Origin of the sequence: Paraburkholderia suaedae, from assembly GCF_040812055.1 — a bacterium.
Classification (GTDB): domain Bacteria; phylum Pseudomonadota; class Gammaproteobacteria; order Burkholderiales; family Burkholderiaceae; genus Paraburkholderia.
Window position 1 is genome coordinate 1 of sequence record NZ_JBFOAH010000037.1, and the last position, 55,243, is coordinate 55,243.

40 protein-coding genes and 7 pseudogenes are annotated in these 55,243 nt (G+C 59.4%); 19 read left to right on the plus strand and 28 right to left on the minus strand.

Annotated features, from left to right (window positions below; translation table 11 throughout):
- Positions 1-124: 124 nt before the first annotated feature.
- The 6 genes and pseudogenes from ABQJ48_RS32615 to ABQJ48_RS32640 all read right to left on the minus strand — a co-directional run.
- Positions 125-322 (minus strand): annotated as a pseudogene (locus ABQJ48_RS32615) (acetamidase/formamidase family protein); the annotation flags it as partial.
- Positions 323-403: 81 nt separating this feature from the next.
- Positions 404-1,300 carry an alpha/beta fold hydrolase gene (locus ABQJ48_RS32620; RefSeq protein WP_367842057.1) on the minus strand — a complete coding sequence of 299 codons (897 nt, stop codon included), beginning with the start codon at positions 1,298-1,300 and terminating at the stop codon, positions 404-406.
- 417 nt (positions 1,301-1,717) lie between these two features.
- Complete coding sequence (locus ABQJ48_RS32625; protein ID WP_367842058.1) at positions 1,718-2,605, minus strand: polysaccharide deacetylase family protein; 888 nt, start codon at positions 2,603-2,605, stop codon at positions 1,718-1,720.
- A gap of 132 nt (positions 2,606-2,737) precedes the next feature.
- A complete protein-coding gene (locus ABQJ48_RS32630; protein WP_367842059.1) occupies positions 2,738-4,024 on the minus strand; it encodes an MFS transporter in 1,287 nt (428 codons plus the stop codon).
- A 96-nt stretch (positions 4,025-4,120) separates the two neighbouring features.
- Positions 4,121-5,353 carry a maleate cis-trans isomerase family protein gene (locus tag ABQJ48_RS32635; protein ID WP_367842060.1) on the minus strand — a complete coding sequence of 411 codons (1,233 nt, stop codon included), beginning with the start codon at positions 5,351-5,353 and terminating at the stop codon, positions 4,121-4,123.
- A 111-nt stretch (positions 5,354-5,464) separates the two neighbouring features.
- Positions 5,465-6,433, minus strand: a complete 969-nt coding sequence (locus tag ABQJ48_RS32640; RefSeq protein ID WP_367842061.1) for a LysR family transcriptional regulator — start codon at positions 6,431-6,433, stop codon at positions 5,465-5,467.
- 178 nt (positions 6,434-6,611) lie between these two features.
- On the opposite strand from ABQJ48_RS32640, the gene ABQJ48_RS32645 reads away from it, so the two are divergent.
- Both ABQJ48_RS32645 and ABQJ48_RS32650 read left to right on the plus strand, forming a co-directional pair.
- Complete coding sequence (locus ABQJ48_RS32645) at positions 6,612-7,931, plus strand: amidase family protein (RefSeq protein ID WP_367842093.1); 1,320 nt, start codon at positions 6,612-6,614, stop codon at positions 7,929-7,931.
- Positions 7,932-8,017: 86 nt separating this feature from the next.
- Entirely contained in the window at positions 8,018-8,758 is a 741-nt protein-coding gene (locus ABQJ48_RS32650; RefSeq protein WP_367842062.1) for an IS6 family transposase, read from the plus strand.
- 56 nt (positions 8,759-8,814) lie between these two features.
- On the opposite strand, the pseudogene ABQJ48_RS32655 reads toward ABQJ48_RS32650, so the two are convergent.
- From ABQJ48_RS32655 to ABQJ48_RS32670, 4 genes and pseudogenes are all read right to left on the minus strand, one after another.
- A pseudogene (locus ABQJ48_RS32655) lies at positions 8,815-8,961 on the minus strand (IS6 family transposase); the annotation flags it as partial.
- 87 nt (positions 8,962-9,048) lie between these two features.
- Positions 9,049-10,260, minus strand: a complete 1,212-nt coding sequence (locus ABQJ48_RS32660) for a porin (RefSeq protein ID WP_367842063.1) — start codon at positions 10,258-10,260, stop codon at positions 9,049-9,051.
- Between the two features lie 990 nt (positions 10,261-11,250).
- Positions 11,251-12,365 (minus strand): annotated as a pseudogene (locus tag ABQJ48_RS32665) (acyl-CoA dehydrogenase family protein).
- A gap of 163 nt (positions 12,366-12,528) precedes the next feature.
- Entirely contained in the window at positions 12,529-13,800 is a 1,272-nt protein-coding gene (locus tag ABQJ48_RS32670) for an MFS transporter (RefSeq protein WP_473094224.1), read from the minus strand.
- Positions 13,801-14,032: 232 nt separating this feature from the next.
- On the opposite strand from ABQJ48_RS32670, the pseudogene ABQJ48_RS32675 reads away from it, so the two are divergent.
- Positions 14,033-14,660, plus strand: a pseudogene (locus ABQJ48_RS32675) (LysR family transcriptional regulator).
- 187 nt (positions 14,661-14,847) lie between these two features.
- Here the strand turns inward: ABQJ48_RS32675 and ABQJ48_RS32680 are convergent.
- The 3 genes from ABQJ48_RS32680 to ABQJ48_RS32690 form a co-directional block, all read right to left on the minus strand.
- Positions 14,848-16,248, minus strand: coding sequence for an FAD-binding oxidoreductase (locus ABQJ48_RS32680; protein ID WP_367842065.1), 1,401 nt, complete (start codon positions 16,246-16,248; stop codon positions 14,848-14,850).
- Between the two features lie 12 nt (positions 16,249-16,260).
- A complete protein-coding gene (locus ABQJ48_RS32685) occupies positions 16,261-17,598 on the minus strand; it encodes an MFS transporter (protein ID WP_367842066.1) in 1,338 nt (445 codons plus the stop codon).
- A gap of 152 nt (positions 17,599-17,750) precedes the next feature.
- The gene (locus ABQJ48_RS32690; protein ID WP_367842067.1) at positions 17,751-18,488 is read right to left on the minus strand and encodes an HpcH/HpaI aldolase family protein; all 738 of its coding nucleotides are present in this window, start codon (positions 18,486-18,488) and stop codon (positions 17,751-17,753) included.
- Between the two features lie 380 nt (positions 18,489-18,868).
- Between ABQJ48_RS32690 and ABQJ48_RS32695 the strand changes: the two genes are divergently transcribed.
- The 4 genes from ABQJ48_RS32695 (at position 18,869) to ABQJ48_RS32710 (ending at position 22,269) form a co-directional block, all read left to right on the plus strand.
- The gene (locus ABQJ48_RS32695; RefSeq protein WP_367842068.1) at positions 18,869-19,570 is read left to right on the plus strand and encodes an ethyl tert-butyl ether degradation protein EthD; all 702 of its coding nucleotides are present in this window, start codon (positions 18,869-18,871) and stop codon (positions 19,568-19,570) included.
- 47 nt (positions 19,571-19,617) lie between these two features.
- Positions 19,618-20,718: an LLM class flavin-dependent oxidoreductase gene (locus tag ABQJ48_RS32700; protein WP_367842069.1), complete on the plus strand. Its 1,101-nt coding sequence runs from the start codon at positions 19,618-19,620 to the stop codon at positions 20,716-20,718.
- 8 nt (positions 20,719-20,726) lie between these two features.
- Positions 20,727-21,287 carry a flavin reductase family protein gene (locus tag ABQJ48_RS32705; RefSeq protein ID WP_367842070.1) on the plus strand — a complete coding sequence of 187 codons (561 nt, stop codon included), beginning with the start codon at positions 20,727-20,729 and terminating at the stop codon, positions 21,285-21,287.
- Between the two features lie 289 nt (positions 21,288-21,576).
- Positions 21,577-22,269, plus strand: coding sequence for a GntR family transcriptional regulator (locus tag ABQJ48_RS32710; RefSeq protein WP_367842071.1), 693 nt, complete (start codon positions 21,577-21,579; stop codon positions 22,267-22,269).
- Positions 22,270-22,527: 258 nt separating this feature from the next.
- Here ABQJ48_RS32710 and ABQJ48_RS32715 read toward each other — a convergent pair whose 3' ends face one another.
- The 7 genes from ABQJ48_RS32715 to ABQJ48_RS32745 all read right to left on the minus strand — a co-directional run bounded on the left by ABQJ48_RS32715 (position 22,528) and on the right by ABQJ48_RS32745 (position 31,710).
- Positions 22,528-23,298, minus strand: a complete 771-nt coding sequence (locus tag ABQJ48_RS32715) for a cyclase family protein (RefSeq protein ID WP_367842072.1) — start codon at positions 23,296-23,298, stop codon at positions 22,528-22,530.
- 19 nt (positions 23,299-23,317) lie between these two features.
- Complete coding sequence (locus tag ABQJ48_RS32720; protein WP_367842073.1) at positions 23,318-24,895, minus strand: indolepyruvate oxidoreductase subunit beta family protein; 1,578 nt, start codon at positions 24,893-24,895, stop codon at positions 23,318-23,320.
- Positions 24,885-27,119, minus strand: coding sequence for a thiamine pyrophosphate-dependent enzyme (locus tag ABQJ48_RS32725; RefSeq protein WP_367842074.1), 2,235 nt, complete (start codon positions 27,117-27,119; stop codon positions 24,885-24,887). The genes ABQJ48_RS32720 and ABQJ48_RS32725 overlap by 11 nt, the downstream gene beginning before the upstream one ends.
- Before the next feature lie 16 nt (positions 27,120-27,135).
- On the minus strand, positions 27,136-27,438 hold the full coding sequence (locus ABQJ48_RS32730) for a Zn-ribbon domain-containing OB-fold protein (protein ID WP_367842075.1): 303 nt from the start codon (positions 27,436-27,438) through the stop codon (positions 27,136-27,138).
- Positions 27,435-28,601, minus strand: coding sequence for a thiolase family protein (locus ABQJ48_RS32735; RefSeq protein WP_367842076.1), 1,167 nt, complete (start codon positions 28,599-28,601; stop codon positions 27,435-27,437). The genes ABQJ48_RS32730 and ABQJ48_RS32735 overlap by 4 nt, the downstream gene beginning before the upstream one ends.
- Positions 28,602-28,623: 22 nt before the next feature.
- The gene (locus ABQJ48_RS32740; RefSeq protein ID WP_367842077.1) at positions 28,624-29,961 is read right to left on the minus strand and encodes an MFS transporter; all 1,338 of its coding nucleotides are present in this window, start codon (positions 29,959-29,961) and stop codon (positions 28,624-28,626) included.
- 123 nt (positions 29,962-30,084) lie between these two features.
- Complete coding sequence (locus ABQJ48_RS32745) at positions 30,085-31,710, minus strand: ATP-dependent acyl-CoA ligase (RefSeq protein ID WP_367842078.1); 1,626 nt, start codon at positions 31,708-31,710, stop codon at positions 30,085-30,087.
- Between the two features lie 96 nt (positions 31,711-31,806).
- Between ABQJ48_RS32745 and ABQJ48_RS32750 the strand changes: the two genes are divergently transcribed.
- Positions 31,807-32,715: a LysR substrate-binding domain-containing protein gene (locus tag ABQJ48_RS32750; RefSeq protein WP_367842079.1), complete on the plus strand. Its 909-nt coding sequence runs from the start codon at positions 31,807-31,809 to the stop codon at positions 32,713-32,715.
- Positions 32,716-32,947: 232 nt separating this feature from the next.
- Here ABQJ48_RS32750 and ABQJ48_RS32755 read toward each other — a convergent pair whose 3' ends face one another.
- Together ABQJ48_RS32755 and ABQJ48_RS32760 are read right to left on the minus strand one after the other, a co-directional pair.
- Complete coding sequence (locus ABQJ48_RS32755; RefSeq protein WP_367842080.1) at positions 32,948-33,145, minus strand: hypothetical protein; 198 nt, start codon at positions 33,143-33,145, stop codon at positions 32,948-32,950.
- 253 nt (positions 33,146-33,398) lie between these two features.
- Positions 33,399-33,719 (minus strand): annotated as a pseudogene (locus ABQJ48_RS32760) (DDE-type integrase/transposase/recombinase); the annotation flags it as partial.
- A gap of 22 nt (positions 33,720-33,741) precedes the next feature.
- On the opposite strand from ABQJ48_RS32760, the gene ABQJ48_RS32765 reads away from it, so the two are divergent.
- Both ABQJ48_RS32765 and ABQJ48_RS32770 read left to right on the plus strand, forming a co-directional pair.
- Positions 33,742-34,287 (plus strand): MOFRL family protein, encoded by a 546-nt coding sequence (locus tag ABQJ48_RS32765; RefSeq protein ID WP_367842081.1) that lies wholly within the window; start codon positions 33,742-33,744, stop codon positions 34,285-34,287.
- A 1-nt stretch (position 34,288) separates the two neighbouring features.
- Positions 34,289-35,503 (plus strand): phosphopyruvate hydratase family protein, encoded by a 1,215-nt coding sequence (locus tag ABQJ48_RS32770; protein ID WP_367842082.1) that lies wholly within the window; start codon positions 34,289-34,291, stop codon positions 35,501-35,503.
- 73 nt (positions 35,504-35,576) lie between these two features.
- Here ABQJ48_RS32770 and ABQJ48_RS32775 read toward each other — a convergent pair whose 3' ends face one another.
- The 3 genes from ABQJ48_RS32775 to bamA form a co-directional block, all read right to left on the minus strand.
- On the minus strand, positions 35,577-36,719 hold the full coding sequence (locus ABQJ48_RS32775) for a porin (protein WP_367842083.1): 1,143 nt from the start codon (positions 36,717-36,719) through the stop codon (positions 35,577-35,579).
- A 541-nt stretch (positions 36,720-37,260) separates the two neighbouring features.
- Positions 37,261-39,663: an LPS-assembly protein LptD gene (locus ABQJ48_RS32780; protein WP_367842084.1), complete on the minus strand. Its 2,403-nt coding sequence runs from the start codon at positions 39,661-39,663 to the stop codon at positions 37,261-37,263.
- A gap of 14 nt (positions 39,664-39,677) precedes the next feature.
- A complete protein-coding gene (gene bamA, locus ABQJ48_RS32785; protein WP_473094223.1) occupies positions 39,678-41,945 on the minus strand; it encodes an outer membrane protein assembly factor BamA in 2,268 nt (755 codons plus the stop codon).
- A gap of 1,414 nt (positions 41,946-43,359) precedes the next feature.
- Here bamA and ABQJ48_RS32790 point away from each other — a divergent pair.
- Positions 43,360-43,668, plus strand: a complete 309-nt coding sequence (locus ABQJ48_RS32790) for a hypothetical protein (RefSeq protein WP_367842095.1) — start codon at positions 43,360-43,362, stop codon at positions 43,666-43,668.
- A 43-nt stretch (positions 43,669-43,711) separates the two neighbouring features.
- Entirely contained in the window at positions 43,712-44,434 is a 723-nt protein-coding gene (locus ABQJ48_RS32795) for a winged helix-turn-helix domain-containing protein (RefSeq protein WP_367842094.1), read from the plus strand.
- Between the two features lie 20 nt (positions 44,435-44,454).
- Here ABQJ48_RS32795 and ABQJ48_RS32800 read toward each other — a convergent pair whose 3' ends face one another.
- Positions 44,455-44,823, minus strand: coding sequence for a DUF2866 domain-containing protein (locus ABQJ48_RS32800; protein ID WP_367842085.1), 369 nt, complete (start codon positions 44,821-44,823; stop codon positions 44,455-44,457).
- 172 nt (positions 44,824-44,995) lie between these two features.
- Here ABQJ48_RS32800 and ABQJ48_RS32805 point away from each other — a divergent pair, with 172 nt between their 5' ends.
- The 7 genes and pseudogenes from ABQJ48_RS32805 (at position 44,996) to ABQJ48_RS32835 (ending at position 52,251) form a co-directional block, all read left to right on the plus strand.
- Complete coding sequence (locus ABQJ48_RS32805) at positions 44,996-46,693, plus strand: ATP-binding protein (RefSeq protein ID WP_367842086.1); 1,698 nt, start codon at positions 44,996-44,998, stop codon at positions 46,691-46,693.
- 4 nt (positions 46,694-46,697) lie between these two features.
- Positions 46,698-47,396, plus strand: a complete 699-nt coding sequence (locus tag ABQJ48_RS32810) for a response regulator (protein WP_367842087.1) — start codon at positions 46,698-46,700, stop codon at positions 47,394-47,396.
- Positions 47,397-47,492: 96 nt separating this feature from the next.
- Positions 47,493-48,295 (plus strand): annotated as a pseudogene (locus ABQJ48_RS32815) (IS3 family transposase); the annotation flags it as partial.
- Positions 48,296-48,385: 90 nt separating this feature from the next.
- Positions 48,386-48,685 (plus strand): hypothetical protein, encoded by a 300-nt coding sequence (locus ABQJ48_RS32820; RefSeq protein WP_367842088.1) that lies wholly within the window; start codon positions 48,386-48,388, stop codon positions 48,683-48,685.
- 418 nt (positions 48,686-49,103) lie between these two features.
- A pseudogene (locus ABQJ48_RS32825) lies at positions 49,104-49,916 on the plus strand (IS5 family transposase).
- A gap of 692 nt (positions 49,917-50,608) precedes the next feature.
- Positions 50,609-51,415: a hypothetical protein gene (locus ABQJ48_RS32830; RefSeq protein ID WP_367842089.1), complete on the plus strand. Its 807-nt coding sequence runs from the start codon at positions 50,609-50,611 to the stop codon at positions 51,413-51,415.
- Positions 51,416-51,795: 380 nt separating this feature from the next.
- Positions 51,796-52,251, plus strand: a complete 456-nt coding sequence (locus tag ABQJ48_RS32835) for a DUF2971 domain-containing protein (protein WP_367842090.1) — start codon at positions 51,796-51,798, stop codon at positions 52,249-52,251.
- Between the two features lie 134 nt (positions 52,252-52,385).
- On the opposite strand, the gene ABQJ48_RS32840 is transcribed toward ABQJ48_RS32835, so the two are convergent.
- Positions 52,386-54,044, minus strand: a complete 1,659-nt coding sequence (locus ABQJ48_RS32840; protein ID WP_367842091.1) for an ApeA N-terminal domain 1-containing protein — start codon at positions 54,042-54,044, stop codon at positions 52,386-52,388.
- Positions 54,045-54,482: 438 nt separating this feature from the next.
- Complete coding sequence (locus tag ABQJ48_RS32845) at positions 54,483-54,770, minus strand: DUF1330 domain-containing protein (protein WP_367842092.1); 288 nt, start codon at positions 54,768-54,770, stop codon at positions 54,483-54,485.
- Positions 54,771-55,243 lie beyond the last annotated feature (473 nt).

Below are 55,243 nucleotides of genomic sequence, written 5' to 3' on the forward strand. Positions count from 1 at the left end.
CCAGCGGATAATGCAAGCGCTTGAGCACCCGCCCGAGCGCTGCATTCATCCCGTTGATCATCGTCCCTGTCGCCTCTGCTTTCATGACCTCAGCATATCAGACCGTCTTGTTGCGACAGAACCTTCGAATCTTGCCGTCGAATGCGTCGCGCGTTTCGACGATTACACGGTCGCCCGGCGCAATGTGCAACACCGGATCGGAATACGGCCCCATGGTGTAGTGAAATTTGCCCTGACGCGCCTCTGTCAGTTCGTGAGTTTGACGAACCTCGCCACGCGCGACGCCGCGCGTGTACATGATTGATTTCTCGAGCCACTTCATGACGTTTCCTCTGAGAGTGTATGAATATGTAGCAGAGCTTATGCAGGTGCCTGCGATAGAAGGCACCGTACCCGGTGTCGTTTATCGCGGGGCTTGATCCTTTGGCTCGATGAGCAGCCCCGGCTTCGTCGAGCGCGGGTCGCGCAGGCCCCAGCGTCCGAGCTCCACTGCAGTGAAGAAATCCAGCAGTGCCCGGTTGAACACTTCCGTATCTTCAAGATTGTTGGTATGGCCCGCGCGCGGTACCACAAGCAAGCCCGCACTCGGGATGGCGCGCTTCATCAGGAGCGACGGCTCCAGGCATGCCTCATCCTCATCGCCGCACACGATAAGCGCGGGTACGGTCATGCGCTGCATTTCTTCAACGAGTTCCCACAATGCCGGCCGCTCCTTCATTACGCCGCGCAACGTGTTGGCCGAACCGAGCGCGCAGTGGTCTTCCATCTGGCGGGCGAATTCAGCCCAACCGCGTGGATCCTTATTCTGATACGGCACCCTGTTCGGGCTGATCGTGTAGCGCTTGGCCGCCTGCGCCATCTCCTGATCGAACAGCGCCGCCGATGTTTCGATCTCATCGTGGAACTGTTGCTTCATGCCAGGCTTTGCACCGTACCCGCATCCCGCAATCACGAGCGCGCGTACGCGCTCCGGATATGTGATGCCAACGTGCAGGGTGGCAAAACCACCCATCGACAACCCCACGACGTGGGCGCGATCAATCTTGAGATGATCGAGTACGGCGATTACGTCATCGCGTGCGCGTGCCTGTGAATAACGCGATACATCTTCCGGCACCATTGATGGAGGATATCCGCGCGCCGAAAACGTAACGCAACGAAAGTAACGCGAAAAGAACCGCATTTGGGGTTCCCAACTGCGCCAGTCGCCGGCAAATTCGTGCACGAAAATCAAAGCATGACCACTGCCGGCTTCTTCGTAATAGAGTTCAACGCCGTCGTCGGTGATTGCGTAGGGCATTTCGTATTTCCTTTGCGTGAAGCACTAACCAGACTGATTCCGCTCGAGGCGGCTGAGACAGTTCGCAATAACGGCCGGATCGCGCTGGGCTGAAGGTCGGGCAGGCAATAGACCGGACCAACCGGCCAAGGACAGACCAATAACGTCCCGCCGTCCGATCGGGGCCTAAACTGACGTGAGATCGGCAACCGTCTCACGTCGGATGGCAAATCAAAAACTCGGAAGTGCGCACTTCGTGACTACGGGGTGAATCGGCGGCCGTGATCGAAGCCACCGAGGTCGTAACGAAGTGCGCGGCGGACCGCAGTCATCGCCCGCGTCGTCTATCGGCAGACCTTCGTCGATACTTACTCGAAGGTGGTGTTCGCAAACCTCTACGACTGCAAGACGCCGATGCGTTGTCGAGAAAGCTAGATTTTAGGAGGTCTTCTTGCGCGGATAGCGGCGGAGGAAGTCGTCAGCGATTTCTTCGCAAGTACAGAACCGAACACCCTCGTACCTCTTGAAATAGGCGATCAGTCGCTCAAGCATCAGCAAGACCTGCGGCCGTCCAGAGACATCTGGATGGATACTTATCGGAAAGACTGCATAGTCGTTCTCGCGATACACCCATTCGAACTGGTCGCGCCACATCGATTCGATGTCGCGCGGATTCACGAAGCCATGGCTGTTCGGCGACTTCTTGATGAACAGCATCGGTGGCAGGTCATCGAGGTACCAGCTGGCCGGAATCTCGATGAGGTCGGTTTCCTGACCCCGCACGAGCGGCTTCATCCAGCTGTCCGGGTGCTTGCTGTAGTCGATCTTCGTCCACGAATCGCCGACCCGCACATAATACGGGTGGAAATCGTTGTGCATCAAGCTGTGGTCGTACTTGATGCCGCGCTCGAGCAGCAACTCGTTCGTGACTGGACTGAACTCCCACCACGGCGCTACGTAACCGATCGGCGCGCGTCCAGCTAGCTCGGTGACGAGTTCGATGCTCCGGTCGAGCACGGCCGCCTCCTGCTCGCGGGTCATCGCGATCGGGTTCTCGTGGCTGTAGCCGTGAATGCCGATTTCATGTCCGGCCCGGGCGACGGCCTGCATCTGCTCAGGGAAAGTCTCGATCGAGTGCCCGGGAATGAACCAGGTCGTCTTGATTTGTTCGCGCTCAAACAGCTTCAGCAGGCGCATCGACCCGACTTCGCCGGCAAAAAGGCCGCGCGAGATATCGTCCGGCGAGTCTTCCCCGCCATACGACCCCAGCCAGCCGGCGACCGCGTCAACATCGATACCGAACGCGATCAGGATGTCCTTGCTCATCTTCCAGACTCCTCCTTTAGTCAAGACTTCAAGAAAGCACATCTCGCTCGAAAGCTTCGCGTGTTATGAGCGAGCCTCCCGTGGCCGTCAGTGAATGGACTTGTGCCAAGGTTGCGAGCCTAAGAGATGCGATCACACCGGAATTTTTTTCTCGTAATTGATACCGAGCGAGCAGATGAGGAGGCCAATGCCTGCGCCAGCAAATACCATCATCGCGAGGAAGTACGAGCCGGTAGTCTGTACAATCACCCCAACCACAAGGGGCACTAATGCACCGCCCAGATTGGAGCCAAGGTTCATCAAGCCACCCAGCAACCCGACCTTGTCGGGCATGCCGATGATCGCCGGAACGCTCCAGTAGAGGCCTGACCACCGCAGAAAGAACATAGTGACGCACAGCAAAACGATGGTCAGCGTTCGGTCCGTGACGTAGCCCACGGAGAACGCGGCCAGTGTAACGATGGCGGCCGATATGCAGAGGAGCGTACGCATCACAGTGTTCGGTCTACCGCCGGCGGTCTTCCAGTGGTCGCCAAGATTGCCGGCGACAATTTCACCCGCAAATCCACAGAGATAAATGAGGAAGCTTGCAAACCCCAATTGACTGATATCCAGACCGTGCACTTTCGCGAGATAACTCGGCAGCCACGTTAGCAGGCCGAAGAACACGATGTTGGAAAACGTATAGCCAAGGATCATGCACCAGACCGAACGGTAGCGAAATAGCTCGCTAGTCTTGCCGCTTGCCCGTCCGGAGGTGCGATGCTCCACTGCGTTGGCCTGCTCGATGTAATCGGCTTCCTCGGCGTTGACTCCGCGATGGTCCCGTGGCGAGTTGCGAATGAAGTACCACGCGAACAGGCCGACCACTACTGTGCCAGCTCCCGCGGTGATGAATGCGATGCGCCACGAGCCGAACGCCGCAATGAGTCCTGCTATCAGAAGCGATCCGAACGCGGCGCCCAGCGGCGAGCCACCGTCCTGCAAGGTCGCGGCCCGCCCGCGCTCATTGGGCGCCATCCAAATCGCATTGAGCTTACCTCCCGCGGGCATGATCGGCGCTTCGGCAGCGCCCAGTCCCAGGCGAGTCAACAACAGTGCCGTCGCACTGCCGCACAGCCCAGCCAAGCCCTGGCAGATACCCCATATTATCGTGGCGGCCGCGATGACTATGCGCGGCTTGAACCGATCGGTAAGTAGCCCGCCCGGAACCTGCATCAACGCATACGCCCAGAAAAACGCACTGAACATCAATCCTTGCATGGCCGGGCGCAGATCGAATTCTTTTGCGATGAGAGGCATCGCCACCGACAGCGACGAACGATCGATGTAGTTGACGGTAACGAGGGTGAGCAAGAGACAGAATATTTTCCATCGCACGGCCGTTCTCTTCGCAGGGACTGCAACCGCAATGTTCATACATGCTCTCCGATCGACTGATATTGCTCTTTTGATAGCGCCGCCAGCATTGACGGCCCCTACCCGCGTCGTGCCTACCTGTGTTTTATCCTGAGGTTACCGCTTGAAGGTTGCCCAGCCATTGCGCGTCAAAATGGCTTTGACACGAGCGGCTGAATCGAGCAGCAAGTCGATTTCGTCGTCCCGCCAGTTGCGCGTGTCGGGCACGTAGTGCACGGAAAGCCACCCCATGAGCGAGCCATCCGCTGCATCGAGCCCGACGAGCATCTGGGCCCTCACTTTATACATGTCGAGGAGCGCCGCGGGAGGTTTGATCGGTGCGTTGACGCAATCGCTTTGAATCAGCGGTTGGCGATTCGCGTCGAGCCACTGAACCGTCGCCGTCGCACGCTGATTGAGTGTCGGATTGAGCTTGAGCGGCAGGATGCCCACGCCGACGGATTCCGCACAGACGGTATCCACACCGCAGTTGCGGTGCGGGACATCGATGCGAAGCGTGGTGCGGCTGCCTCCCGTGGCTTTGCGCAAGGTGTCCATCACGCCCTCGAGCTGCGCGAGGACAGGGTCGGCGCGCAGCAATTGACCCCAACCGTGCAACGGCACGTCGACCGCCGTCATCCGGAGCGCCTTCCAGAGCGTCACCGCAGTGCTGTCGAAAATCGGCTTGCCGAGCTCGGCCTCCATCTCGTCGAGGATGACGGCTGTAGGCAGATTTGTGCAAACAACGACGATGCATTCGGCGTCGGGCGAATCAGCGTCGCGCAACAATTGGCGCAGGCGTTCGAAAGGTACGTCGGCGATCTGCTTGTTTTCGGTCAGTCCGAGCTGGGCGCTGCTGACAGCCTTGAAGCCGGCCTTGTCGTAAGTGTCGATAATTTGACGCGTGGGGCCGCCCACATATGGCGCAGCGAGCGCGTAACGTTCGATGCCGCACTCCTTAAGTATCTCGAGCAGGGCGAGGGACGAGGTCGAGGCAGGCACGGCGGTAAGCCGAGTGATCTGATCGCACAGTTCAATGTCCGCTTCGAAGCCGCGCCCCGTCCAACTGCCCGATGTGCCATTCCAGAGGATCGCATCGAGCCCGCCATCACTGAGTAGGCTTGCCGCGCTGAGCATCTTTTCTGTCTGGAACTGGTCGACGTCGTGGCCGTCGAGCGTGACGTCTTTGACGGGCACTCGGGAAAAGTGCGTCGATACGCGATCGCTGATTTGAGCGGTCATCCCTGCCGTGACCGGCTCGAGCGCCGTATTCGACGATGGAGCAACGAACCCTATTTTTTTTAGATTTCCTAAGGCATTTGACCGCTTAAGGGGGAAAATATCTGACATCTTTGCGCCTCGCTCCGTGCACTGGGTTTTGGAGATAAGATAAGGACACGAGGCACGGGCGACAATACGTCAAAACGTTGAACCAGAAGCTATGAAACGTTGACGCGTTCCCTATTTCAAAATTATTTCTGGCTTGTTATGCGGCGCTGCTCCAAGGTCCGAATCGTGTTGCGCTCCACTATGATTTTCGTCCGCGAACCACTCTTGGAGGAACTGGACGCAGACACTCATTTTTGCGGAGGTCGACAGCCGCACGGGGTATCTCGCCCATCCGTCGGCTTTCTGTTCGTACGCCGGCAGGATGCGGCGAAGGGCTCCACTTCGCAAACTCGGGCCGACGTCCCATAGCGAGCGCAGGACGATTCCCGCCCCGTCGATCGCCCACTGATGTGCGATCTGGCCGTTATTCGTCGACAGTGCACCCTTCACTCGCACTGTTTCGGTGCCGTCCGGACCTTCGAGCTTCCAGTACCCATACTCCTGATCGCACTCGCGTATGACAATGCAACTGTGCTCTACCAGTTCTGCGATATCTCGAGGTTCGCCACGTTTGCGCAAGTAGTCGCCCGAGGCGCAAAGTACTCGGCTGTTGCGCATGAGGCGCCGTACGATGAGATTTTCCTCGTGCACTTGGCCCATGCGCACGTCAAGGTCGAATCCCTCCCGGATCAAATCGACCGGGCGATCGATCAGTTCAAGCTGAAACTCCAAATCAGGGTAGCGTTGCGTCATGGCGAAAATGGCGCGTGCCAAATGCTTACGTCCGAATCCGGAGGCGGCACAGATTCGTAGCTGACCTCGCACCGCTCCTTTTGTCGCCGAAATCGCGTCCACCATTTGCTCGGTGTCGTCGAGAATGCGTTGCGCCGATTGGCAGACGATGCGGCCGCTTTCAGTCAGCGACAACGATCGCGGGGTGCGGTGCAGAAGGCGAATCTTGAGGGATGCTTCGAGAATCCCGATGCGCTTGCTGATTAGCGCTTTCGATACACCCAGTTCTCGGGCGGCACTCGCAAAGCTTTGCTTGTTGGCAACGAGGCAAAACAAGCGCAAGTCCTCCAACAGGGGCAAGTCGTTCATGATTTGTATTCCCTGCGAACACGGAAGCGTCGACTATATCGCAATATAGTGGGTGCTATCATCTGGTCAAAATCGGCTAGCGGGAACAGAGCCGGCCCGTGGAAAAACGCGACCATATACGAATATGACGACAGAACCTTCGACCTTATCAGGAGTGACAGCAGTTGCGTTGGGAGGCATGCTGCGCCGGGGTGAGCTTGACGCGGTCGAGCTCACTGAGCATTTCATCGAAAATATCGAGCGCTGCGGGGATCGTGCAATTTTCATTTCGACATGCTTCGACCGAGCCCGCGAGGAGGCTCGGCAAAGCGCGCAGCGATACCGCGCAGGCAGCCCGCTGGGTCCTTTAGACGGCATTCCGGTTGCGTGGAAGGATCTCGTCGACATCGCCGGTCTTCCAACTACGGCTGGATCGGCGATTTACCGGGACGCGGTGCCAGCGACCGACGACGCGCCCATCGTGCGGTATCTCGCACGGGCTGGCATGGTCACACTTGGCAAAACCAATCTGTCCGAGTTCGCGTATTCGGCGCTTGGTCTAAACCCGCATTTCGGTACGCCCATCAACCCCTCGGCGAGCGATGTGCCGAGGGTGCCTGGCGGTTCGTCGTCGGGCTCTGCCGTGGCGGTGGCAGCCGGACTCGTCCCTGTCTCGATCGGCACCGACACGGGTGGCTCCATTCGCACGCCGGCCGCGTTCAACGGAATCGTGGGCTTCAAACCGTCGGAAGGCTGGATCAGTTGCGAGGGCGTATTCCCGTTGTCGCGTACGCTCGACACAATCGGCGTGTTCGCGCGTGATATTGAAGACTGCTTCATGCTTGATCTCGCGCTGCGTGGCCTCCCCGCGTCGTCAATGGACGATGCTGGCACGGCAGTTGGCACATCGCTTACGGTTATCGTCCCGCAAAACGAGGTGCTGGATGGCGTAGAAACAGACGTGCTCTCCAACTTTATGGCATCGGTCGAGCGACTCGCGGCTGCAGGCGTGCGCGTGCGCAGCCAAGCCGTTCCTGAGCTGACTGCGGTTCGGGAGCTGATTGCCCGGCACGGCAATATTGCCGCTTACGATGCTTATCGGTGGCACCGCGACCTACTTGAAGGCCCGCGTCATCGGGAAATCGACGCGAGGGTGTATAGACGCATGATGCAGGGCAAAGCGATGTCGGCCGCGGACTTTCAGGCATTACAGCTGGGACGCAAGTCGTTGTGCGAGTCGATGTGGGCAGCGCTTGGCGACGCACTGCTTCTGACGCCGACGGTACCGCACGTGGCACCGCCGATAGCTGCGCTTGCCGACGACGACTATTTTAATCATATCAACCTAAAAACCATCCGCAATACGATTCTCGGCAACATGTTGAATATGTGCGGCCTTGCGTTGCCGAATGGCACCACTGCCGCACAGCTGCCTACGAGTCTATTGGTGTCCGCGCCGGCCGGACACGAGGCGCGCCTGCTTCAGGCAGGCGCCACGATGCAGCGAGTGCTCAATTAGGGCCGCAGGCGGAATCTGCGGTTCTGTTGCAATAAGGCGCCCCGCGGCATTGTCACGTTACCAAAGCGGTCGCGTAAGATAGCGCGATGAAGAAAGCCAAATCGCTCTATCACGGACATCGGTTCCCGGCGGTGGTCATCAGCCATGCGGTGCGCTGGTACTTTCGTTTTCAGCTCAGCCTTCGTGATATCGAAGAGCTGCTGTTCGAGCGCGGGGTGATTGTCAGTTACGAAACGATCCGGCGTTGGTGCGACAAGTTTGGGGCTGGCTTCGCGCATCGCGTCAAAGCGGTTCGCCGAAAGCCAGGTACCACCTGGCATCTGGACGAAGTGTTTGTTACGCTGCGCGGCGAGCCTTATTTGCTGTGGCGAGCAGTCGATCAGCACGGCGCTGAACTCGATATCCTGTTGCAGAAGCGTCGCGACAAGGCTGCGGCCAAGCGGTTTTTCAAGCGCGTGCTGGCGTCGTGTCCCGAAGTGCCGGTGCCGGGCAAGATCGTCACCGACCAGTTGCGCAGCTATCCGGCGGCGAAGGCCGAAATTGCCGAACTGGCAAACGTCAAACACGTTTTCGTCAAAGCCAGTGCACGGGTGAACAATCGTGCCGAAAACAGCCATCAGCCTACGCGTGAACGCGAGCGCCGGATGCGTGGCTTCCGCGACCCGAAACGCACGCAAGCTTTCCTGTCGAGCTTCGGACCGATCCGCCAGCACTTCGCGCTCAAGCGACATTTACAGCGTGCATCACTGTATCGCAAACAGCTCGCCGTACGCTTTGCTACGTGGCATCGCTTCACCGGGCTTACCCAAGATCCGTCCGATTTCTGAGCCAGCGGTGCGCTCTATCGGCTATCGCGTCATCAACACGCCAACGTGACAATGCCGTCCACCTCGATACCCCGCTCGGCCATCATTTCTTCGAGGTTACGGAGGCTCAATGAGTACGCCACGTACCACCGGACGCACAGCAGGATCACGTCCAGCGGGTAGTGCAGCCGCTTCAATACCTTGCCAATGCCGGCGGGCAGCATCTTGCTCGGCGTCTTCGTCTTTGCCATCGTCCTTGTCATACGTTGCGGTCGACGGATTTTACTTGACCGCGCTAATGCGACAAAACCTCAAAAAGTCTTGCGAATGCCCACACGCAGCGCGAGCTGGTTAGCCGAACTAGACGCCGACAACACCGGAGCCAGATCGGCAACGGCACCGCCCCCGGCGCGCATGTAGGTCGCTACTGTGTAGACGTCCGTACTCTTGGACAGATAGTAATCGACGCTGCCGTCGACTTCCTGATAACGCGGACGCTGCCCGGTTGCCGATACTGAGCCTTGGGTATAGCTGTATGCGGTGCCGAGTTGCAGCGCCGGCGTGACCTGGTAACTGGCGACGACTTCACCGATATTGAACGTGACATGCCCCGCGATCTTCGCACCCAGCGCCGGGTCGAGGTCGCCGAACTGAGTATGAGTCCAGTTCGCGCTGATCTTCACCGAACCGAATGTGTACGCACCGCCCACGCCGACTACCTTGTAGCTGCCCGCTGCAAGACCGTAGTTGCCGTCGACCGTGTTGTTGGGTGTCCAGACGCCATCGGTCACGGCTGTAGCCGGATGGTCGATCGCCGTATAAGCAGCGGCGAATTCGAAAAAACCGCCAACATATTGCAACGCAAAAGATTTGGCACTGTTCCGAGCGAAATTGCCCGCAGTCCCGCCGAAGCTGTAAGCGGCGACTCCGGTCAGGCCGGCGATGACGGGCGACACATACTTCACCGCGTTTTGCAGGCGGAAATCGATGCCGTTGTTGTCCAGATCACCCGGATGCGGAAACAGAATGCCGCCAGGCAGCCTGCCGTTCGCCGAATAGGGGCCGATATAGTCGCCGATTTCTTCGTCCTGCCGGCCGAGTGTCAGTGTACCGTAGTGAACGTTTGACAGCCCGACATAGGCGGGTCGGCCGAACAAGCGCCCACCTTGACTAAGCGCCCCGGTGTTCACATTGAAGCCGCTTTCCAGCCTGAAGATTGCGGTACTGCCTTCACCGAGGTCCTCAGTCCCCTTCAACCCCCAGCGATTGCCCTGCGCCATACTGCTTTGCATCTGATAGGCGCTATGGCCGCCTTGGTTGCTCGAATACGTCAGGCCGTCATCAATGATGCCGTACAGGATGACGCTGCTCTGGGCGTAGGCGCCCGTGCTAAATCCAAGGATACCTAAGGAAAGTGCTAAAAGCGTTTTCACGTCATTCACCTGTCGTGGTTGTTGTTTTCGAATAATTTCCGCTACTGGCTTGGCATCGTTGACAGACCGACAATCTGACCTCTTTCGCAACCATGCGCGATTCCCTACATTGCTACGTCCTTCACTAAACGACTCGCAGCATCGCGATTTACTCCGCCGGCTACGACTGACTCGAACAGCTAACGGCACCGATGATCGAGGCATCCGGACTGCTGCACGAAGCTGCCCCTTGCTCGCGCAATCAAAATCGTAATACCAGGCATGAGCGTTTCAACCTTGCGATGTCTGACTTCAGGGTTCCACCCGAGCCGCATGATTCTCCCGCACGGCAGGTGCCGGTCGACGATCCGGGCAGGTTCTTATCTGCATCGAAGTTTCTTCACCTTATCCATCTCGTATTCTGAATTCAGAATATGGGCTAATAATTTAGGTGTCAAGCTTTTCATGCTACAAACTTGCACTGACCAGCACTGCGATGAGCGCGTCTCGCTACCCGTGAGGCAGAGGCTGGCCTCCGTGCCGGAAATCGCCGGGTGTGGGCCTGTCCACATCGTTCGGCTCTGGCAGCAATGCCAATCCGCGTCTGATTCCTGACGGCAGGCCAGACTCTGCCTCACGGGTAGTCATACTGCCTAGGCCAATACGGCCCTCCAGTTTTGGGAAAGATCGTGCAGCCATCGGTGAATCTGGATCGTATCGTGTGCGACGGGCCATACGTTACCGTCAACGAATCGAAAGACATCGTGGTTAGCGAGCGCCGCGGCGCGGTGAGGACTTTGCAGCCGCGCCGCGGATCATAGACTCAGGGCGGCACCCAACTTGTCCGCCGGAGGGAGTAGAATTTTTTTGCCGCCGGCACGGCGATAGCTCGTCTCACGAACATCGCAGCACGCCAGGCAGACGATTGACGTCCGCGGCATGCCAGTTAAGCACATGCGACCGCGCGCGCGTTAAATCGGCAGCCGTGCACGACATTAAGCGTGGCAATGTCGACCGCTGTCGGCACAGTACTACCGCTTCGCAAACGCACCGCTTGCCGTCGCTTGGCACGGAACCGACAGGCCTTCATGCTGATTGCGTTTAAGGGTATGGTTTCATCACGGGCGCCACGCCGGCGAAGATCGCACCGGCGCCGTCAAAGGTCGACTCATTGAGCGCTCCGTGCTGCGTAACGACGATTGAATCCCGCACCATACGCTGTAGGGGATGGTCCGCCCGGACCGCCGCCACGCCGGCCAGCCTGTAAGCACCTTGCACCACGTCGGCGGCCGTCTGCACAGCGTGCGTGGCCGACAGCCGTAACAGGTTCGTCTGCGATGTCGGCAGCCGATCGCCTGAGACGACGGTCACCCATGCCTTTTCTGACTCCTCGAAGAAAAACGCACGCGCGCTGTGCAACGCTGTCTCGGCCTTGGCCAGTTCTATGCGGAAATAAGCCCGGTCCGCGAGACAAGGCGCGCCCGTCACGGTCTTTGTGCCGGCGGCCATCGCCGTGACGTGATTGAGCGCCGCGCGCGCCAACCCGACGTTGGCGACGGCATGGACCGCCGCCTGATAGGCAATCGCCGGATACCGGTAGAGGGGTCCGTCAATGACAGGGGTCGCGCCTCGCACGAACGTCCACTCGTTTCCGATGAAGCGTCATTTGAGCCGCAAATCGTGGCAGCCCGTGCCTTGTATTTCAACCACATTCCAGTTGTCGACGATTTCCACTTCGCCGGCAGGAAATACCACTGTAAGAGGCTTGCCGGCGTCCGACGAACGCGCATCGGCTGGTATGCCGCCAATGCCCACGCCGATCCAGTCCGCGCCGTTGCAGCCGCTGGCGAACTGCCATCTGCCGCTCACGCGCCAGCCGTTTGGTGCGGCCTGCGCCGGCTGCACTGGATACAGTCCGCCGGCAAAGACCTGATCGGATCCACTCGCGTAGATTCGCCGTTGCGTATCGAGCGGCAACGCGGCGAGATAGGTATTCGCGGAGCCAAATGCCCCGACCCAGGCAGCGGACCCGTCTGCGATAGCGATGCGTTCGAGGATGCGCAGAAAGTCGGCGGGCGGCCGTTCATCGCCGCCCGCCGAATCGTTTCGGCGTGCTGGCGCGAAAGATCCCCACCTGTTTCATCTTCGCCACGATGTCGCGCGGCACGCGTTGCAAGCGGCTGAACTCGTCGCTGCGGCGCGATTTCGGCGAGCATCTCGTCGAACGTCGGCGCAACGGCACTCGCCGCGGCTCCGGCCGTCATCTCCTCCACTTCGGCAACAGAACGCGTTTCGTCCCGTTGAACAGTATTCATCGTTAGCCTATTTCGGCATGCGAATATCGGCAGCGTCGAGCGCTGTTAAAGTCGCGCGTTTCGCTCAGCTGCGACGCGATGCGCGGGCGGCCAGTGACCGCGCGTCGCGCGGCCACGTCTCCGGCGTAAACAGCAACGTGACGACCGTGACCATTCCCATTGCCCCGAGATACAGCGCGATCGGAAATGCTTGCCGGTAGTACGCCAGCAACGCGGTTGCAACCAACGGTGCCAGACCGCCGCCGAGCACAGACGCGAGCTCACGCCCGATACCCACGCCGGAAAATCGCAGATTTGCGGGCATCAATTCGCTAATATAGGCGGGCTGCGCGCCTTCGAGAATGCCGAGGATCACGCTATTGGCCAGCACCAGTGCTAACACGATGATCCACGGCTGACGTGTCTGGAACATCAGGAAGAACGGATAGGCGAAGATCACGATGCCGAGCGCGCCTGCCATATAGAGCGGCTTGCGGCCGAAACGGTCGCACAGATGGCCGGACAGCAGCGCCATTGGAATCAGCAACAACATCGACACCGTAAGTGCACTTAGCACGAGCGTGTTCGAGATTCCGACATACTTCGCATACACAATGGAAAACGCGAAAAACATATACGACGCACCGCCCTCTCCGAAGCGCAGACCGAACACGCTCATAATCTGGCGCGGGCAGCGCTTCATCGCTTCCAGCACGGGCATGCGCTCGAGCGCGCCGCGCTGCGCCGTCTCCACGAACTCGGCGCTTTCCGGCACATGCGTGCGCATATACATGCCAACGCCGATGATCAATACGCTGAGCAGGAACGGCACGCGCCAGCCCCAGCTTAGGAAATCCTGCTCAGGAAAAGACTGCATCACGAGAAAGGCCGCCGTGGACAGTACAAACCCAAGTGCCGCCCCGCTAGGGCTCCATGCCGACAGATAGCCGCGCCGATGCGCCGGCGTGTTCTCGCTGATCATGAGGATGCTTCCGGTCCACTCGCCGCCTGCGGCGAGACCTTGCACAACTCGCAGCACCACCAGCAGCACGGGCGCGAGGATACCGGTTTGCTGATAGGTCGGCAGCAGGCCCATGCAGAAGGTCGCGACGCCCATAGTTCCCAAGGTCAGCAGCATTGTTTTCTTGCGGCCGTAACGATCCCCGAGATGACCGCAGATCACGCCGCCGATAGGCCGCGCGAGGAATCCGACGGTGGCGCCGCCGAAAGCCGCGATCGTGCCGGTCAAGGGATCCTGACCGACGGGAAAGAACAGCTTTCCGAACACCAGTGCGGCCGCCGTGCCGTATAGGAAGAAGTCGTACCATTCAAGGATCTGTCCCGCCACCGACGTCATGATGGTGCGTATTCGCGAGGGCCGGTCGATGTGGTCGTTCGCGGTGTCGAGCGACACGTCGGCGGAAACTGCAGTTCTTGTATTCATGATGGCAAGCGTCACGCAGCTAAGAGAAATCGAAATCCCGATAGGGGTGAAGGCCCTGGTGCAGACATCCTGCGAGCTATCCGTGGCTTGCAGTAAGATAGTTTCGGCTTTTCACACGGTCAAATAAGCGCCAATAATGCACGTCATGAATAGAACGGATCTGGAACCGGCCGACCTCTATCTATTGCGCGTCTTTCTAACCATCTGGGACCTGCGAAGCCTGACTACGGCAGGCGAGCGGCTCGGCTTGAGCCAGCCGGCCGTGAGTCATGCATTGCGCCGCCTGCGCACACATTTCGACGACCCCTTGTTCGTGCGTACGCCTACGGATATGACACCGACAGCCGCGGCGATCCGCCTGCATGAACCGCTCGCCGAAGCGTTCAACATCATCCAGTCCGCGATGCAGCATCACACGTGTTTCGACCCGCTAACGGCGGCACGCGCGTCCCGTATCTGCATGTCCGATATGTCGGAACACTAATTTTTTCCGACGTTGCTTGCGGCGCTACAGGCGCAGGCGCCATCGATCAAAATCGAGGTCATACAGCACCGCGCCGCAGATCGTCCTCAGCACTGACCTGGCCGTGATCCTGCCGCACAGCATTGCGGAGCACTTCGATCGCGGGCTATCGCTTTGTCTGCTTGCGCTGCCTTACGATCTGCCGTCGATCGACGTGCAGATTTACGCACACGAATGCTTTGCCAGCGACCCCGGTATCGCGTGGTTGCGCGCGCCATTCATGGAGATGTTCGCTAGGGCGCTTGTGTGACGCATCGGCGTCGCTAAGTGTATTGCAACGGCCAGTATCGCAAGATACGAATGCCCTAGCCCCCGCTCACAGCCGCCCTGCTTCCACTTAAAGATTCACCTTGATGAAACCTCCACCCTTCAGGCGGATGAGAAGTTGCGTCAACCGTCGGAGCCGATGAAACGCGACTACCTGCGCAGCACTGACATCAGTTGGCGTCGGGCAGTATCTTGCCTGGATTCAGGATGCCATGCGGATCCAACGCCACCTTGACCGCCCGCATCGCGGCCAATTCGGCCGGCCCGCGCGTGTGACCGAGTACATTGCGCTTCTTGCTGCCGATGCCATGCTCGGCCGACACTGAACCGCGATACTCGCGAACGATCCCGTACACAAGCGCCTCGACGGCCGCGACAGTGGTGGTGTCGGCGCCGGGCACCTGCACGATCAGGTGCAGATTGCCGTCACCGAGATGGCCGTAAGTGAGCACGGTGCTGCCAGGCCACGCTGCGCGCAACGCTGCATCACATTGCCGCGCGGCGCGGCCGATGTCGGCGATCGCGAAGCTGACGTCGAAGGCGATCAGATCTGGCATCAGGATCGGGAATTCAGCGGTAGCGTCACGTATGCGCCAGAATGCGGCAGCGTCGCTTTGCGATTGCGCGAGCGACGCGTTCTCGATCACGCCGGCGTCGAGCATGTCGGCCAGAAACTCTTCGAATTCGCCTTGATGGCGTGCTTCGTCGGTCCCGACCGATTCGACCAGCACGTACAACGAATGCACAGTGTCAAGCGGCGAGCGCACCGTACTCACATGGCCGAGCAGATAGTCGACGAAGCTTGGCCACATCACCTCGAATGCCGACACACCTGTCGCGAGCCGCCGTTGCGCCTGGCCGAGCATACGCGTGACCGCAGCGTACTCCGGCAGTCCGCACCATGCTGTTGCGACCGCGCCGGCACGCGGACGTAGCCGCAGCACCGCGCGCGTAATGATGCCGAGTGTCCCTTCGCTGCCGATCATCAGGTTGCGCAAGTCGTAACCGGTATTGTTCTTGACCATCTTGTGGGTGCCGTCGATGACGCTGCCATCGGCTAGCACGGCTTCGAGACCGAGCACCTGATCGCGCGCCATGCCGTACCTGATGACGCGATTGCCACCCGCGTTGGTCGCGAGGTTTCCGCCGATCGTGCAACTGCCGCGCGCGCCGAGATCGAGCGGGAACATCAAATCGGCTTCGCTCGCGGCGCGTTGCACCGCCTCGAGCGTGGCGCCCGCTTCAACCGTTATCGTGCTTGATACCGGGTCGACTTCCTCAATGGCGGTCATGCGTTCGAGGGTCAGCGCAATATCGCCGGCCGATGTGCACGCGCCGCCCGCGAGGCCGGTCAGGCCGCCCTGCGCGACGACGGGCTGCCGAAACTGGTGGCAAATGGCCAGCGCCTGCGACACTTGCGCGGTCGAGCGAGGCCGCAGCAGCGCCAACGGCGTGTCGCCGACCAAACCGCTCCAATCGGCACTGCGCCTCTCGAGTATGCGTTCGCGCGTGCTGACAACGTCGTCGCCGAACGCTTCAAGCAAGGCGGTCAAGACTTCAGCGTTGGACATCTGTCGGCTCCTTTATCGATTGATTTGTGGGTTGCTCACCACGGGCTGCGGCTCGTCGGAAACCAGCGCAAGCAGCACCACGGCGAGCAGCGAAACAGCCGCGAACATGTACATCGCGCCGTCCAGGCGATTCGTCAGCGTCTTGATCCAACCGACGATGTATGGCGAGAAGAAGCCCGGCACATTGCCCAGCGACGTGATAAACGCGATCGCGACTGCGGCGGCCGAACCCTGGTAGCTCGATGTCGGCAGATTCCAGAACACGGGCAGCGACGCCATCAGGCCAAACATCGCAAGAGTCAGGACCGCAATCGACAACGCGACGCTATCAACGACGAACGGACTCACCGTCCAACTGATTGCAGCGAGCAGAGACAGTACCATCAGCGTGCCGCGGGTGTTCTGGCGACGGTCGACGTGAGCGGCGACGAAACACATTGCGACCATCGCGCCCGCCCAGGGTATTGCCGATAAGAGGCCGATTGACAACGGATCCTTGACGCCCGATGACTTGATGATCGTCGGCAGCCAGAAGACGAATCCGAAGAACGACATGCCATAGCAGCCGTAGATGCCCGACAGGATCCACACGCGCGCGGATAACAGCACGCGGCCTGGCGGTTCGTCCGTCGTCCCGGTGCGATCGTTCGCAATCAAGGCGGATAGGTGCTGCTTTTCTCCCGTGCTGAGCCAAGTGGCGAGCGCCGGCGACGGAGGGAGATAGAGCAGCGTGGCCATCCCCAGCAGCACCGACGGCACACCTTCGATCAGGAACAGCCATTGCCAGCCAGCGATACCGTTCAGACTGGTCATGCTGTGCAGAATCGCCCCCGACACCGGCCCGACGACGACGCCCGCGACCGCGATCGCCGTCATGAAGATTGCCGTCATCTTCGTGCGGTATTCACGTGTGAACCAGTTGGTGAGATAAAAGATCACGCCGGGAAAGAAGCCCGCCTCGGCGACGCCAAGCAGAAAGCGCATCACGTAGAACTGCATAGGTGTGTGTACGAACATCATGCCCGCGGAGACGACGCCCCAGGAGACCATGATCCGCGCGATCCAGCGATTCGCGCCATATTTCCTAAGCAGGATGTTGCTCGGCACTTCGAACAGCACGTAGCCGATGAAGAAGATGCCCGCCCCCAGACCGTACACGGTCTCAGAGAAACCGAGCTGATCCAGCATCTGGAGTTTGGCGAATGCCACGTTCATCCGGTCGACCTGGGCGATCAGATAACAGATGAACAGCAAAGGCATCAAGCGCCAGGCGATCTTGCTAAACAGTGTGCGCGAAGCGTCGCGCGATTCAAACGGAAGCGTAACGATTACACTTTCTTCGGGAACCATGCTTGCCTCACCTTTATCGTTCTGCTTTCAGACATGAAATCGGACGGCCCCGCTAGTCAAATACACGGCGAACGCCCAGCGATTGATGATCTGCGGCCCGCTGCGGCGAATCACGCTAACACACACCCGCGCGATTCGCCACGCGCGATGCTCTACAGCGCGGCGGTTGCGTGCGCCGTCAGAAATGCCTGCTTGAAAACATCGATGTCGTTAGCCGCCACAGCCATGCGATAACCGTTTGTAAACGCCTCGCGCGCGGCTGCGGCATCACCCGTGAAGATACCGCACGGCAAGCCGCGCTCGCGTGCCGCAGCCAGCACGCGTTCACAGTCGCCGGCAATCACTTCCGAGTCAGTCGTGCCGCGCGAAAGCGACAGATCGCCAGTGCCGATGAACAGGTAGTCGACACCGGGTACAGCCGCGATCTCGCGTGCGTTTCTGACGCCCTCGACCGTCTCGATCAGCATGCCGACAGCGACATGACGATCCGCTTCGAGCATTGCTTCGAAGCCGGCCAGCAGCGGGCGCACACCGCCGGCCGAGCGCGTGCCAAAAGGTGGATAGCGGGAGGCCGAAACTGCGCGGCGCGCGTCGTCTGCTGTTTCGATCATCGGTATGAGCACCGACGACGCACCAGCATCGAGCACTTGCGCGATGGCGTGCGGCGAGTTGTCCGCGCAGCGGCCGATAACCGGCACACGCATTCTGACCGCTGCGATTGCCGCTTCTAGCGTGCCCCGTTCCCACAAGCCATGCTGCAAATCAAGCACGATCGCGCCCGGTGCCACGTGCGCGGCAAACTCCACGACCGGCGCACTGCCGAGCGCGAGCCACATGCAGTCAACTGGCGCTGCTCCCTGAAACAAAGGTTTGAGTGAAGAAAACAACATGAGAGCGCTCCTGGTGCGTCGTAGTGCAACAGTCAGGCAAGGTCGCGCCTATGATGGGCGCGGATCGCTACCGCCGTTGCGGGTTGCGGTGCCGCCCGGGTACTAATCCCAAGCAGATACTATGAACTGAATTCAGAATATTGTTTAGAAAAAAGAATGTCAAACACCAGCTACGGAAATTGCGATGGTTTCCGGGTATACGCGAACTTGTCCCCTGCGGTCCGATAGTTCCCCGGTAAAGATCAATAGCGAGCCCAGGCGATTTTTTTACGCTTGACATTCAATGCCTTCGGAAATATTCTGAATTCAGAATTCTTCGACGAGGATGTCCTCGATGCCGTATGGCAGACGGACAACGTCGGCTTGCATGGAGACAAGGTATGCAGATTGCCCTCTTCCTGACGTATCGCACGCCGACGAGTGCCGGGCCGGCTCCGCTGGCCGAGTTCGCGCGGCAACTCGCCGCGACCCCGGGCATGCGGCGCGCGGTCATGCATGCGCCCGCAGCTGCGAGCGATCCTTATCTGAAAGTGGAGCGCGCGCCACAACTGGTGCTGCAGATGTATTTCGACGAGCTCATGGCGCTGGAAGCCGCGTCGGCACGCGCTGGCAGCCTGCAGGCTTTGACCGATTGCCGCACGGTCCGCTGGACGGGCGACGCGGAGATGACGCAACAAGCAATGGCCGTGCGCCGCTACGTCACCCCATCACCGCGCACCGGTCAGACGACGTTATGCAGTTATCTCGTCGCGTATGAGGGTGCCCCGCAGGATTACGACGCATGGCTCGGCCACTATCTCACCGCACACGTGCCGCTGATGGGACGCCTGCCTGAGATTCGGGAGCTTGAGATTTATACGCGTCTCGACTCGCTCAGTGCCCTGCCCGCGCGGCGCGAGTTTGCCGTGCAGCGCAACAAGGTCGTGTTCGACGACGCCGAGGCGCTGACGCGTGCACTCAATTCGGCGATCCGGCACGAGATGCGCCGCGACTTCGAAGTGTCAGCACCGTTCGACGGACACAACGTGCATTTTCCGATGACGAGCCACGTTGTGACGATCGCATCGGACCACGGACTTTAGCAATAGTGCCGGCGGCCGGCCGGTCATCGAATCCCTCAGGAGAGCCAATGAGCAGCATCGTCCAGAACCCGATGCGCGGGCCCAACCCCTTCAAGGTCGGCGTATTTTCGGCGAACGCCGATGGCGGCCTGAGCTTTACCACCGTGCCCGAGCGCTGGAGCGCGCAATGGGATGACGTGCAGCGCGCGGCGATCATCGCCGACCGCGGCGGCCTCGATTTCTTCTTGCCCATAGCGCGGTGGAAAGGCTTCGGCGGCGCGACCAACGCACGCGAATGGTCGTTCGAGGCATTCACATTTGCGGCCGCCCTCGCCGCCGTCACCGAACGCATCGCGCTGTTCATGACCGTGCACGTGCCTCTCGTCCATCCGATCTACGCGGCCAAGGCGCTCGCCACCGTCGATCACATCAGCCATGGCCGCGCGGGACTGAATATCGTATGCGGCTGGAATCCCGACGAGTTCGCCATGTTCGGCACGAAACTGAGCGACGCTCCATACGTACAGGCCGGCGAATGGACGGAGATCCTCACGCTGCTTTTCAACGACCCGGCACCGCTTGACTTCGAAGGCCAGTTCTACCACCTCAAGCAGGCGGTTTCCAAGCCTGCGGCACTGCAGTCGCCCCGCCCCGTCACCATGAATGCCGCATTCGGCCCACCGGGGCGCGATTTCGCCGCGCAGTATTGCGACTACCTGTTCACGACTTTCACCGAGATCGAGGTCGGCCGTCAGCACATCGTCGACGTTCGGGCGCGCGGCGAGCGAGCCGGGCGCGCCATCGGCGTCTATACGGTCGCGCACGTCGTGTGCCGCGAGACGGAGAAGGAAGCACGCGAATACTACGACTACTATTCGCGCGATCACGCCGACGAGGCCGCGCTCGACTATCACATGAAGCAGAAGCAAGGCTTTTCGAAAAGCCACGAAGACGACGCGTATCGCCTGTATCGGCAACGCTTCGCGGCTGGCACCGGAAGCTATCCGCTAGTCGGAACGCCCGAACAGATTGTGGAGCAGATGGTCCGGATGCACGAAGCCGGATTCGGTGGCGCGGCGTTGACCTTCGTTAATTATGTCGAAGAGTTGCCGTTCTTCTGCGAACGTGTGGTGCCGCTGATGCGCGCGAGCGGTCTGCGTGTCGAATGAGGTCTGCCATGAATCCGGTTCCTCAACACAGTACGGCGATCGGTGGCCTGCCGTCGCCGCTGGCCACGGCCGCCGATTTTCGCCAAGGCATGCGTCGGCTCGCCGGCGCCGTGACCGTTATCGCTGCGCGGCCGGAGGACGGCTCGCCACGCGGTCTCGCAGCGACTGCCGTATGTTCGGTCACCACGGAGCCGGCGGCGCTGCTCGCTTGCGTCAATCAAACGAGTTCGCTCGGCAGCTTAATCGCCGTGGGCTTGCCGTTCACAGTCAACGTGCTGGGCGCGCATCACGAGGAACTGGCGCGCGCCTTCGGCGGCATGCTCGGTATGGACCAGCCATCGCGTTTCCAGCTCGGCGACTGGCGTGAAGCGCCCAACGGCGCGCCCATGCTGGCCGATGCGCTCGTCTCTTTCGCCTGTCATGTTTCGCGGACCGTCGAGTTTTCGAGCCACGTCATCGTGATCGGCGAGGTTGAACACGTCGCGGTGCACGAAGACGGCGCGCCGCTTGCCAACCTCATCTATCACAACGGCGCTTTTCGTCAGATAGGCGATTCCGCGCAGGCATAATCTGCACGGGCGCCACCTGGATTAAAGCCGCAGCTTGCGCGGCTTCGGCCGACAATGGCGTCCGGTGGGCTTTGGTGCGGTACACCGGGTGCCAGAAATGACCGCGACGCTCAACGCGGGCATAAGACCGATCGTCGATTGCGCGGACCGCTCCAGGAACGCCACGCAGCACATGGAGAGGCGCACCGCCTTGCCCCCGTAGGCGCCAGCGGAGGTGCCTGCACGCACAATGTACAATGCCCGCACACAACCGGAATTCATAATACATGCCTCGACCAGGACTCCATTGATGGCCGAAGACCATGCGAAAGTCGCCAAATTTCCGCGCCGTACAGCGCTCAGGCAGACCACGTTGAGCGAGACGGTCTATCAGCACATCCGTTCACGGCTGCAACGTGGCGAAGTGGGGCCGAACGACCGCGTCCTCGACTACGAGATCGCGGACGAGTTCGACTGCACGCGTATGCCGGTGCGTCAGGCATTGCTGCGCCTCGTCAGCGAAGGCTATCTTGTCGGCACGACGCGCGGCTTCGTCGTGCCCACGCTAACCACAGACGACGTTCACGAAATTTTCGAAGTCCGCCGTCTGCTTGAGCCGAGTGCGGCCTCGGGCGTGGCTGCGGTCCTGACAGACAAGCAGAACGCCGCGCTCAAGCGCGCTTACCAGAAGGCGCGCAAAGCCTATGACAAAACCGACGCGGCGACGATGATCGAAGCGAACGTCGAATTTCGCAATGTCTGGCTGGACGCCGTGCCGAATTCTCGATTGCAGGCGACGATCCGGCGCTTTGCCGATCATGCACAGCAGGTGCGGCTCGGCACGCTCAACAATCGCAGCACTCAGAAGATCGTCATCGACGGCATGCGCGAGTTGCTCGACGGCTTTTCTGCCCGCGATCCCAAAGTAATCAAAGCGACCATGCTCCGGTTCATCCTCAGTGCCGAGGAACAATACTTCGCCTTGCTCAACGGGCAGGATTGAACGCAGGCAGCATGCCGCGAGGCATTCGGTACGTCGCGGTTGCTCGGTCAAGCAGCGATACAGTGAACGCTGGTCGTCGCGGCCTGCGTTTTTCTGTCCGTGCTCGGAACGATGTAAATTCATCGCTGTCATCGGACCGCAATCCCGGCATACGACGTTGCACGGTGCCCACCGTTTCCCCGCATAGGCCCGTCGCTCGCGCAGCGCGACAAACGCAGACGGCGATGGGCATATCCGCGCCAAGCATTGCCATTGGCATCACGCCTCGACCAACGCCAGCACCCGGCATGGGCTGCCCGAGCCGCGGCGGATTTTCAACGGCGGCGTGATCAGCAAAGCACCCGTCGCGGGCAACTGGTCGAGATTGACCAGGCTCGCGAGACCGAACTTATTGTTGCCGTGCATGTTGGAATGGCACGGGAACGGTTGCGAAAACGCATATGCCTGTCCGGCATCGGTACCCACGCCTTCCGTACCCCAGCCGATCACATTGCGTTCGCGCGCGAGAAAGGGCGGCAGGTCCGGGTGACCGCCCGGAGTGTGGCCGCCGTCCTCCCTGATATTGAGGAAATCTTCTGGCTCCGTGCGCTGCGACCAGTCGGTGCGCATCAGCACCCAGCTACCCGGCGCCACGCGGCCGTGTTCGGCCTCCCACTGCTCGACGCGTTCGATCGTGAGCAGATAGTCGGGATTCTCGCGCGTCTCAGCTGACACGTCGATCACGCACGCAGGCGCAATCAGCTTTTGCACGTCGATCGTTTCCGTAGTGTTGTTCGGGAAGTCTTTGCCGGTGATCCAATGGATCGGTGCGTCAAAGTGCGTGCCGGTATGCTCGCCGCATGAGATGTTGTTCCAGTACCAGGCCGGGCCGCGCTCGTCGAAGTTCGAAATCTCATCGAGACGAAACGGCGCGCTCTGCCCGTATTGCGGCGGCAACGGAATGATCGGGGTGCGGCCGTGCAGGGTTTGGCTGAGATCGATCACACGAATGGCACCGCTTTGCAGCGCCTGGGCTAAAGCTTTGAGCATCAAGTTCTCCTTTGTGTCGTTATGATGCATCCGCGGTCAGCTGCTCGTCATGAGATGCCTGGCCACGTTCCGTCGACGTCGCGCTCGCGCCGCGGTCCAGCAGGTCCGTCAGGCGCTTGCCACTCTCGTCGGCGAGCGCCGCTTCTCGCAATTCGCGTACGCGCGCGGCTGCGGCCGTCTGACGACGCAAGGACGGCAGTGCGGCTTCGATCGCAGTGAAACTGTGCATGCCGCGCGCATGCGTATCGCCATAGCCTTTCACAAGACGCTGGCAGCGTGCGACTTCGACTGCGAGTTCGTAATCGCTCTCCGCGATGTCGGCAATCGTAGCGAGCCAACGGCGGCAGGCAGTCATCTCGCGCTCGAAGCGCAGTGAACCGCGGCGCAGCCCGCGCATGGACGCGACGAGATAAAGCTGCAAGAAGCCGCGCAACGATGAGGTTCGCACGATCCGGCCTTCCTTCGTCCAACGTTCCACGCGGTTCCTCGCCCAGCCTGGCTTCATCAGCCAACGTCCGATGCCAGCGGGCAGCGTATCGGCGATCTCGTCGACGCGCGGATGCAGGTATTCGTTGATATGCAGCAATTGATCCTGCTGGGCGTTGACCTCGCCGGCGACGCGCGCGAAGCGGCCGCTGCGGATCTTGAGATCGGCGACGCGCACCGTGTCTTCGTACGACATCCAGAGCGCCAGATAGCGAGCGGTCTCCGCGAGCAACTCCCAACACGGCGCACGCTCGCCGCCATCGACGCGCTGAATGTCTACGAGACGGTCGAGATACTCGGAACCGTACGCGACGTCCTGGTAATCTGCGAGACGCCGCACGCCAGCGAACAGGACCGACTGAACTTCGGATGGGAAGTCCTCGCGAATGCGGGCATCGAGTCTGGCGATGCGGGCATCGTCCGGCAGCGGTTTGACCGCGGGCCGTTTCGCTACCTGCACCGGTGCCCCCGCCCTGTTTTGGACCGCGGTGGAGAACCCCGCATCGAAGGCTTTCAGGCTTGGTTTGACGCCGACGCCGCCGCGCTCGATCGCCGCTTCAAAATCGGCGCGCTCGAACGGCAGCACGCCGGCGCCGGCAAGCGCGCCGAACAGGACCGCGCTCATCACGCTACCGGCGTTCTCGGCAATCTCGGCGAAATCGGCGGCGATGAAATGTTTGGACGCGCGCTTGCCCGTATCGACAAAGCGCTGCGACTCTACGCGCCCATCGCCCATCGCGGTCTTTTCCGTCATCGAATAGACGCGGTGCGTCGACGTGATCAGCGTCGTGCGATCGGAGGTCACGAAACCACGCTGCACCGCACGGCCTGCTTCCATCAGTTCGGAACACAGGACGACGTCGACATCACCCGCGACCGGCACGAGTGCGAGAATCGGTTGCGGCGCGTTAGGCCCCAGCTTGACCGGATAAAATTCGACGTAGTAGATCGTCGCGCCGGTACGCTGGGCGACGCCGGGCACCGACGTCGTCTGTGCATTGAAGCCGGCATGCTCGGCCAGATTGACGATCCAGTCGGCGAGCACACCGCCGCCCTCGCCTCCCATGGCGAGAATGGCAATGCTGAACGGTTTAACAATGTTATGCGACATATGCGACCTCCCGCGCCTTGACGCGGCGTTGCAGCGCGACGATCACGCGATCGGCGAGGCGCTTCGATAGACTCTCCCACCAGCCTGCATTGCTGACCAGTTCGGCCCGATAGAAGGACGGACAGAGGACGGCGGCATGCGATACCTCCCCGCACAGACCGCAGCCGACGCAACTGCTGAGCACCGTTGCGACAGGGTCCCGGCGCAATGGATCCGGGTTTTCGCGAATGGACAGCGACGGGCATCCGGACAGGCGAATGCATGAATGGTCGCCGGTACACGTGTCCGCATCGACACCAAAGCGTTCCTGCACCACGCGCTTGCGCTCGCCGATTAGTTGCTTCGTCAACGCCTTCACACGGCGCTGTTTGTTGAGCATGCATTCCGACTGCGCGATGATGACCTTCGGGCCTTTCTCTTTCGTGGTCAGCGCCTCGCGCAGCGTGTCGCGCATTTTACCGACGCTATAGGTGCGCGTAATCGTCTTGACCCATTTGACGCCCACGCCACGCACGGCCGTTTCTATCGCATTTCTGGTCGAACGGAGCTTGTTGTCGGCCTTCGACGACAGGATGTCCTGGCCGCCGGTTGCAGCCGAATAGCCGTTGTCGACGATGACCAGCACATTGTCGTTACGGTTGAACACCGCGTTGCCGACACCGCTCGTCAGGCCGTTGTGCCAGAAGCCGCCGTCTCCCATGAAACTGATTGTGCGGCGCTCGGTCTCCTTCGTATTGAACGCCGCCGAACCCGCCCAGCCGAGGCCGTACCCCATCGTCGTCGCACCGATATTGAACGGCGGCAGGATCGAAAACAGATGGCAGCCAATGTCGCAACTCACATGATGCGCGCCGAGTTCGCGCTCGACGAGCTTCATCGCGGTGAAGATTGGCCGTTCGGGACAGCCGGTGCAAAACGACGGCGGACGCGGATGGGCTTCCGGCGCCGCAGGCAAGTGTTCTACCACGGCCGCCACCGGTTCCGGCGCGCCAACTTGATCGGCAGGCTTCGCCACCACCGGCACCGGAACCGCACGCCTTGTCGCCACGGTCGCGCGAACGCCTTCGGGCAGCGCCGCTTCATCGGCAAGCTCGGGCACATAGCGGGTAAGGAATTTCAGCAAACCCTTGATGAGGACGTTCGACGTATAGTCGCCGGCTCGCGGCAGGAAGTCCTTGCCGTGCACGCGCGTCTGCAAATCGGCCTGGCGCAGGACTGTGTTCAGTGATTGCTCGATGAATTCGGGCTGGCCTTCTTCGATCATCAGCACTGCGCGCTTGCCGGTGCAGAACTCACGCACTTCTTCGTCGATCGTCGGGTACGCAACATTCAGTACATATATCGGCAGATCGCTGCGGCCATTGACATCGGCGAGAGCCAGCAGCGCAAGCGCGCGCATCAACGTGTTATAGATGCCGCCTTGCACGATGAGCCCGACGTCGTGCCTGCTGTCCTCGCCGAAGAATTCGTTGAGCTTGTGACGACGGATGAATTCGACCGCCGCGGGCCAGCGCTTTTCGACCTTCTCCTGCTCGTGTACGAAGCTTGCCGGCGGCAGCACGATACGGCTGACGTCACGCACCGGGTTCTCGATCGCGTCTTTCAACGTGAAAGTCGGCCGCACGTTCGGCCGGGTCGTGAAACGGCCATGGACGTGACAGGCTCGAATCCGCAATTGCAGCATCACAGGGGTGTTGCTCGCCTCCGACAACTCGAAGCCTTTTTCGACCGCGTCGACGATCGACGGTAGGTTCGGGCGCGGATCGAGCAACCACATCTGCGACTTCATCGCGAACGCATGCGAGCGCTCCTGCATGATGCTCGAACCCTCGCCGTAATCCTCGCCGACTATCACGAGCGCGCCACCCGTCACGCCTCCCGACGCGAGGTTCGCCAGCGCGTCAGACGCCACGTTGGTGCCGACAGTCGCCTTGAACGTCACGGCGCCGCGCAGCGGATAGTTGACGGAAGCAGCCAGCGTCGCGGCGGCAGTCGCCTCGCTCGCACTGCTTTCGAAATGCACGCCGAGTTCTTCGAGAATATCGTTGGCGTCGCACAATACATCCATCAAGTGCGAGATCGGCGCGCCCTGATAGCCGGCAACGTACGACACACCGGACTGCAACAGCGCCTTGGTGACGGCGAGGATGCCCTCGCCGCTGAACACCTCGCCTGCGGGTATGCGCAGCTTCTGCACTTCCTTCTTGAAGGACTTCTCTGCCATGGTTGACCTTTTTGTTTCAAATTCGACGGGCGAGGAGACGGTTCGCTTCGTCCAGTTCGAGGCTGACGGCATCTCCGGCTTGCGCCGCCGCATCGAGGCGTGCGATCACGACCGGGCCGGCGTCAGTGACGACGCTTGCCAGATACACCTCTGCGCCGGCTTGCGCCGCGATCCGATGGCGCACGACGGTCGCCTGGGCAACGTTGCCACGCGTGCTTACGCATTCATCCCATTGCGCCCCGCCGCACGACGGGCAGAAATAGCGGGCGGGGAACAACGTGGTCCCGCATTGCTTGCATCGGAAGACCTTGAGCGTCATTGCGCACGTCGCTTGGTGGCTTCGAGAACGACGGCATTCGCGCACATTCCGTAGCGGTACTCGACCATGCCGTAGCCACTGACGACCGCAAGGCGCGCATCGGCCACCTGCCGTTCGCCCGCTGTGCCGCACAGCTGTGTGATCGCTTCGACGAGACCATGCATGCCGCCCGCCGCGCCCGCCTGTCCCGCGGACAATTGCCCGCCCGATGTGTTGACTGGCAGTTGGCGCGCCGCGATGCGCGCACTCAGCGCGCGCAAATCGCCATTGGGCACGAAACCCAGATCCATCAACTGCACGAGTGCCATGACGGGGTAGTCGTCGTAAACCGAGACTACGTCCATGTCGTCGGGCGCGACGCCTGCCTGGCGCCACAGCGCGGGAGAAATCTCGGCGAGGGAAGTTTGTAAACCGTCGCCCATCTGATGATCGCCGTTATAGCGGCATTGCAATGCGCGTACGCCGACATTACACCCGTGCTTGACGAGGTCGGCGCGCGCCACGATCACCGCATTCGCGCCGCAGACCACCGGCACGCAATCGAAACGGCCAAGCGGTTCGGCGACAATCGGCGCGGCCAGATATTCGTCGATCGACAATGGCTTGCGGTACGCCGCGTGCGGGTTCAGCGCCGCCCATTCGCGCTGCGCGACGCAGAGCGCGCCGTAGTCGGCGCGCGACAGATCGTAACGCTCTGCGTGACGCTGTGTCAGCATTGCAAACAGGCTATTCGGGCCGCCGTTTTCGAGCGGCCGTAAATACGTGTGCGTGGTCAGGTTGTAATGCTCGACCAGATGCTTGAAATCAGCCGGCTCGAAGCGGTCACCGGACACGAGCGCTATGACGTTGGCGTCGCCGCATTGAATCGCGCGGATCGCATGTTGCAGCAGATTGATCGCGCTGGCGCCGCCGTGGCAGTCGTCGGTACACCAGCGCAGCGACAGGCCGAGACGCCAGGCCAGATCGATCGCATGGTCCGGCGCGAGCGTGAACGACGCCACGCCCAGACCATCGATATCTTTCGCGCTAAAGCCGGATCGCTCCAGCGCCGCGCCGAACGCCTGCGCAAGCAGGTCGCCGGTCGATCCGGACGGAGCCTGGCGCTGATATGGCACTTCCACGCCGGCGGTCAGCAATACGTCGTCGAAATCTGCGGTTCGCATGATCTTTCCCCGTCGTGCCTGATCAATGCTCGCGGCGACGCCTGGTCTCGTGCGTGAACAGCAGCGAGATTGCCGTGAGCAAGCCCATTGCGATCAGTAGCAGCGCGACGGGCCAGGCGGCGTGATATTTCGCGAGGAGGGCGGTAGCGAGCAGCGGTGACAGTCCGCCCGCGAATACCGATGCGATCTCGTGACCGAGTGCCATGCCCGAATAGCGCACTTCGGTGCTGAACAGTTCGCCCATCAGGCTTGGCTGCGTGCCGATCATTGCCCCGTGACATATCGGGTTGCCGAGCAGGAACGCGAGCCAGATCAGCGTCGGCACCTTGGTATCGAGCAGCCAGAAGAATGGGAATGCTACGACGACGAGACCGAGGGCGCCGATCATATAGACGGGTTTGCGGCCAATCTTGTCGGACAGACGCCCCCAAAACAACATGGCGAACAGTTCGATGGTCATTGACACCATCACGCCCGCGAGCATGATCTGGTTCGGTACCTCGATGAACTTGCCGTACACAAGCGCGAAGGCGAGGAAGATATATGAACCGCCATTCTCCGCGACGCGCAGGCCCATCGCCATCAGGATTTCCTTCGGATACTTCCGGATGACTTCGAGCACCGGCATGCGGGCGGTTTTAGCCGCCGCGCCGCTCTTCGCGAACTCCCGGCTCTCCGGCAGTTTCGAGCGAACGTAGACGCCCACGCCGAAGATCAGGATCGACAAGAGGAACGGCACGCGCCAGCCCCAGCTCATGAATGCGTCGTGCGGCAGCAACTGTACAATCAAAAACACCATCGCCGACAGCACGAAGCCGCCGCCGACACCGATTTGGCTCCACGACGCGTAATAGCCGCGCTTTTCCGGCGGCGCCGATTCGCTGATCATCAACACGCCGCCGCCCCACTCGCCGCCGGACGCAATACCTTGCAGCACGCGCAGCACCACGAGCAGCGCCGGTGCCCACAGTCCGACGTGCGCATACGTCGGCAGCAAGCCGATCAGGAACGTTGCGCCGCCCATGATCGAAAGCGTCCAGACGAGGGCGCCCTTGCGACCGTACTTATCACCGATGTGGCCAAACAGCACGCCGCCGAAGGGCCGCGCCGCGAAGCCGACCGCGAAGCCCGCGAAGGCGGCAAGCGTGCCCAGCAAGGGGTCGGTGCCCTTAGGGAAGAACAGCTCCCCGAAAACGAGCGCTGCGGCTGTGCTGTACAGAAAAAAGTCATACCACTCGAGCGCGTTGCCAGCCACTGAAGCGAAGACGATACGCCGCAACGATTTCTCGTCGATGGCATCGGCCACGGCGGATGCGTCGTGCTGCGCGCCCGTGGCGTCGAATATCTGCGTGCTTGCCATACTGTCTCCTACCGTGCACCGGTCGGTGCACAAAATGTGGCAGTTGCGATGTCTGATCGCTTCGCACACAGGCTGTCTTTCTACGATTTTGGCGCCGCGCAGCGTCGCGGGGTGATGATTACACTACGAGCGATGGAGCCGGTATCCGGAGGACGCCAGATCCCAAGTCGTCGCGGTGACACCTGTTTCCCGCAGTTTGTACTTCTGAATCTTGCCGTTTTCGGTTTTAGGCAGGTCTTGTGCAAAGTCGAGATAACGCGGCACCGCGAAATACGGCAAACGCGGCTCGCAATACCGGATCAATTCGAGCGGCTCGATCGGCTGGCCGTCTCGCAGGACGATCGCGGCCATGACTTCGTCTTCGGCCAGCGACGATTTCACGCCGAAGACAGCGACGGTCTCCACGGCCGGATGGCTCAGGATGACCTGCTCGACTTCATACGACGAGATGTTCTCTCCGCGCCGCCGGATCGCATCCTTGAGACGATCGACGAAGCGGTAGTAACCATCCGCCTCGCGGACAACGCGGTCGCCCGTGTGAAACCAGAGATTGCGCCAAGCCTCGACGGTCTTGTCAGCCATGCCGAAATAGCCGCTCGCGAAGGCGAAAGGCATGTCCGCGCGCAGGATCAGTTCGCCCGCGTCTCCGTCCGCTACGGGCTGATCGTTTCCATCGACGACGCGCGCGTCGAATCCGGCGGCGAGCTTGCCCATGAAGCCTGGTCGCCGCTCGTCGATACCGCCGCCGATCACGAAGTTGGTTTCGGTCGACCCATAGCCGTCAAGTAATTCAATCCCACAGCGTGCCGTGAAATCGTGCTGGAAATGACCCGGAACAGCTGGAGCGAGCGCAACCCGCACGCTGTGCTCGCGCTCGTTCGCCGCAGCGGGCCTGCCTAGCAGGATCGGCACCATTGCGCCGAGCACGTAGGTAACGGTAGCACGCGTGGCAACCAGTGCGTTGAAGAAGCCGCTTGCCGAGAAGCGGCGGTCGACGACGAGTTCGGCATCACATGTGAGTGCCTGGAAGAAGCTGTTCAGCGCATTCGTGTGGAACAGCGGCAGACACGTGTACAGGACGTCGCCGGCTATCACGCCGAGGTTGCCCGCGGTGTACACGCCCCACCAATAGAATTGCGCGTGCGGGCAGATCACGCCTTTGGACAGGCCTGACGTGCCGGATGTGTAGAGAACCGCGAACGGGTCACCGTCGGCAAGCTGCGCGGCATCGATGGCCTCGCCCGGCGGCGGCAACGAGATCGTCGCAACGGTTGCGGGCATCGCGGCTTCGCCGTAGTCGCCGATCAGCCAGATCTGCTTCAAAGCGAGGTCGCCGGCTTCCAGCGAATAAACGGCATCGATAAGATGCGCTTCGGCGACGAGCAGCCGCGCGCCGGAGTTACTTAAAATGTGCTTGAGTTGCAGTCCGCGAGAGGCCGTATTGATCGGCACTACGACTGCGCCGAGCCAGCCGCAGCCGAGCACGATCTCCATGAATTCGATGCGATTCGTGCACAGCAGCGCGACGCGGTCGCCGCGTTTCACACCATACTGCGCCAGTGCGCCGGCTCGCCGGGCAGCACGGGCGACGGCGTCAGTGCCGGTCCAGGTTGTGGTGCGGTCCGAGAAGAGCGGCGCCGCGCCGTTACCGGCGGCACGCCCGGCGAGCAAGACCGGCAACGTGAGACCGCCTGCCGGGTGCTGCGTTGCTACGGTGCTAAATGCCGCCGATGTGTCCACGCATCCCATGCTCTCTTCTCCTGTCGTCTCCTGAATACTGTTGGATGGAGTCTAGGGTGGGATAATATATCTGTCAAATTCATCAATTTTATCGGGCGAATAAATATGACTGATTTCAACAAGGTCGATTTGAACCTGCTGCGAGTGTTTCAGGCGATCCTCGAAGAGCGCAGCCTGACGCGCGCCGGGTTGCGACTGGACCTGTCGCAACCGGCAATCAGTTATGCGTTGGGTCGACTGCGCGTACTCTTCGACGATCCGCTGTTCGTACGGGCTACCGAGGGCATGCTGCCCACGCCCACCGCCGAGCAGTTGGCATTGCCACTGAACCGTGCAATCGCATCGATTCGGGAGGCGTTGAGACATGGCGAGCAGTTCGACCCGGCCACCAGTTCGCGCGAATTTCGTTTATCGATGTCGGACATCGGCGAGCAGGTTTTCCTGCCACCGGTTTGTGCGAGGCTGCAACCGGTCGCGCCGTTGGTGCGACTGGAGGCGGAACAGGTGCCGGTCGCGGAGGTGGAGGAGAATCTGCGCCTCGGGCAGCTGGATTTCGCGATCGGCAATTTGCCTGCGTTGAAGCCGCTCACGAACCACATGTTGCTGTTCCACGAGGACTACGTATGCATGACGCGCAAGCGGCCGGGCTTGCCGGCGCGTCGATTGTCACGCGAGAAGTTTCTGGAGATGGCGCATATCTCCGTGTCATCGAGCGAGAGCAGCCACCGTTCCATTGACGATTCACTGCGGGCGGAGGGCATGCACCGGCGTATTGCATTGCGCGTGCCTCATTTCACGGTCGTCCCACAGATCCTGAATCGCACAGACTGGATGGTGGCGCTGCCGCGACGCGTGGCGCGCCTCTTTAACCAGGGAGAGGAGTTCGCGATCTATCCGATGCCGGTCGAAGTTCCAGAAGTCGAGGTCACCGTGCACTGGCATCAGATGTTCCACAATGACGAAGGAAACCGGTGGTTCAGGGAACTGGTGATCGAGACGTTGCGCGAGCAGTGATTGCAAAAATCCCGGGCGGTTTCAGGCGTCTTTGGGCCTCGCTTGACTTCGCCGAAAGTGCAGGATCCACGCGCCAGAGTACTTCGATCCTACAATGCTCGTTACGGCAATCGTCCTTTTAGTGCATGTATGGACCCGACGGCTTTTGCAACTTCTTGTTCGTGACGTCGCAACTTCTGCGTGCATCTGTCCGGCCTGCCCGATCAGTAGTTGCCGAAGCACGCCCGCAGCCTCAATGAGATCCGCGCACCCGGTCTTCCGTCGGCGCGCGCTGCTCGAAGAAATCGCGGTCACGCCGAGCGGCAACGTTGAACCGGTATTTCAGGAAGTCGAGTTGATTGAGCGGCCTGATACTCGACGTCCGCGCGGGACGCGTCCACGCGTTCGGCCTGGACCATCCGGAGGCCTCTTCCCGCTTGCGCATGGCCATGGCGTGCTCCCGGGTGGTTGGTTCAGGGCAGCGCCAAGGGGGAAGCGTCTGAATCGACTCGATCTCTCAAACGGGATGCAGCTTGCGCCGCTCACCAATGTCACCGACGATTCCCGGACCATGCTATGTGCCGGGCTCGTCACGCGGCGTTCAGTGACGTCGCATGCGGGCACCAGTGATCTTCCGGTCAACGGGGCGCGGCTTTGTCAACTTGTCGAGACTAATGCGGAAAGACGGCAGGAAAGAGCATCCCTCAGAAAGCGTAGGACGGATTTCGGGTGACTTCGGTGATTTCGCACCACGCAACGAATCGCGCCGCGAGTTGTTTGCGATACAGTGAAGCGCGCAGCAGATGCCGCTTGAGCGCGAAATGTTGCCGGATCGGCCCGAAGCACGATAGAAATTTCTGTGTGCGTTTCGGGTCGCGAAAGCCGCGCATGCGACGCTCGCGTTCGCGCGTCGGTTGGTGACTGTTCTCTGCGCGGTTGTTCAGTCTGGCTGCAGCTTTGACGAACACGTGCTTCACGTTCGCAAGTTCCGGGATCTCGACTTTTGCCGCCGGATAGCGACAAAGCCTTCTTGACAACACCTACTTCTTGCTCAACACGCTGCCGGATTCCTGCATCTACGCCAAGGAAATTTGCGAAGAGATGGGTATTCCGGCCATGATCGTTTCGTCCTTCCTTGAGGGCGAAAGCAGAGACGCCGGCACTTTCTTCGCTTCGATGGCGCGCGAGATCCAGACATATGGCAACCCGGTCAAGCCTCCGTGTGTGCTTCTTAGTTCCGGCGAGGTTACGACGCTGATCGATGACAACAGCGTGATCAAGGGTCACGGCGGTCCGGGCCAGGAAATGGCCGTGAGTTTCGCCATCACGGCTGCCAAGACAAAGGGCGCCTGCCTGTTATCAATCGATAGCGAAGGCACCGACGGCACAGCAAACGTCGCTGGCGGCATCACCGATTCCACCAGTTTCAAGGCCGCGGCCGACAAAGGGATCAGTCTGTATCAGGCGCTGCGTGAGCACAGTTGCTTCGAGGCACTCGATTCGATTAGTGCTGCTGTCTTTACTGGTAACACAGGCACCAACCTGTGTGACCTGAACATACTTTACATTCCTGAACCGAAGGGGGGTGAGTAACATGGAAGACAGGATCGTATCCGTCCGGGCACAGCAGATCATCGACTGCAAATGCCGCCCCGCTGTCGAAGTCGAGATACGCACCGAAAGCGGTGCGATCGGTCTGGGCGCCGCGCCCACTGGCACATCGGTGGGCATGCACGAGTCATTTGTCCTGCGGGACAACGACCCGTCGACCTACAAGGGGCTAAGCGTGCATCAAGCCGTCAACAATGCGGTGAACGTCATTGGTCCGGCGCTCATCGGCATGAACGTGTTTGACCAGCGAGCCATCGACGAAAAAATGATTGCCCTTGATGGCACGCCAGACAAGAGGCGTCTGGGGGGCAATGCAATCTATTCAATGTCCATCGCGGCTTTCCGCGCTGCGGCGGCCGCGCTCTCGATCCCTCTTTACAACCACATCGCAGGTGGCGACATCCGAACCGTGCCGGTCCCCTGCTTCAACGTGGTCAACGGAGGGCGATACGACGGGCTGACACAGACATTCAATGAGTTCCTGATTGTTCCCTACGGCACCGATAGTGTCGATTCTTCCATCGAGATGGCGGTAGCCGTGTTCCAGAAGCTCGATGACGTGCTTACGAATTACCTGAGACATAAGCCGCAGGTTGCCAGTTCCTACGGCTATGCTGTGTCATCAGAAGACCCCGAAACGATCCTGGCACTGATGCAGAAGGCCGTTGACGAGTGCGGCTATACAGGTCGAATCGCTTTCGCGCTCGATTGCGCCTCACGCGAGATGTACAACAAAAAAACCCATACCTACTTGCTGAAAGGCAAATGGGTATCGACTGACGAGCTGATCGCTTATGCCAAGTTCCTGACGGAAACGTTCCCCCTTGTTTTTATCGAGGATCTGCTCGACGAGAACGATTGGAGCGGCTACGTCAAAGCGGTTCGCGAACTCGACCGCACCATCGTTCTCGGCGACGACCTGACCGTGACCAACCTGGCCTTGCTTCAGAAAGCGCACGAACTCCGCGCCGTGGGTGGTTTTTTACTCAAACCCAATCAGGTGGGTAGGAGTGACGCAATTTCTACCTCGCGACCTTTCGTGTCGACGCCTGTTGCGCCGACTGCAAACCAAGAGCGATCAGGAGGAGAATCTCGACGCACAACGCCGGGATCGTACATCGCCGAGGAAATTTCGATAGGCTTTACGTTTCTCTCTTGTCATGCCTCCAGGGTACCAGGTTTGACCGGAAGTTCCTAACACCGTCTAGCTGCTGATTGACGCGCCCGCACCCTCGCGAGCGCATCGACTTGCAGGTAGCAAATGAACTCGATCAGAATCGCACGCGTATGCCCGCGGTGACGGCCACCTGTTCATTCGAGCTCGACATCGATAGCCCATTGATCACCGCGTGGATGCCACTGTCGCCAGTGTCGCTGACATGCTGGTACACACCTTGAAGATAAACGTCAGTGCGTTTGGACAGCGCATAGTCCGTCTGCAGCGTAAGCTGGTTCCACTTCGGCGCTACGCCGTCGATGCGACTGTCGGTAAAGGTATAAGCCGCGGAAACCGAGACCGCCGGAGTCAAGTTGTAGCGTCCATTCAGTTCATAGTTGCTAAAGCGCGCACTATTATTGACAAAGGAAAGTCCATTCGACGTGCCGGACGCTGAGGCTCCGATTCCGGTCAGATTACCAATGATCGATTGTGTGAACACCAGACCCACCGTTGCGTTGGCAAACGTGTAGTTCGCTCCCGCTCCCCACGTGCGCTGCACACCCGATGTAAAGGTCACATCGTTAGTCACCGCTCCGCCCGAATTCAGGTCCGTCCCGCTGTTGTTCAGCTGTAAATAGCCAGCAGCAAAATTGAATGGACCATAGTTGTACGAAGCACCCATGCTGTACGCCCGGTTTGTCGCGAAGTTGCCCGCGCTATTCGAGAAACCATACAGGCCGCCGAATTTGAGGCCGCCATAGTTCACGCTTGCGTACTTGATCGAATTATTGATGCGGAAAGAATTGTCGAGGTTGTCGTTATCAAACGGATGAGCAGCTTGTGTTCCCCCGTATCCCGTACCCGTGAGCGAAAGAGGTGCAAGATAGTCGACCACTGAATCGTACTGACGGCCCAGCGTGACAGCGCCATATTGCTCGCTTGACAGACCAACGAACGCCTGTCGTCCAAATTCGAGGCCATTCTGACCTAGTTTTCCATTGGCGATATTGAAACCGTTTTCAAGCACGAAGACAGCTCTAAGACCTCCGCCCAGGTCTTCGCTTCCGCGCAGACCGAATCGACTGCCATTGACCGATCCGCTCGTCTCCTGAAAGTTGCTGCTACCGCCCTGGTTATTCGTGTACGTCAGGCCGGCGTCGATAAGGCCGTATAGTGTCACGCTGCTTTGCGCGTGAGCAGTGGTTGCGAGAGCAAATGCGCTCGATGCTCCGAGCACCATAAGAGTTCTATTCATCAAAATCTCCTTCAAAGAAAATTTTCCGCGCATGGAGAATGTCATTCCGACGGAGCCGATACGCGGCAAGGCTACGGGCTTACGGCACTGCACCCGTTAAGCAGCGATTAGAACCGAATGGAGAACGCGCAATGTGGGGCGTTGGCAACGCCTGCGTTTACCGCCTGTTTCGCAAGCCGATGCCTGTAACCATGGCTACCCAGTTGACTGTTCATTCATGCCAGCCGGAAGTCCTTGCAATACGGGCTGACGTCATGCAGCGATGCGAAAAACCCCGCTCAGCCGTCAACGAGTTCGTCACGCGTGGAAACTTAAAATAAGGTCCGGGAAAGGACTGTCGGCTACTAGGAGCCATGCGCGATGAGCCGTTGATCCGAAATAATCAAATGGATGCACTGTGACCCCGTCGACGATGTCTGCAATGAATCAGGCGCATCGTATGCGATGCGCAAGCGCTTCCCTCGACGCGCGCAAAAGCCGGTCTCGTCCGGAATGGGGTTGGGCGAGCCCTTGAAAGTCGCTCGAACGGTCGCTTGGCAAATTACGGATAGTTGGAGAAGCGCGATTCAGGCAATGCGGTTGGCGCGACCGAATAGCCTGGAATACTTGCACGGAACTGTTGCTGCAATCCATTATCAATGTGGCTCAAACCATTGAGTTGCAGTTGCATCAGGACGCGCGTGCCTGTAGTGGGTGTCGTTGTCGAACTGATGTTCGTGTACTTTTGAAGGGCAAGGCTAACGCCCCAACAGTCAGCTTGGTATTGCAGGCCAATCAACCCCGCGAGCACCCGATGACTGACGATATCGTAGTCGATCTGGCCGACACCAGACAGGCGCCGCGTCATTGGCCACTGCCCCGAGAGCAAAACCTGATTCTCCGTCTCGTTGTCGAGTGTCGCGTTGGCTCTCGCGTACAGGTACGCCGCGTTGAGGATCTTGCCATCGGCGCGCTTCCACCCAACGCCTATCGTCGCTTGCGTGAACTCCTCGCTGGACTGGTTGTATTCGATCCCTTGCTGAACCGACACGGCGCCGATGTTCAGCGAGTCGCCAGCGATAAGATTCGACGGGCCAACCGTCGGCGGCGAATCGCCTGTCATAGTCACCTGCGTGGTCCGGAAGTAGTATTCCTGCGCGAGTACAAAGCGTGCCAACTCATTACCGTTCGCGGCATCGACGAAGCGCGTGGTGAGTCCCGCCGTAATGCGGTTCATATCCGATACGCGGTCGCCGCCGACAAAGCGATTGCTTGTGAAAACCTCAGCGAGGCCGAAGTCGAGTGGCGCGGTGTCGAAGGTCGGTGCGTAATTCTGGTTTCGGTACGGTGTGTAAACGTAATAGAGCCGAGGTTCCAGCGTCTGGATCAGACCGACACCGAAGAGATTCACATTGCGCTCGAACGTCATACCGGAATCGAACGATAGCGTCGGCACGTTGAAGCTGAACGTCTTCGGTTGGCCCGACGGCGCATCCGCGCCGATCGAGCTCAGGTCGTACGAAGCAACATGCCACTGCAGTTTGGGTATCGCATACCAGCCGGGCTGCCCGAACGCATAGGTGACATAGGGGTCGAACAGAAGCCGCCCGCCTTGCGTCGAATTTGCAACCGGGATCGTTAAGCGCGTTGCGTTCCATGTCGCGCCGAAGTCGAAGCCATCGACATCGTAGCGCGCGTACTTGACGTTCACTTCCGGCTCCCGGTTATACGGCGGAGTCGTATCGGAGAACGACTGCCAGTACTGCACGCGCGTCAGCACGGACCAAGGTCCGTTGTTGAAAGCAACGCCCGCTTCCTGCTGGAACAGGCTTTGGCTGCCGACCACCACCGAGCTCGAATTCGCGAGGTCCGTCGTCACATTCGCATCTGAAACGCGATGGTAGTTCACGTAGGCAGAGAAACCTGCACCCAGTGTCTGTTGATGCTGAAAGGAAATCGAGTAACGGTCGGTATTCGTCAATGCATCGTGCGGAAGGTAGGCAAATGACAGCGACCCCGAATACAACGGCGTCAGATAACGATATTCGGTCGTCAACATCACGCCGCGTTTCGACATCAGCCGTGGTGTGAGTGTCAAGTCATAGTTCGGCGCGAGATTGAAGTAGACGGGCACCGCGACATCGTAGCCATTCGTCGAGCTAACCGAGAACGTAGGCGGCAGAATGCCGCTTCGACGTGTTCCGTCGAGGGGAAAAGGCAACCACGGCGACGCGAAGATCGGTACGCCGAGGAAAAACAGAACGCCGTTATGCGCGACGCCGTTGTTTTGCGCATTGTCGAGCTCGAGCCGCGACGCATGTACATACCACGTTGGATCGTCGACACACTGGCACGTAGTATACGTGCCGTCGTAAAGCGTTTCTTGCTGATCGTCGTGCAGCTCAACGAGGGAACCGCTGCCCCTGCCGTCGCTCAGGATGAAATGGTATCGCGGCGTCGTCATCATGCCTTCGTTCGCATCCACGCGGAGATGCGCGGAGGGTCCGACAAACTGATTTCCGTCGCGAGTCAGCACCACGTGGCCGAATGCATCCGCGACGTCCCGGTCTACGTCGTAATGGATCGCGTCAGCCTGTACGATAGAAGTGGCACGACGCAACTCAGCACTTCCCTGCAGTGACAGATCCGCATCGTATGTGCCCGTGACTTCGCTACCGAGACCGAAAGTCGCGGCCGAAACGTCTGGCACGGGCGGGTGTTCGTCAAGCTGCGGCGCGAGCAACAGGCTCCATGGGTCGTTCGTCTGTTCCGGCTGCGCGGCTACGCTGCTGGATTGCGCATACACGTGACTCATGCATACAGGCAGCAGGAACAGGACATCGAGCGACCTTCTGAGGATCCACGAGCGCACGCGACGCACGACTGGCGCACGCTGGACCAGCGACACGACGCAGCAAAGGGGCGCGAGCACGGAATCGACTGCCCATCCGGATATGGAGCGCACAGCCATCCGCGTTTCTAGAAGGACGTTCCGATCTGAAACTGGAACTTCTGATACTGGTCGCCGGCATGCCGGACAATCGGAAGCGCATAGTTGAGCTTGAGCGGGCCAATCGGCGATATCCACTCAAAACCCACTCCATAGCTGTAGCGCAAGCCATTCGCGCCCACACTGCTGCCCTCGTTGCCCCAGACATTGCCGCCGTCAACGAACGCAAATACGCGCAACGTACGGTCATATCCCGTACCGGGCAGCGGGAACGTCGTTTCGATATTGCCGACGAGCATCCTCGATCCGCCGATCGGATCACCGGTCGTCACGTCGCGAGGCCCGAGCGAGCCTGGTTCATAGCCTCTGACTGAACCGATCCCGCCGGCATAGTAGTTCTTGAAGATCGGGTACGGCTTGCCGTCCAGTCCGTTTCCATAGCCACCCTGAAAATTGAGGCCAAGGACAAACCCACGTGCAAACGAGTAATAGTATTGGGCCTGAACGTCCCCCTTGTAGTATGTCGTCGTGGCTATCGGCGTACCGTACTCGGCGTTGGCCTGCATATAGTAGCCGCGGCTTGGCACAAGCGCGCTATCCCGGTTGTCGCGCGACCAGCCGACGCTCACCGGCACATTGTTCGACACGCGACCAAACTGATTGACGTAGTCAATGTAGCTTTGCGGCGTGGTTGAATCGACGTCGAGGCGGTTTTGCTCCAGCCCGAGGCCGAAATAAACCATGTCGGATTCGGAGAAAGGAATACCGAATTTGGTGTCCGCACCAAATGTAATGACGCGAAAACTCGTGTCCGTGGTCGATGAGTAGTACAGCGGATAAGCGGTCCGGTAGTAGGCGTCGGTGATGCGTTTGATGCCGTCGATCGTAAAGTAAGGGTCGGTCTGGGAAACGGAAAGCGCTCGCGCGGTCGAGGACGTGTTCACATTCAGCGCCAGGCTGGTGCCGGAACCAAACACATTGTCCTGAGACACACCCGCAGAAATGATCGGTCCCTCACCCGAACCGTAGCCCAATCCCAGCGTCAAACTGCCCGTTGGCTTTTCCGTGACTTTTACAACGATGTCGGCCTGGTCGGGTGTCCCTTCAACCGGCACGGTCGTCACTTCGACGTCGGTGAAATAGCCAAGCCGGTTGATCCTGTCTTTCGAAAGCACAAGGCGGGACGAGTCGAACCAGGCATCCTCCATCTGACGCATCTCGCGCCGCACGACTTCGTCGCGTGTACGGGTGTTACCTTCAATGGTGACATGGCGAATATAGACGCGACGGCTCGGATCGACCTTCAGTGTCAAGTCGACCCGGTGATGCTCCTGATCGATTTGCGGGACGGCATTGACCATCGCGAACGCATAACCATAATCCCCCAGCTTTTGAACTATGGCTTTCGTTGTCGCCTGAAGTTTTTGTGCGGAAAAGAGTTCGCCTGCCTTGATGGTGACAAGTTTTTCCAGTTCCGCTTTTCGATCCAGCAGATTGCCATCGAGCCGGATGCTGGAAACGGTGTATGGTTGACCCTCATGCACGGAGACAGTGAGGTACATCTCCTTCCTGTCGGGCGTGAGCTGAACCTGTGTCGACTCGATGGTGAATTCGAGGTACCCGCGGTCAAGATAGAAGTTGCGGATATTGTCGAGGTCGCCGGCCAGCTTGTCCTTCGTGTAGAGGTCGCTCTTCGTGTACCACGAGAACCAGTTCGGCGCCGATTCCTGCATCTCATCGTTCAACGTCCGATCGTCAAATACGTGATTGCCGACGAAGTTGATCTGGCGAATTTTTGCACTCGGACCTTCGACAACCGAGAACAATACACCAACCCGATTTCGGTCGAGAGGCGAAATCGTAGTCGTCACGTCGGCTGCATAGTAACCGCGTGTCAGGTATTGACGTTTCAGTTCCTGCTCGGCATTATCGATCAACGCCTTGTCGTAATACGCGCCAGCGAACAGCTTGACGCTCTTGAGCGCCTTGATCAGATTGTCTTTGTCGAACTCATGTATGCCGGCAAAATCAATCGTAGCGATAGCTGGCCGCTCCGCCACCTGCACGACGACCACGTCCCCGTCAGCGGAAACCTTCACGTCCGCAAAGAATCCCGTTGCGTAGAGTTGACGGACGATAGCCGAAGCTGATTCATCCGTGAATCTGTCGCCGCGCTTGATGGGTATATAGGAGTAGACCGTACTCGATTCGATGTGCTGCAGTCCGTCGACGCGAATATCGCGGACGACGAATGGCGTTGCCGCATGCGAAAGAGGCATGGTCAGAACATTCACCATGATGGGAGTCCAACTCTTCAACGCGAGCCTAAGCGCCCGCCTCCCGATCGTCATCAGCGGCTCTCCCGAGACACGTCGCTCTGTGCAACGCTGCCGCCTCGCTCCCACGATGCGAGTTCGGACGCCGGGTTAGCGGCGTAACCCACCGTTTGACGAACCTTTGCGTAGCCAGTAAAGACGGGTGGTTGCGTCATCGCGCGAGGTGCGTACCCGCCTTGAGGTTGCAATTCATTCATATGCCATTCGAACCCTGACGAATTACCGTGGTCGCACAGGGCGACATGCACGCACACGTTCTCCGATCCGCGCTCTTCGTTGGCCCTCCGCCTTTTAGCAATGGAGATATATGCAGCTGCTCGAATCATTGCAGCGTAGAAACCGGGAAAGACGACTCTCATCATCATGTGCTCCTGCCACTTGATCGAAGATGAGAGTCAAGATATACGGTGCGAACACTCTGCGAGTTACCAGTTGCTTACCCCGCTTTACTCACACGCCTGCGATGCGTGAACAGACCAAGTTCAAGGCCACGTGACCAATCATTGCACGTTGGTCGAGCGTGTCATTTCACACGGAAAGGATCCGAAAGATTACAACGCGGTTGGGGCGGCTCGACTGTGCGAGCAGCGTAGACGCCCATAGCGACTATCTGAAAGTCGCAATGGGAATACCATCAGTTGATCATGGAGCCGGGCACGACACTGGGCGGTTTTACTATTAACGCCTTGCAAAGCCCTTCGACACTCTCCGTCGGAAACGAATAGGCTATCCATCCCGCTCCCTGATGCCGCAGGAGAAGGACGGGTCCCAGTAGCGGCGAATATTCGACATACCAGCATGGGTCCATCTCGAGAGGATAGTTTGACGATTTGACGGGTTCCCGAGGCTGCTGAGGATCGAGACGGCCGCGCAAGGCAATTGACTGCTGAATCAGCTCGTCCACGGCGGATGTTTGTAGCAGACAAGATCTATCTGCAATGGTGAAACGGAGCACCGGTACATCAGCATAGTCGAAAAGGTCCAATGTCATCGATTCGTACACGCTATTTCCCTTATTCAATAAATCTACTTAATACTCTATATTGCATTAGCTATTCGACCTAACACGGACAACGCATGTAGATGCAGTTCGTCGCAACGAAAAGCGGACGATGGGCATGCCACACACACGCAGTCTAGGTCATGGGCGGAATGAATCTAATTCGAGTTCGTTTCTTTGTGTTACGCAACGGGCCCTGCCTAAGCACAAATGAGCGGCAATATGACACCCGCGACGCCCCTCCAACTGTAAGCGGCTGGGGTGCAATAGCTGCTCTGCGTGCCGGGCGTCGCCGCCCTGCGTGGGCGCCGCAAAACTGGCCTCAGCGCAACGCTCGACGCGTCCCTCAGGCATTCCCCACTGCCAGGTTCGCTCATGTCACTGGTGCTGGCCGAGCCCCTGCGCGCGCGTATCGTGGCGGCCGCGAAACCGGCGCTCAAATGCGGAAGTTTTGCGCTCACTGCATGGGAAACTTTAGCCATCCTTCACACGCCTCCACACAATTTCCTTAATTTCACCATCATTGCTGCGCCCTTCCTCCCTATCATCGACTCATCATCGAGGCATCGGCTCCGCGGCGCGCGCGACGTCCGGGGATTCTCGATGCAAGCGCCGCAAACAGCGCGTCCGTCGATTTCAGTTGAGGGGAAACAGGTTCATGACTATCAGTCTTCTTGTCGTTGAGCCGGACCAAACGGTCCGGGACCAATTGCGCGCTCAGCTTCAAATGAGCCAGATCGCGATGTCGGTGCTGTATAGCGCGGCGCAATTGATGAACCGCCTGGAGCTCGAATGCCCGTCGGCGATTCTCATACGCGCCGAAGCACCGATGCAGGGCGAACGCGACGCGCTGCGGCGCTTGCGACAAGCCGGCTACGAGATGCCGGTTTTTGTGCTGAGCAAATCAGACGAAGTGGTCGATAAAATTGTTCTGTTCGAACTGGGCGCAGACGATTACATCGTCGACCCGGTCGACCTTCATGAACTGACCGCCCGGATCAGGCGTGCCGTGCAACGCGCCAACCGAACGCTGTGCGACGCCCCCGAGATGCGCGAGAAAATATCGTTCGGCGACTACGAAATAGACTTCGCGACACGGCGTCTGATCAGGAACGGCGCTGAAATCGCGCTGCGCTCCAGCGAGTTCGCGTTGCTCAAGCTTTTCGCGAGCAACCCGATGCGCCTGCTGACGCGCCCGATGGTCAATAGTCAGCTGGGAAGATCCGAGAGCCAGAACAACAGCCTCGACGTTGCGGTCTGCCGCCTGCGTACTCTGATCGAGGACAACCCGTCGAGCCCGAAGTTTATCCAGACATTGCGCGGACGCGGCTTCATGTTCGTGCCGTCGCCGAAGCAGGACGAAGAACGCCCGGTAATCGTCCGCGACCGCGACAGCCGGGGTTGTGCCGCGTCCGCACTCCATCTCCTGCAAACAGCTGGCCTCGCATGAAATCGAAAACGCGGCTGCGCTCACGCACGCCGTAGACGCACCCGTTGCTGAGGCAAATCCGGATCGTCCGTCAACGTGTGACGCTGGCCGTTGCGATGCGTGCGCACCCGCTGCCGGATCTCGGCTTCGGTCGCGTCGCCCGGCACGGCCATGCACGAGTACTCGTCGTTCGCGTTGATCCACTCGACAATCCGGCACCACTCGCCCCACAACGCCGCGATCGGCGCCGAAATGCGGCAGCCACGCACCTTCATCACGTTCTTGCCGGCATCCGCCGGCGCGTTGACGCCTTTCGCGGGTTTCGTGCCAATTGCCGTGTCGGCGGCCGTCTTCCGGCCGGACTGGTAATCGCGTGAAGCGGCGCCGCTCACGTTTGACGAGACTTGCATGGAAGGTCCCCACTAGTGAATGAAGTGCCGTTTGCCGCCTTTTTGCGGAGTTCATATCAGGGCCACACGATCGTACATATCAATCGCGCAGCCACGACGAAGAAAGAATGGAGAAGTTGTGGAGATTTCCCGGCACATGTAATGCCACACGCCAATCATCTAGAATACACCCATGCAAAGCGCCCCTCTTCACACCCAACCTGTCGGTCGGCTATACACGTCGTTGTCGCGCGCACGGCACGGCCCGATGAAGATGCGCTTCGGCATCACCGGGAAAATGTTTCTTGCAGTCTTGATCGCCTGCCTCGTCATTTCACTGACGATGGGCTACGCGGTACGCGTGAGCTTCGAGAACGGCTTTTTGCACTATGTTCGCGAGCGCGATGCAGGGCGCATGAAGGCCGTGATGGCAAAAGTGACGAATGAATATGCCACCCACGGCAACTGGAATTTCCTGCATGATCATCCGGATGCATGGCGCGCGCTGCTGGACGCGGCGATCCATGAAGCCTTACGCGAGGAAATCGACGCCGCGCAAATCGGCAAGAGGCCGAGCTGGCAGACGTTTCCCGGCAGCGGCAGCGTGCAGCAACTGCTCGGGCCGCTGACTGGCCCATCGGAAGGTCCGCACTGGGGCATGCGGTTGCCGCCAGCGCCGCCGGCGGACTCCGCCATCATGAGGGAGCGCGACCGCCCTCGCGCGAGCGATAGTGACAGCGCCTATGCGAGATCGCCGCTTCCGCGGCCGTACGACGGCATGAGCGGCAGTCTTCCGCCCGGCGGTCCGCCGGTCGCGCTGTTCGACTCCAATCACGAACTGGTGGCGAGCAGCGCACGCGAGCCCGCGCCGGACAGCGCCATGAAGCCCGTCGTCTATAACGGCAAGATAGTCGGCTGGCTCGCCATCAACGGACCGGACACCCTTTCGGATGCCGCAGACATTGCCTTCCAGGCGCAGCAGATGCGCGCCACGTGGCAGATCGCGGGCGTTGCCGTCGTGCTCGCGGCGATCGTCGCGCTAATGCTCGCCCGCATCGTTCTTGCGCCGGTCAAGCGCCTGATGAACGCGACCCATAGCCTTGCCGGCGGCGACTACAGCGCGCGGGTTCCGGCCGGCCGGCGCGATGAACTGGGCCGGCTCGCGTCGGACTTCAACTTATTGGCGGATTCGCTGCAACAAGCCGAACGCTCGCGACGCAACCTGATCGCGGACATTTCGCACGAGCTGCGCACGCCGCTTGCCGTGCTGCGCGGCGAGCTCGAAGCGATTGAAGACGGCGTGCATGAATTCGATCGCGACTCGCTCAAGTCCCTGCAAACCGAAGTCAATATGCTCAACAAGCTCATTCAGGACCTGTACGAGCTTTCCCTGAGCGACGTTGGCGCGCTCAGCTATTACAAGACGCCCACGCACGTTGCGGAGCTTGCCCGCGCATCGCTCGACGCAATGCGCGAATCGTTCAAGGCAAAACAGATCGCGGTCGAATTCAGCTGTATGCAGGCCATCGCCGACGAGACGTTCGCGGTCGATTCCGGGCGCTTCGTCCAGTTGCTGAAGAACCTGCTGCAAAACTCGCTGCGTTATACCGACCCCGGCGGCCATGTGCGCGTATCGCTTTCAGAGAGCGGCCAAGGCTGGCAACTCGAAGTGCAGGACTCGCTGCCCGGCGTGCCGGAGGCCGCGCTCGCGCATCTGTTCGATCGCTTTTACCGCGTGGACGAATCGCGCAGCCGTCAGAGCGGCGGCGCGGGTCTCGGCCTGTCACTGTGCCGCGCTATCGCGACGGCCCATGGCGGTACGATCGCCGCCAGGCCTTCGCCGCTCGGCGGCGTCTGGATCACCGCGCGCTTTCCGCCGGAAGGAGGCTGATGTGATGAACGAAGCGCACAGTTCAAACATCCTGATCGTTGAGGACGAACCTAAGCTCGCCGCCGTACTCGAAGACTATCTGCGTCTGGACGACTTCACGACTACGATCATCGCCGACGGACAGGCCGTGATGCCGTTCATTCGCGCGACGCCACCGTCGCTGATGCTGCTCGACCTCATGCTGCCGGGGCGCAACGGCATGGATATCTGCCGCGAGCTACGGCAATTTTCGGCGCTGCCCGTAATCATCCTGACCGCGCGCATCGACGAAATCGACCGGCTGCTGGGGCTCGAAATCGGCGCCGACGATTATGTCTGCAAGCCGTTCAGCCCACGCGAAGTGGTGGCCCGCGTGAAGGCGATCCTGCGGCGCGCAGCGCCCGCGGTTGCTTCCCGGACCGGCGCGCAGCAAGTACCGCACGGGCTCGATGTCGACGAGCAGTTTCATCATGCACTGCTCGACGGCAAGGAACTCAAGCTCACGCCGCTCGAATTGCGTCTGCTGGTGTTGCTTATGAAATCGCCCGGACGCATCTTTCCCCGCGACTACCTGCTGAACAATCTGTACGAAGACCACCGCGTGGTCACCGACCGCACCGTCGACAGCCATATCAAGAACCTGCGCCGCAAACTGCAGACCGTGCGACCTGAGAGCGAGCCAATCGTCTCGGTGTACGGCGTCGGATACCGGCTGGAAATCTGAAGGGAGGCCCAACCAGCGCTCATCACAACTCCAGTTCCACGTTCGTAGAGCGAAGCAAAGTCGTCACCGTTGGTGAAGTAGAGTTGTCAACTCCCGGCCCGGAAGCGCGCCGGCAAGCCGGGACGAAAGCGACTGACGGACACACGCAATTGCTGACGCTGATTCGGACGGTGCACGCCGAGGTCAAGGGGCCTACGGTTCGCCACGTATGGCCGGGGAAATCCGTGATCGCGGCTTTCCGGTCAGCAAGGAACGCGTGGAACGGCTGATGCGTGAGAACGGCATCCGGGCCCGGTACAAGCGCCGCTACCGGGTAACAACCGACTCGAAGCACAAGCTACCGGTGGCGCCGAATCTGTTGAATTGCGAGTTCACGCCTACCGAGCCGAACCAGGTGTTCAGCTCGGACATCACGTACATCTGGACCGACGAGGGCTGGCTCTACCTGGCCGTGGTGCTCGACCTGTTCAACCGGGAAGTGGTGGGCTGGTCGATCAAGCCGCGCACGACGGCCGATCTCGTGACGGACGCACTGACGATGGCCTGGTTCCGCCGCCGTCCCCGCCCCAGGCGCGCTGTGCCATTCTGACAGGGGCAGTCAGTACGCGGGTCACGAATTCCAGCGCAAGCTGGCCGCTTACGGCATGCGCTGCTCGATCAGTCGCAAAGGAAATTGTTGGGACAACGCGCCGACGGAAAGCTTCTTCAACAGCTTGAAAAACGAACGGGTTCACGCCACGCGCTACCGGACGCATCAGGACGCGAAGGCCGATCTGTTCGAATACAGCGAAGTGTTCTACAACCGCAGTCGTCGTCATTCGTCGCTCGGCCTGGTTTCTCCGGAGCGGTTCCTTCGGAACTGGATCAAAGCTCAGCAGACCAAGGATGCCGCTGCATAACTCGGGACCGATGGAAGGCGAAAAACCGAGGGAAGCTCATTAGGGTGACGGGTGCTTTGTGCGATTTTAAATACCAAAGAGGAAACATTTGTGAGTAACGACGACACACTAAGCCCGAAGGCAATGGACGAAGCGGTTGAAGGCGCAGAAGCGCATACGCGTGAAGTTTTGGCAGCCCATGCCCGAGCGGCGCTCTATGAACGCATCGATTCCCTCAACAGGGGTTTTGCGAAGGTGATCTCGCTACCGGGAAATCGCCCCGCGAACGTGAGCGACGCTGACGTCCAACTGGCGCGCACGCTGCGCGATCAGATCCGCAGCGCTCGCACAGAGGCCGCGCTCGCGGCGGCCGAAGGCTTTCTCAGGCAGCTCGGCGTGCTGTCCTCGTAAGGCTGAACCCAGTTGCATGGCGGGCCGGCGCCGGGAGCGCCGCGCCCATCACCGGCCACGGCCGGGCGAAAAGCAGCCCCACCGCCAGTGTCAGGCGAAACGGGCGCCAGCCAGCGCCTTCGGGTGCTCCTTCCGCAGCCACGCGATGAATCGGAGCTGCCCGGGAGCAAGCTCTTCTGCGCGCACGGGAGAACAGCGCCGCACACCCTCAACGCTCATCCCAACGCCATGGTCGGCCGCCAGTGCCGCGAGTTGCTCGGTGACCTCGTTCGTGAGGCCAGTCATGCGTATCGTGTTGCCGTTCTTTTCGGTTGTGCCCGCCACCCACTGGTCGGACGCCTGGCGCCTGAAATCTGCGCCCGAAGCATAGAGGATTCGGGTGTTAGGAACTTCCGGTCAAACCTGGTACCCTGGAGGCATGACAAGAGAGAAGCGTAAAGCCTACCCGACAGACGTGTCAGACGAAGAATGGAGCTTCGTGGCAGCGTATCTGACGTTGATGGATGAGAGCGCACCACAGCGTAAATATGAGTTGCGCGAGATGTTCAATGCGTTGCGCTGGATGGCTCGCGCTGGGGCTGCGTGGCGAATGCTGCCGACTAACTTTCCGCCGTGGGAACTCGTGTATCAACAGACGCAACGATGGCTGGCGGCCGGCTGTTTCGAATGCATGGTGAGTGATCTTCGTTCGATCGTCCGGGTGGCGCAGGGGCGGCAGGGGCAACCCAGCGCGATCATCCTTGATGGCCGTACGTTGCAATCGACATGTGAGAGCGGGCCACGCGCAGGCTACGACGGCTACAAGCGCAAGCGTGGCAGCAAGGTGCATATGGCGGTCGACACGCTGGGTCAGTTGCTCGCCGTACACGTGACACCAGCCAACGAGCAGGAACGGGCACAGGTGGCGGAGCTGGCGCGCCAGGTGCAGCAGGCAACGGGAGAAACCGTGAAAGTGGCCTTTGCCGACCAGGGTTACACGGGCGAAGATCCTGCGCAGGCCGCGCGCGCTCAGGGAATTGATCTTTAGGTGATAAAGCTCGATGAAGCGAAAAAGGGTTTCGTGCTGTTGCCACGGCGATGGGTAGTCGAGCGCAGCTTCGGATGGCTCAACCGCTTTCGACGCCTCGCACGTGACTACGAACGCTTGCCCGAAACACTCGCAGGTCTGCATTTTGTCGTCTTCGCCATGCTTATGCTTGTCCATGCAATCCCAGTACTTCGAAGTTCCTAACACCGTCTAAGCAGCGATGCGGGTGAAAATGAAACTTGGCGACGGACATTCGCGCACCACCCATGTGGCGAGGCGAGACATGAGCGTAACGCTTCCTGCACCTCCAACCCGACCGTCGGCTTTGCGGCAACGCGGCCCACGAGCGGACGTCTGCGCCTGTCGCCTCGCGCAGTCCCTCGCACGTCCGCTTTGCCACCACAACTGCGCCACGGCACCGCTTCATCACTGCGTCAACGCACATGCAGAATCCCACCGCACCAGGCATCCAGCAACATTGCGGGCCATCCCGGTTTATCAATCGCCATAGCCTCCAGAACTCCCACCGTACCGCAGCACTCCGCGGTTTCCTCCATCGAGGCTCGTTCGACGCCTGCCAGCAACGCACGGTGGCGCGGTCACATTCCTGCGGACGATGGCAGGCATCGAACAACCCTAAACGGACAGAGCCCGACGGCGGCCGGCTCAGGACGACCCCCAAGCGGTCACTCGGGCTTATCGAAAACAGTCATTCATCGTCCACGAACTGGATGGACGGCTAAATCCCAATCGCTCTCAAGGACAGTGCGTTGGTTTCGTCGCAACGAGCTGCGGGCGTTGTCTCGCGCCAACGATGACGATTCCGTGGAGCTGGAGCCGCCCCGCGATTAGGTTATATTGGAGAGTCGCCCGTTCGGGTATCACCCGCCCCGTTCATGAGTCTTCACGCAGCCGCATGGCAAATCATCGGCACGTCAGCCACCGCCATCGTCGGTGTCGGTGCAAGCCTCTACATTGCTACCAAGAATCGCAGCCAGCTTATTCGGCACGGCAAAGAGACGCTCGACGTGCAACGCCTTGCCACGGCGCGCTCGGCGTCCACCTTCATCGCTGAGAAGCGCCAAAAATGGATTGACGACCTGCGCACCGACCTCTCCCACTACCTCGCCCTCACCACAGAACTGACAGAAGGCTGGAAGCGTCTGTTGTTCAAGATGGCGGAGGAATGGGACGAACACCCCGGTGCTGATCCTCTCGATGTGCTGCGTCACAACAGTGACATGCGCGAAACCTTTCTCACGAGTATCTCTGCGCGTGATGGCGAACACTATCAGCTCCTCATGCGCGTCATGTTGCGCTTAAACCCCGACGAGGGGCTGCATACGATGGTGCTGGTTGCGATTTTCAACCTGCGACGGCATCTGGCCGATCTCGCGGTGCAAGCCATCAAGGATAGCTACGACAACCGGGCGATTTATGACAGCATAAAGGGGGAGCTAGATTCGGCATCGAGCTTCGCGAAGTTGATCCTCAAGGAAGAGTGGAAAAAGCTGAAATATGAGATAGCTGATCCTGACAGCCTGCTGCGCGACATCCTGGAGAGGCGTGAGGTTGATGACATTAAGATAGGCAAGGTTGTGAAATTCGACATTGAGCACCTGTCGCCTTTATCCACCCATGAAGCCGTGGCGCCGCACAACATGAACCGCGCCTTTCGTGACGATGGCCCTGTAGCCTCGTGATGATATTGACGCCTGGCTAAGGCCCACGTTCCCAAAGACCATGCCTGAAACTTCTGAAGCTCCAAAGCTAGACAAGCAACGAGCTGTGCCTCCAACAAAAACGCGCTTGAAGCGTGCTCGCTCACACTGAGCAACCACCATCCCTCTATATCTCGATACAAATGCGCCTCTATTACTTGACCGAAGAAAAGTGGGCAAAGAAGATCATTCTAGAGCAGCGTTTCAAGTTGTCGACCTTCGATGAACTGAATGACCCGTTTGAACTCTTGGGGGCGTCGATTGGTGAGAAACTGGCGAGGAAGTTATTCAAAGTTTTATTCGTTCATTGAACAAAAACTATAGGTCTGTTATGCACAGGGATGTCGTGGAGAAGCCCGGTGATGTGGGCGCACTACGGACACAAGCACAAGGGGGTTTGCTTAGGGTTTGACGTAGTGGAAGGTGGTCACCTGCTTCCCGTCAGGTACAAGGCGGAACGCCTGACCGGATTGCTCGACGGCTTGGGGCGAGGTCGAATGACGTTGGACGAACTCACGGCGGTCCTTACAACGAAGTTCAAGGACTGGGAGTACGAGCATGAATGGCGGATATTCGCTCGGCTTGACGAGCGCGCGCCGGAGGACGGGAAGTACTACCTGAACTTTGATCCGAACATCACACTGCGCGAGGTGATCCTCGGTGCAAGGTGCGACGCTTCGGTGGCTGATTTTGCCGCCCTGATCAAAACGCCAAAGCAGCCAGTAAAGGTGTTCAAGGCAAGAGCTGCGTTCGACTCTTTCGCCATGGTCCGGCAGAAGCAGGTCAAGATCGTTACGGTTCGTCCATCAAAGTCTTAAAGCCGTAGCGGTATAGTTGAGAGGCCGTCAGCGTTTCACTTGACGCGAGGCAATTGTCAACGGTCTAGACGTTGACACCGACTGACCGCTCGTGGGATGACAGTGAAACAGTACGAAAAAATCCGATTAACACGTCACTCGAACAAGAAGACGTGATTCAGTTGAAGGCGGTCATCGCCATGTTCAAAGTAGAGCTTGCCAACAGTCCGCACTTTTTTGTCGGCTAGCTGGAAAAAGTCATTGGGGTCTTGTGACGCGCCTAGTGGTTTCTTCACGAACAGTTGCTTGTAGTAAAGATCGGTGTGATGTTCTGAGAATGTTGGTTCGGCACCGGGTGTAATGTCGAAACAACAAAATGCTTTCATTTTCGTTTTTTTCTTGAATAGTTCAAGCGTTTCCGCCGACACGGTAATGAACTCTGCGCTTTCGTTAACGCGGTCAAGATGTGATTGATTGATTTCGGAATTCAGGACGATTCGGTTCCAGTTTTGTGACAAGCATGCAATAAAATCTTGCGAAGTCAGACCAAAGTCTAGGAACGCAAAATAGGTGAGAAGTAGTGACAGCTTATCCGTAAGTTGAGGAATGTGTGAGGAAAGTGCGCCATCAACGTTTAGCGGATTCCCGTGCGCTACGTCATCTCTAAATCGCTTCAAGTCTGTGAAATTGTCGTCCGTCAGATTTACGATCTTAATCACATTCGCATCAACTTGCGACACGACGTGCTGATACTTCTCACGGAAAGTATGATCCTTCGTCCCGAAAATCTCGGTCGCGAGTGCAACAAACTCGTCGTTCTGTTGTTGGGTCAGCGTCGAGTGCAATGCCTGCATACGCGCTTTAAGCGTGTCAATTTTGTATGTCGTGGATTTTTTGGCTTTCTTGGGTAGTGCTTTTGTTTTAGATTCTACGTATGAGTCGAGAATGAAAACATACGCGGCGACCTTGTACTCCCAAAAATCCTGATAACGCTTCATCGACGAAAGTCGAAGCCAGCTTGGATCTCGTAAGTCAGAGTTGAAAAAAGACTGAGCTATGGTTTGCCAGTTCCCATCGAATAGATGTCGTTTCAGGAGAAATCGCATCCGACCGTCAAGGCGGTTGTCGGTATCCTCGATTTTTTCATAGTGAGGAAAGTAAAGGGCGAGACCTTGTCCGCTCTTGCTTCTAACGCGGACAGAGATTACAGAAACTGGTTGTGCAAGTAAGATGGAGAACAGGGTGCAAAGACTGGTAATGATCGAGCGAAAGTTGCAGAGCGTGAAATCACATTGAGAATTTTCAATTGATAAAACCGCAGAGTCTCGAATTTCGTTTCCGTCAGTAATTGCAATCAGCTCCGTATAGGGTGTGATAGCAAGCGAAAAGTCGCCTAGTGGCGACGTTACGTCCGCAGAGACGTTGGAAGGCCGGTTTTTCCATTCGACTGAGGTCCCGACGTCTCCCGCGATTCGCTGAAACTGGAAGAACCAGTTGGTAACTTGGGTCATCTCGATTTCGGCTAAGTCAAACGCATCCGCTGTGTCACCCGCAACTATGTAATCGGCGTCGACGGCGATGAAATGAAGCTCGCAGTTGAAGAGCGTAAACACCTGACCGTCCTGTACGGTCGCAGTCAACCGATCATATTTCTTCCCCGCTTCTAATTTCCCAAATGCACCATGTTTGAATTTGAGCAAAATGGCTTGCTTTGGTCCAAACGTCAAGCTGGCAGGCCCGATTTGCCCAAGCTCGTCGTGGGAAACGTCGACCGAAAAGATATGATCATCGTTGAACGTGAAGTTGTTTTTCATTGGGCTGTTGATGAATGAGTTATGCCAATTGTATTTTTCGCTATTGTCGAACTGCTAGCTATCACCGATGCCATAGTAGCAACCGGTGAGCTGTTGGGAGCTGAAATAGACGAGGACACAAACAAGGAACTACAAGAGTCCCGCTCAATCTCACGCGTAATCCGACAGTCAACAATGGGCCGAGGAAATATATAATCTCGCCTCCCAGTTCATCATGGGCCGTCCGGCTTGATGTCGACGGATTGTCCACGATTCAGGCGTCCGCGTCGATTGACCGTTTTTGGCCGAATGCCGGCCGACGCGCAATGAACCTTCAGACGCCTGCCACAGGCAACGCGCGATGTGTGCTTGCGGACAGAACACAGACTCTCTCCTGCCGCCTCAGTCATAGGCCGAGGCCCGCTGAGCTCCACGGGCCTGAGCGTCGCCGCCTTTTTGTTACACGCCTTCGACGAGAACGGCGCGATAGCGCGCGCCCTTGAACCGGTGCTGCGCGACTTCCTGATACGCCGGGCTGTCGTACCACGCACGCGCGGCCGCAGTCGACGGAAACTCCACGATCACGACGCCCTCTGGCGCTTCGCCCTCAAGAACCTGTTGAGGTCCGTAGGCAGCGAGAATCCTGACAGGATGACCTTTGAACGTCTCGCTCACATTCCTTTGGTAGATGTCGAGCTCACGCTGATCCTGCGTGCTTTCCTTCGTGAAGACGATATAAGTCGCCATGGCGTAAGCTCCTGCGGTAGTGTCAAGGTGCGTACGATAATGCCATGAAACCGCATCGGGCTTCGATCCGCAGGGTCGTTGCAGATGGCGACCCGTCACCTGTGCGATAGAACCACCCGATCCCCCGATCTTCCCCAACGGACTTTCGCGAGATGATCGTAGGGGCCCCCTCTTCGCGGCGGCCGCATATCGACCCACAACAGCCCTTCGACCCGGCGTTATCTCAATGGCCGCGTCCAAGATACAACGGCCGTTCGCTCGTCAGTGGGTTGGTGGGTACTGGGCTGTTATAGATGGTCCGCAACGCGTGGTGTCCCGCGCTCAGCGAGTGACCACTACCGAGCGCGGCCTAGCAGGCTGTTGAATTTGGGTCCCGTGTAAACGGGGTTTGAAGGACAGGCGTTATGGATATCGTGTTCATGAGATTAGGCGATGAGTGCGATGCGTGGGATTGATGAGATGCAGGAGCCGCT

Bases quoted from the DNA above. Each gene is read 5' to 3' on its own strand.
- ABQJ48_RS32680 (WP_367842065.1), bottom strand. From the start codon at position 16,248: ATGTCCAACGCTGAAGTCTTGACCGCCTTGCTTGAAGCGTTCGGCGAC.
- ABQJ48_RS32630 (WP_367842059.1), bottom strand. From the start codon at position 4,024: ATGAACATTGCGGTTGCAGTCCCTGCGAAGAGAACGGCCGTGCGATGG.
- ABQJ48_RS32635 (WP_367842060.1), bottom strand. From the start codon at position 5,353: ATGTCAGATATTTTCCCCCTTAAGCGGTCAAATGCCTTAGGAAATCTA.
- ABQJ48_RS32740 (WP_367842077.1), bottom strand. From the start codon at position 29,961: ATGGCAAGCACGCAGATATTCGACGCCACGGGCGCGCAGCACGACGCA.
- ABQJ48_RS32810 (WP_367842087.1), top strand. From the start codon at position 46,698: ATGAACGAAGCGCACAGTTCAAACATCCTGATCGTTGAGGACGAACCT.
- ABQJ48_RS32800 (WP_367842085.1), bottom strand. From the start codon at position 44,823: ATGCAAGTCTCGTCAAACGTGAGCGGCGCCGCTTCACGCGATTACCAG.
- ABQJ48_RS32730 (WP_367842075.1), bottom strand. From the start codon at position 27,438: ATGACGCTCAAGGTCTTCCGATGCAAGCAATGCGGGACCACGTTGTTC.
- ABQJ48_RS32845 (WP_367842092.1), bottom strand. From the start codon at position 54,770: ATGGCGACTTATATCGTCTTCACGAAGGAAAGCACGCAGGATCAGCGT.
- ABQJ48_RS32720 (WP_367842073.1), bottom strand. From the start codon at position 24,895: ATGTCGCATAACATTGTTAAACCGTTCAGCATTGCCATTCTCGCCATG.
- ABQJ48_RS32620 (WP_367842057.1), bottom strand. From the start codon at position 1,300: ATGCCCTACGCAATCACCGACGACGGCGTTGAACTCTATTACGAAGAA.
- ABQJ48_RS32750 (WP_367842079.1), top strand. From the start codon at position 31,807: ATGACTGATTTCAACAAGGTCGATTTGAACCTGCTGCGAGTGTTTCAG.
- ABQJ48_RS32735 (WP_367842076.1), bottom strand. From the start codon at position 28,601: ATGCGAACCGCAGATTTCGACGACGTATTGCTGACCGCCGGCGTGGAA.
- ABQJ48_RS32710 (WP_367842071.1), top strand. From the start codon at position 21,577: ATGGCCGAAGACCATGCGAAAGTCGCCAAATTTCCGCGCCGTACAGCG.
- ABQJ48_RS32645 (WP_367842093.1), top strand. From the start codon at position 6,612: ATGCTGCGCCGGGGTGAGCTTGACGCGGTCGAGCTCACTGAGCATTTC.
- ABQJ48_RS32625 (WP_367842058.1), bottom strand. From the start codon at position 2,605: ATGAGCAAGGACATCCTGATCGCGTTCGGTATCGATGTTGACGCGGTC.
- ABQJ48_RS32705 (WP_367842070.1), top strand. From the start codon at position 20,727: ATGAATCCGGTTCCTCAACACAGTACGGCGATCGGTGGCCTGCCGTCG.
- ABQJ48_RS32840 (WP_367842091.1), bottom strand. From the start codon at position 54,044: ATGAAAAACAACTTCACGTTCAACGATGATCATATCTTTTCGGTCGAC.
- ABQJ48_RS32830 (WP_367842089.1), top strand. From the start codon at position 50,609: ATGAGTCTTCACGCAGCCGCATGGCAAATCATCGGCACGTCAGCCACC.
- ABQJ48_RS32770 (WP_367842082.1), top strand. From the start codon at position 34,289: ATGGAAGACAGGATCGTATCCGTCCGGGCACAGCAGATCATCGACTGC.
- ABQJ48_RS32670 (WP_473094224.1), bottom strand. From the start codon at position 13,800: ATGACGTCGGTGGCGGGACAGATCCTTGAATGGTACGACTTCTTCCTA.
- ABQJ48_RS32650 (WP_367842062.1), top strand. From the start codon at position 8,018: ATGAAGAAAGCCAAATCGCTCTATCACGGACATCGGTTCCCGGCGGTG.
- ABQJ48_RS32685 (WP_367842066.1), bottom strand. From the start codon at position 17,598: ATGGTTCCCGAAGAAAGTGTAATCGTTACGCTTCCGTTTGAATCGCGC.
- bamA (WP_473094223.1), bottom strand. From the start codon at position 41,945: ATGGTGAATGTTCTGACCATGCCTCTTTCGCATGCGGCAACGCCATTC.
- ABQJ48_RS32700 (WP_367842069.1), top strand. From the start codon at position 19,618: ATGAGCAGCATCGTCCAGAACCCGATGCGCGGGCCCAACCCCTTCAAG.
- ABQJ48_RS32640 (WP_367842061.1), bottom strand. From the start codon at position 6,433: ATGAACGACTTGCCCCTGTTGGAGGACTTGCGCTTGTTTTGCCTCGTT.
- ABQJ48_RS32715 (WP_367842072.1), bottom strand. From the start codon at position 23,298: ATGCTCAAAGCTTTAGCCCAGGCGCTGCAAAGCGGTGCCATTCGTGTG.
- ABQJ48_RS32690 (WP_367842067.1), bottom strand. From the start codon at position 18,488: ATGTTGTTTTCTTCACTCAAACCTTTGTTTCAGGGAGCAGCGCCAGTT.
- ABQJ48_RS32835 (WP_367842090.1), top strand. From the start codon at position 51,796: ATGTGGGCGCACTACGGACACAAGCACAAGGGGGTTTGCTTAGGGTTT.
- ABQJ48_RS32775 (WP_367842083.1), bottom strand. From the start codon at position 36,719: ATGAATAGAACTCTTATGGTGCTCGGAGCATCGAGCGCATTTGCTCTC.
- ABQJ48_RS32805 (WP_367842086.1), top strand. From the start codon at position 44,996: ATGCAAAGCGCCCCTCTTCACACCCAACCTGTCGGTCGGCTATACACG.
- ABQJ48_RS32695 (WP_367842068.1), top strand. From the start codon at position 18,869: ATGCAGATTGCCCTCTTCCTGACGTATCGCACGCCGACGAGTGCCGGG.
- ABQJ48_RS32795 (WP_367842094.1), top strand. From the start codon at position 43,712: ATGAGCCAGATCGCGATGTCGGTGCTGTATAGCGCGGCGCAATTGATG.
- ABQJ48_RS32790 (WP_367842095.1), top strand. From the start codon at position 43,360: ATGTCACTGGTGCTGGCCGAGCCCCTGCGCGCGCGTATCGTGGCGGCC.
- ABQJ48_RS32745 (WP_367842078.1), bottom strand. From the start codon at position 31,710: ATGGGATGCGTGGACACATCGGCGGCATTTAGCACCGTAGCAACGCAG.
- ABQJ48_RS32725 (WP_367842074.1), bottom strand. From the start codon at position 27,119: ATGGCAGAGAAGTCCTTCAAGAAGGAAGTGCAGAAGCTGCGCATACCC.
- ABQJ48_RS32755 (WP_367842080.1), bottom strand. From the start codon at position 33,145: ATGGCCATGCGCAAGCGGGAAGAGGCCTCCGGATGGTCCAGGCCGAAC.